Annotated in this window: 38 protein-coding genes and 3 pseudogenes (1 of these 41 cut by a window edge); 19 read left to right on the plus strand and 22 right to left on the minus strand. The window is 61.4% G+C overall.

The window, feature by feature from the left end; all coding sequences use genetic code 11:
- Positions 1 to 352, minus strand: partial view of an HpcH/HpaI aldolase family protein gene (locus PQQ53_RS15910; RefSeq protein ID WP_408324792.1) — the beginning only. The gene continues 437 nt to the left of window position 1, outside the view; the window shows 352 of its 789 coding nt (coding positions 1-352); it begins with the start codon at positions 350 to 352; the stop codon falls past the left edge of the window.
- A 315-nt stretch (positions 353 to 667) separates the two neighbouring features.
- On the opposite strand from PQQ53_RS15910, the gene PQQ53_RS15915 reads away from it, so the two are divergent.
- Positions 668 to 1,360 carry a GntR family transcriptional regulator gene (locus PQQ53_RS15915; RefSeq protein WP_408146090.1) on the plus strand — a complete coding sequence of 231 codons (693 nt, stop codon included), beginning with the start codon at positions 668 to 670 and terminating at the stop codon, positions 1,358 to 1,360.
- 133 nt (positions 1,361 to 1,493) lie between these two features.
- On the plus strand, positions 1,494 to 2,117 hold the full coding sequence (locus PQQ53_RS15920; protein WP_408324794.1) for a YitT family protein: 624 nt from the start codon (positions 1,494 to 1,496) through the stop codon (positions 2,115 to 2,117).
- Positions 2,118 to 2,212: 95 nt separating this feature from the next.
- Here PQQ53_RS15920 and PQQ53_RS15925 read toward each other — a convergent pair whose 3' ends face one another.
- Complete coding sequence (locus PQQ53_RS15925; RefSeq protein ID WP_408324796.1) at positions 2,213 to 3,085, minus strand: oxidoreductase; 873 nt, start codon at positions 3,083 to 3,085, stop codon at positions 2,213 to 2,215.
- 131 nt (positions 3,086 to 3,216) lie between these two features.
- Here PQQ53_RS15925 and PQQ53_RS15930 point away from each other — a divergent pair, with 131 nt between their 5' ends.
- Both PQQ53_RS15930 and PQQ53_RS15935 read left to right on the plus strand, forming a co-directional pair.
- The gene (locus PQQ53_RS15930; protein WP_408324835.1) at positions 3,217 to 4,128 is read left to right on the plus strand and encodes an AraC family transcriptional regulator; all 912 of its coding nucleotides are present in this window, start codon (positions 3,217 to 3,219) and stop codon (positions 4,126 to 4,128) included.
- A 431-nt stretch (positions 4,129 to 4,559) separates the two neighbouring features.
- Positions 4,560 to 5,270, plus strand: coding sequence for an FkbM family methyltransferase (locus PQQ53_RS15935; protein WP_408324798.1), 711 nt, complete (start codon positions 4,560 to 4,562; stop codon positions 5,268 to 5,270).
- Positions 5,271 to 5,807: 537 nt separating this feature from the next.
- Here the strand turns inward: PQQ53_RS15935 and PQQ53_RS15940 are convergent.
- Complete coding sequence (locus tag PQQ53_RS15940; RefSeq protein ID WP_408324799.1) at positions 5,808 to 6,131, minus strand: hypothetical protein; 324 nt, start codon at positions 6,129 to 6,131, stop codon at positions 5,808 to 5,810.
- 435 nt (positions 6,132 to 6,566) lie between these two features.
- Here PQQ53_RS15940 and PQQ53_RS15945 point away from each other — a divergent pair, with 435 nt between their 5' ends.
- Positions 6,567 to 6,791: a hypothetical protein gene (locus PQQ53_RS15945; RefSeq protein WP_408146100.1), complete on the plus strand. Its 225-nt coding sequence runs from the start codon at positions 6,567 to 6,569 to the stop codon at positions 6,789 to 6,791.
- A gap of 642 nt (positions 6,792 to 7,433) precedes the next feature.
- Positions 7,434 to 8,168 (plus strand): hypothetical protein, encoded by a 735-nt coding sequence (locus tag PQQ53_RS15950; protein ID WP_408157243.1) that lies wholly within the window; start codon positions 7,434 to 7,436, stop codon positions 8,166 to 8,168.
- A 316-nt stretch (positions 8,169 to 8,484) separates the two neighbouring features.
- On the opposite strand, the gene PQQ53_RS15955 is transcribed toward PQQ53_RS15950, so the two are convergent.
- Positions 8,485 to 9,480: an aldo/keto reductase gene (locus PQQ53_RS15955; protein ID WP_408324837.1), complete on the minus strand. Its 996-nt coding sequence runs from the start codon at positions 9,478 to 9,480 to the stop codon at positions 8,485 to 8,487.
- Between the two features lie 431 nt (positions 9,481 to 9,911).
- A complete protein-coding gene (locus PQQ53_RS15960; protein ID WP_408324838.1) occupies positions 9,912 to 10,916 on the minus strand; it encodes an AraC family transcriptional regulator in 1,005 nt (334 codons plus the stop codon).
- 448 nt (positions 10,917 to 11,364) lie between these two features.
- Here PQQ53_RS15960 and PQQ53_RS15965 point away from each other — a divergent pair, with 448 nt between their 5' ends.
- Complete coding sequence (locus tag PQQ53_RS15965; RefSeq protein WP_408324801.1) at positions 11,365 to 11,529, plus strand: hypothetical protein; 165 nt, start codon at positions 11,365 to 11,367, stop codon at positions 11,527 to 11,529.
- A 289-nt stretch (positions 11,530 to 11,818) separates the two neighbouring features.
- Here the strand turns inward: PQQ53_RS15965 and PQQ53_RS15970 are convergent.
- Positions 11,819 to 12,019: pseudogene (locus PQQ53_RS15970) on the minus strand (TetR/AcrR family transcriptional regulator); the annotation flags it as partial.
- A gap of 462 nt (positions 12,020 to 12,481) precedes the next feature.
- On the opposite strand from PQQ53_RS15970, the gene PQQ53_RS15975 reads away from it, so the two are divergent.
- Complete coding sequence (locus tag PQQ53_RS15975; protein WP_408146108.1) at positions 12,482 to 12,766, plus strand: RcnB family protein; 285 nt, start codon at positions 12,482 to 12,484, stop codon at positions 12,764 to 12,766.
- A gap of 185 nt (positions 12,767 to 12,951) precedes the next feature.
- Here the strand turns inward: PQQ53_RS15975 and PQQ53_RS15980 are convergent, their stop codons facing one another.
- Together PQQ53_RS15980 and PQQ53_RS15985 are read right to left on the minus strand one after the other, a co-directional pair.
- Entirely contained in the window at positions 12,952 to 13,338 is a 387-nt protein-coding gene (locus PQQ53_RS15980) for a DUF488 domain-containing protein (RefSeq protein WP_408157253.1), read from the minus strand.
- A 34-nt stretch (positions 13,339 to 13,372) separates the two neighbouring features.
- A complete protein-coding gene (locus PQQ53_RS15985; RefSeq protein ID WP_408324802.1) occupies positions 13,373 to 13,987 on the minus strand; it encodes a uracil-DNA glycosylase family protein in 615 nt (204 codons plus the stop codon).
- Positions 13,988 to 14,344: 357 nt separating this feature from the next.
- Here PQQ53_RS15985 and PQQ53_RS15990 point away from each other — a divergent pair, with 357 nt between their 5' ends.
- From PQQ53_RS15990 to PQQ53_RS16000, 3 genes are all read left to right on the plus strand, one after another.
- On the plus strand, positions 14,345 to 14,779 hold the full coding sequence (locus PQQ53_RS15990) for a low affinity iron permease family protein (protein WP_408157257.1): 435 nt from the start codon (positions 14,345 to 14,347) through the stop codon (positions 14,777 to 14,779).
- Between the two features lie 49 nt (positions 14,780 to 14,828).
- Complete coding sequence (locus tag PQQ53_RS15995; protein WP_408324804.1) at positions 14,829 to 15,086, plus strand: porin family protein; 258 nt, start codon at positions 14,829 to 14,831, stop codon at positions 15,084 to 15,086.
- Between the two features lie 149 nt (positions 15,087 to 15,235).
- A complete protein-coding gene (locus PQQ53_RS16000) occupies positions 15,236 to 15,601 on the plus strand; it encodes a BON domain-containing protein (RefSeq protein WP_408146118.1) in 366 nt (121 codons plus the stop codon).
- 172 nt (positions 15,602 to 15,773) lie between these two features.
- Here the strand turns inward: PQQ53_RS16000 and PQQ53_RS16005 are convergent.
- From PQQ53_RS16005 to PQQ53_RS16020, 4 genes and pseudogenes are all read right to left on the minus strand, one after another.
- A pseudogene (locus tag PQQ53_RS16005) lies at positions 15,774 to 17,019 on the minus strand (MFS transporter).
- A gap of 14 nt (positions 17,020 to 17,033) precedes the next feature.
- Positions 17,034 to 17,585 (minus strand): GAF domain-containing protein, encoded by a 552-nt coding sequence (locus PQQ53_RS16010; protein WP_408324806.1) that lies wholly within the window; start codon positions 17,583 to 17,585, stop codon positions 17,034 to 17,036.
- Between the two features lie 34 nt (positions 17,586 to 17,619).
- A complete protein-coding gene (locus PQQ53_RS16015) occupies positions 17,620 to 19,032 on the minus strand; it encodes an MFS transporter (RefSeq protein WP_408324808.1) in 1,413 nt (470 codons plus the stop codon).
- A gap of 45 nt (positions 19,033 to 19,077) precedes the next feature.
- Positions 19,078 to 20,862, minus strand: coding sequence for a gamma-glutamyltransferase family protein (locus tag PQQ53_RS16020; RefSeq protein WP_408324810.1), 1,785 nt, complete (start codon positions 20,860 to 20,862; stop codon positions 19,078 to 19,080).
- Positions 20,863 to 21,095: 233 nt separating this feature from the next.
- Between PQQ53_RS16020 and PQQ53_RS16025 the strand changes: the two genes are divergently transcribed.
- The 3 genes from PQQ53_RS16025 to PQQ53_RS16035 all read left to right on the plus strand — a co-directional run bounded on the left by PQQ53_RS16025 (position 21,096) and on the right by PQQ53_RS16035 (position 25,087).
- Complete coding sequence (locus PQQ53_RS16025) at positions 21,096 to 21,761, plus strand: FadR/GntR family transcriptional regulator (RefSeq protein ID WP_408324812.1); 666 nt, start codon at positions 21,096 to 21,098, stop codon at positions 21,759 to 21,761.
- A 338-nt stretch (positions 21,762 to 22,099) separates the two neighbouring features.
- The gene (locus tag PQQ53_RS16030) at positions 22,100 to 23,512 is read left to right on the plus strand and encodes a DUF2252 domain-containing protein (RefSeq protein WP_408324813.1); all 1,413 of its coding nucleotides are present in this window, start codon (positions 22,100 to 22,102) and stop codon (positions 23,510 to 23,512) included.
- 24 nt (positions 23,513 to 23,536) lie between these two features.
- Complete coding sequence (locus tag PQQ53_RS16035; protein ID WP_408324815.1) at positions 23,537 to 25,087, plus strand: phospholipase D family protein; 1,551 nt, start codon at positions 23,537 to 23,539, stop codon at positions 25,085 to 25,087.
- Positions 25,088 to 25,487: 400 nt separating this feature from the next.
- Here PQQ53_RS16035 and PQQ53_RS16040 read toward each other — a convergent pair whose 3' ends face one another.
- Positions 25,488 to 26,243 (minus strand): hypothetical protein, encoded by a 756-nt coding sequence (locus tag PQQ53_RS16040; RefSeq protein WP_408324817.1) that lies wholly within the window; start codon positions 26,241 to 26,243, stop codon positions 25,488 to 25,490.
- Between the two features lie 355 nt (positions 26,244 to 26,598).
- Between PQQ53_RS16040 and PQQ53_RS16045 the strand changes: the two genes are divergently transcribed.
- Positions 26,599 to 28,185: a phospholipase D family protein gene (locus PQQ53_RS16045; protein ID WP_408146136.1), complete on the plus strand. Its 1,587-nt coding sequence runs from the start codon at positions 26,599 to 26,601 to the stop codon at positions 28,183 to 28,185.
- 464 nt (positions 28,186 to 28,649) lie between these two features.
- Entirely contained in the window at positions 28,650 to 29,855 is a 1,206-nt protein-coding gene (locus PQQ53_RS16050; RefSeq protein ID WP_408324819.1) for a metal-dependent hydrolase family protein, read from the plus strand.
- A 71-nt stretch (positions 29,856 to 29,926) separates the two neighbouring features.
- On the opposite strand, the gene PQQ53_RS16055 is transcribed toward PQQ53_RS16050, so the two are convergent.
- Together PQQ53_RS16055 and PQQ53_RS16060 are read right to left on the minus strand one after the other, a co-directional pair.
- On the minus strand, positions 29,927 to 30,481 hold the full coding sequence (locus PQQ53_RS16055) for a hypothetical protein (protein ID WP_408324821.1): 555 nt from the start codon (positions 30,479 to 30,481) through the stop codon (positions 29,927 to 29,929).
- Between the two features lie 144 nt (positions 30,482 to 30,625).
- On the minus strand, positions 30,626 to 31,024 hold the full coding sequence (locus PQQ53_RS16060) for an SHOCT domain-containing protein (protein ID WP_238812881.1): 399 nt from the start codon (positions 31,022 to 31,024) through the stop codon (positions 30,626 to 30,628).
- Positions 31,025 to 31,513: 489 nt separating this feature from the next.
- Here PQQ53_RS16060 and PQQ53_RS16065 point away from each other — a divergent pair, with 489 nt between their 5' ends.
- Positions 31,514 to 32,347 carry an amidohydrolase family protein gene (locus tag PQQ53_RS16065; protein ID WP_408324823.1) on the plus strand — a complete coding sequence of 278 codons (834 nt, stop codon included), beginning with the start codon at positions 31,514 to 31,516 and terminating at the stop codon, positions 32,345 to 32,347.
- 89 nt (positions 32,348 to 32,436) lie between these two features.
- On the opposite strand, the gene PQQ53_RS16070 is transcribed toward PQQ53_RS16065, so the two are convergent.
- The 4 genes from PQQ53_RS16070 to PQQ53_RS16085 form a co-directional block, all read right to left on the minus strand.
- Positions 32,437 to 34,089, minus strand: a complete 1,653-nt coding sequence (locus tag PQQ53_RS16070; RefSeq protein ID WP_408324825.1) for an FAD-dependent oxidoreductase — start codon at positions 34,087 to 34,089, stop codon at positions 32,437 to 32,439.
- A 308-nt stretch (positions 34,090 to 34,397) separates the two neighbouring features.
- A complete protein-coding gene (locus PQQ53_RS16075) occupies positions 34,398 to 35,474 on the minus strand; it encodes an FUSC family protein (protein WP_408324840.1) in 1,077 nt (358 codons plus the stop codon).
- A 168-nt stretch (positions 35,475 to 35,642) separates the two neighbouring features.
- Positions 35,643 to 35,846: a hypothetical protein gene (locus PQQ53_RS16080; RefSeq protein ID WP_408157279.1), complete on the minus strand. Its 204-nt coding sequence runs from the start codon at positions 35,844 to 35,846 to the stop codon at positions 35,643 to 35,645.
- Positions 35,847 to 35,916: 70 nt separating this feature from the next.
- Complete coding sequence (locus PQQ53_RS16085; protein ID WP_408146147.1) at positions 35,917 to 36,210, minus strand: GYD domain-containing protein; 294 nt, start codon at positions 36,208 to 36,210, stop codon at positions 35,917 to 35,919.
- Between the two features lie 195 nt (positions 36,211 to 36,405).
- On the opposite strand from PQQ53_RS16085, the gene PQQ53_RS16090 reads away from it, so the two are divergent.
- Together PQQ53_RS16090 and PQQ53_RS16095 are read left to right on the plus strand one after the other, a co-directional pair.
- Complete coding sequence (locus PQQ53_RS16090; RefSeq protein ID WP_408146149.1) at positions 36,406 to 37,107, plus strand: protein-L-isoaspartate(D-aspartate) O-methyltransferase; 702 nt, start codon at positions 36,406 to 36,408, stop codon at positions 37,105 to 37,107.
- A 338-nt stretch (positions 37,108 to 37,445) separates the two neighbouring features.
- Positions 37,446 to 38,546 carry an NAD(P)-dependent alcohol dehydrogenase gene (locus tag PQQ53_RS16095; RefSeq protein ID WP_408157281.1) on the plus strand — a complete coding sequence of 367 codons (1,101 nt, stop codon included), beginning with the start codon at positions 37,446 to 37,448 and terminating at the stop codon, positions 38,544 to 38,546.
- A gap of 97 nt (positions 38,547 to 38,643) precedes the next feature.
- Here PQQ53_RS16095 and tssJ read toward each other — a convergent pair whose 3' ends face one another.
- The 3 genes and pseudogenes from tssJ to tssF all read right to left on the minus strand — a co-directional run.
- The gene (tssJ, locus tag PQQ53_RS16100) at positions 38,644 to 39,255 is read right to left on the minus strand and encodes a type VI secretion system lipoprotein TssJ (RefSeq protein WP_408324826.1); all 612 of its coding nucleotides are present in this window, start codon (positions 39,253 to 39,255) and stop codon (positions 38,644 to 38,646) included.
- A gap of 53 nt (positions 39,256 to 39,308) precedes the next feature.
- On the minus strand, positions 39,309 to 40,301 hold the full coding sequence (gene tssG / locus PQQ53_RS16105; protein WP_408324842.1) for a type VI secretion system baseplate subunit TssG: 993 nt from the start codon (positions 40,299 to 40,301) through the stop codon (positions 39,309 to 39,311).
- Between the two features lie 74 nt (positions 40,302 to 40,375).
- Positions 40,376 to 41,722 (minus strand): annotated as a pseudogene (gene tssF / locus PQQ53_RS16110) (type VI secretion system baseplate subunit TssF); the annotation flags it as partial.
- Between the last annotated feature and the right edge of the window lie 234 nt (positions 41,723 to 41,956).

The raw sequence follows: 41,956 nt of genomic DNA on the forward strand, positions 1-41,956 counted from the left end.
CTGAACGCAGCCCCGCCGGCGGGTAGCGTCCTGCCGACACGGCCCTTCGTGCGTCGGCCGCCGTTTCAATGAGCGGCACCAGCACTGAAGCGGCGCCGGCATCGAGCGCCTGGGCGATGGCGCTGTGCAAATTTTCGGCGCAGCGGGCAATCACCGGCACCTGCGCACCGACGGCGCCAATCGCCGATTCGAGCGCGCCGCGCTCCCACAAGCCATGCTGAAGATCGAGCACGAGTGCGTCCGGCTTCGCATGAGCGGCAAACTCCGCCATTGGTGCGCTTCCAAGCGCGAGCCATATCAGCGCGAGGTGTCGTTCACTGGCGAGGCCCGGCTTCAGCGAGCGAAAGAACATCGGTCGAATCCTTGGTTACCAGTTTGGTCCACCGAGCCGTTTCCCCGGTCTGTTTTTGCAAACTGAATTCAGTTTTTAGGTTGTCGAGACGTTAAGGTGGAAAAATTTAGATGTCAACTAATTGCGGGCGCCAGATTTGGGGCGAGGAACGGCGTAACCCTTATCTATCAGGGGTGGATGATTTGCGGGAGCGGGTTTTCACTGATGCTCAAGGAGCGGACGGCACCTTGGACGAGCACCTTGACAATCGCCATACAAGACAGCGAAGATGGGCGAAGTAGAGAATTCCGAATTCAGATTTGGGAACCGCTTATCATGACAACGCAGGTCGCAAAAGTTGCGAAGACGCCCAGTCGGACTGAGCTCAAACAGACCACGCTGACCGAGACGATTTACCAGGAGGTTCGCGCTCGGCTACAGCGCGGAGACATTGCGGCGAACGAACGCATTCTCGACTATGAGATAGCCAACGAATTCGACTGCACGCGCATGCCTGTTCGTCAGGCACTCCTGCGACTGGTCAACGAGGGATACCTGGTCGGGACCACGCGCGGCTTCGTCATGCCCATGCTGACGAACGCCGACATCCATGAGATTTTCGAAGTCCGCCGGCTACTTGAACCGAGCGCGGCGGCCGGCGCGACCGCTGCGCTGACGGATAAGCATGATGCCGCGCTAAAGCGTGGCTACCAGAACGCCCGTCGAGCATATGAAAAACAGGACGGCGTCGCCTTGATTGCCGCCAATGTGGAGTTTCGCGATGTGTGGCTCGGAGCCGTGCAGAACAGACGGCTGCAGGAGACCATCAGACGCTTCACCGATCACGCACAGCAAGTCAGATCGCTGACGTTGACTGACTCATCCACCCAGAAAATCGCGCTTGATGGCATGCATGACTTGCTGAACGGCTTCCTCGAACGTGACGCGAAACGCGTCAGGACAACGATGCTCGAATTTATCCTCAATGCCGAGCAACGCTATTTCGTGTTGGTGGAAGGCCAGGATTGATGACGGGGACACGGCGCGGGTACGCTCTCTTTGCACTGCTCCTCAAGACGACCCCGATTCGCCGGTTCGTCGATGCGTTGCCACAGCCGATAAAAGAGAACATCAAGCGTTTACACCCCGGCGTGCGTGGCCTATGAACAAGCCGATCCTGGAGCACGCGCAATGGTGGCGCACGGGGCTGGAGATCGTTCTGATTACGCTCGGGTGCGCCGTTATCGCCTTGAACTATTACGTGCTGCTCCAGCCGAACCAGATTTTGCCTCCCGGCCTCGGGGGACTTCTGGCGTTGGCCTCCCGTCAGTTCGCGCTGCCGTTCGATGTCGTCTATTTCGCCGTCAATATCCCGCTGTTTCTGCTCGGATTCCGTGTAGTCGGGTTACGTTTCCTTCTGCTCAGTCTGGCTGGGACAGTGGCAATGTCGTTCTTTCTCAAGCTCTTTAGCGGCGTACCGGGCATTCATGGGCTAGTGCTCGGCGCGCTGCTCGGGGGCCTGCTGAACGGCGCGGCAATTGCCGTCATTCTGATGTGCCGTGGATCGACCGGCGGGATGGATATCGTCTGCGTGGTGCTGTCTCGCGAGTACCCACGCTTCAGCATCGGCCAATTTTCACTTCTCTTGAATACGTTGGTGATCGTGACTTCCGGGGCTTTCCTCGGATGGGCGAGTATGTTGGCGACCCTGATCGCCATATTTCTCGCAGGAAAGGGGGTGGATTGGGTGATGCAAATGGGCAGTCGTTGGCAGAGCGGTGTGTAGTAGCGAAAGAGGCCGAGAGAATGAGTGACACATTCGCGAGTGTCGTCCAACTTGCGCCGCTCACACCGCTTCCAGATACAGGCGTCACGCGCAACTCATCCGTCGGTCGATCTGGTGATGCCTTCCCACACGTCAAATTCTGCACCGAGCGACGAGAGCTTTTCCCGGACCAAGCCGAGTGCATCACTTCCCAGCAGAAGATGCGATGGCGGCTCGTCGCTTTCGATAACGGACAACATGGCACGTGCAGCTTTCACCGGGTCTCCGAGTTGCCTGCCGCTTTTCTCCTCGCGTCCCTTTCTGATCGGATCGAACAGGGAATCGTAGTCCGGAATCGAGCGCGGCGTTCGCACCATCGATCGACCCGCCCATTCAGTACGGAAAGACCCAGGTGCCACGGCGGTCACGCGGATGCCGAACGGTTTGACCTCCTTACCGAGGACCTCGGAAATCCCCTCCAATGCGAATTTACTGCCGCAGTAATAGGCGATGCCCGGCATGGTGATAAAGCCGCCCATCGATGTGATGTTGAGAATGTGACCGCGTCGTCGCTCGCGCATAGACGGCAACACACTCTTCATGACGGCAACAGCGCCAAATACGTTGACGTCGAACTGCCGACGCATGTCGGCAAGCGATGACTCCTCCATGACGCCTTCGTGGCCGTAACCGGCGTTGTTCACCAGCACGTCTAGTGGCCCCACGTTTGCCTCGATTTCGTTGACGACATCGCCGATTGAATCGAAGTCGGTTACGTCAAGTACCCGGCCGAATGCGCTTGTGGCGTTAAGCGCCTCGAAGCTCTGCTTTGCCTGCTCGCTGCGTACCGTGCCGACGACCCGATACCCGGCGGCGAGCGCTTCTTCGGCCAGTGCGCGTCCGAAGCCGCTACTGACACCCGTAATGAGCATGGTTCTGGTGGTTGATGACATGGCGAACACCCCTTGGACTGGTTTGGAGGGTTGCATGTTATTCTGATAATTCTTCGAAAATCAGACCGGATTCTCTGCATTTATTGCCTATTTCTATGAGCAAAGCGGCCCGCAAGGAGAGCATTGGCCAATCTGTTGCCTCGGCCAGCGCACGTGAACAACGCCGGATGGTGACGCTGCTGACCGCGCTGGCCCCGCAGGAAGGCTACAACCTGACTGCGTTGCGCGATGTGCGTATTCTGCGATCGGACCGCGCGTTGTCGCGCACGCCAGTGCTATACGATCCCGGCATCGTGATCGTCTGCCAGGGTAGGAAGCGCGGATTTTTGGGCGACCGGGTCTATGTGTACGACGAGCAGCACTATCTCGCCGTCGCGGTGCCGGTCCCGTTCACGATGGAGACCGACGCGACGCCCGAGTATCCCCTTCTGGCCCTGTACCTGCATCTGGACTTTCAGGTGGCGGCCGATCTCATGATTCAGATCGATCATCATGGTTTGCCAGGGGCGGGCGACGTGCCGCAACCCATGATGTCGAGTCCAATGGATGCGTCGATGCGAGCGTCTGTGCTGCGCTTCCTGGAAGCCATGAACCAGCCACTTGAAGCCGCAATCCTTGGACCGGGGCTGGTGCGTGAACTGTATTTCCGTGTTCTCACCGGCGCACAAGGCAACGCCATGCGCGCGGCTTTAGCGATGCAAGGGCAATTCGGCAAGATCGGCAAAGCGCTGGAGCGTATCCATGCGACCTATGCAGAGCCGCTCGACCTCCCTGGTTTGGCCAACCAGGCCGGAATGAGCGTTCCTACGTTCCACAGCCACTTCAAGGCCATCACGAGTACATCGCCGATGCAGTACGTGAAGTCCACCCGACTGCATCAGGCTCGCTTGCTCATGGTGCGCCAAGGCATGACGGCTGAGGCGGCATGTCATGCTGTCGGCTATGCCAGCTCCTCGCAATTCAATCGGGAATTCAAGCGGCTTTTTGGCCGAACGCCGGCCGCAGAGACGAAACGTCTTCGCGAAAGCTTCGCGCTGCCTCCAGCCTTTCCGGAGTCAAAGTTCGTCTCGTCGCATTGAGAGCAGGTGCTTGCGGCTCACTGATACCACTCTCAGATGAAGGCTTCGTTTCGCCCGTCAAGTTCTGTGGCTGATCGTTGGCATCGCGCTGTCTTTGCGGCGTTGGCTGAATTTGCCGGCGGTTGACACAGCGCTCAACGGGAAGATGCACATCTACGAGACTGGCGAACGACATCCGGATCGAGGGCTGTGGGGGCGTCTACGGGTGGCTGCAGGCGCCGGGGCCGCCCTTTGACGGCCGGTGCACACGATTGTGGGCATGCACACCAGGCAGCACCGACAAATTGCGGATTGTTGACGATCTATAAACAACGGCGCAATCGCGCGACGGTGCATGTCCCCTCGACAAATACGATAAGGAATGTCCTTGCAAGTCGATTCATATTGACTAGTCTATCGAAATCGCGAAGATACTCAGGGTGAGAGTTATTATGAATTCATTGAAGAGCTTCGGCCACTTTCTCTGGCTGGTGCGTAAAACCTGGCTGACGAGAGGGGCGCGCTTGTATTATTCACAGTTTGGCGAAGACGCCGTACTGCGCGAGATAATTAGTCCGACATGTGTGAAGGGCGTTTATGTGGATGTAGGCGCCTATCACCCAATAAAATTTTCGAACACATACGCGCTATATAAGCGCGGATGGCGGGGTGTCAACATCGATATGGATCCGGTGAAAATCGAAGCATTCAAGCTTGCGCGGGCGTCCGATATCAATGTGTGCGCGGCGATTTCCAGCGAGAAGGCAGTCAAGCAAGTCTACAATTTTTCGAATTATGGCCTCACTTCCACTCTGGATGCAGATGTAGCTGCTGCCGAAACTACCACTCCCACGTCGGTTCGTAGTGTCGAGACCACGACGTTGGACGATGTCCTGGAACATAGTCGTTACTCGGACGATGAGATTGATTTGTTGTCGATCGACGCTGAAGGTCACGATTATCATGTATTGAAATCGCTTGATCTATACAAATACAAACCCAAAATCATTATCATCGAATCATCGTCAGTCTCGATGAGAGAAGTCATAGAATCAACAGTCTACAACTATCTTGAGCAGAGGGGTTATCGGCTGGTCAGCTGGACCCATCTTTCTCTGATTTTCCGGGTGAACCAATCCAGGATATTCCGGTATCAGTTATAAAACCGGATTTTTGTTGGTGGCGGCCATTTGTTAATCAACAGCTGGGGCTTCCTGGTGTTTGTCCGGCACTTTTCCTGAGAATAGACGAGCCGGGAAATCCAGCCAGGTGAATTAGGCCAAGATACCTGGCCTGCCGCGAGCAACCGCGCCCGGCCCACGGCGAACCGCGCGGATGCGGACGTCGCTCATCTCGCTGAACGACCAACGTCCGCCTTGCACGCCGCCAGGTATCGTGGACAGCTACCGCTTACTGGCAGTTCGTGAGAATAGTCCGTCACAACGCAATGTCTTCCCAGCGCTTGAGTTGCCCATACCCTCGTCGGCACTTGCGCATCCGTAACGATGCGCCTCGCGAAGGTATTAGTGTCCCGCGCGCTCGACAGCTGCGACGGTGTAGGCCGATTGTATTAACTAGCGCCTGCCGGCCGCGAAACTGGAGAGAGCCGAGCGCAATGACTCCGGCTCCCTATGCGATCGATGCGCTTGCACGCTTTGCGCATACGTTTATTCGCGGCTGGCTGCCATGTTTAACCGCTATTACTTGCCAGCGGCCGGCGACACGACGCTCGGGGTCGCCAGCGTGTTGTTGCTCTTGGGAGCGCTGGACGTCGAGTTGCTGTTCGTGCTATTCGGCAGGCCCGAATTCGGCGACTTGGCGGCCATGCCACTGTCCGAGTTAGTGGCGCCTGGCGCGCCGTAGCCGCTCATTGCGCCGTTCGTCGGGTTCACCTGATTCGCCGGGCCAGCCGTGCTGCCTGACGAACCGCCGCCGCTCGGGCCTCCGGCCGTCTGTGCATAGGCACCGCCCGACAGGGCGAGTGCCGCGACGGCCGCGAGTAATGCCTTGGCTGTCTTGCTCATGATCCGTCCCTCCTTGATCTAAATGGAAAATAGGCGCAGACGGTGGACCGCCTGCTTGATCAGAAGTCCAGCAAGCACTATGCCGCGCGTTCCTGTCCGCATCGAAACGATGTGTATCGCAGCGCGTGCTTCGTCCGTGCGTGGCGGCTCCACAGCCGGCACACACCGCCGAATATCGCGAGATCGTGAAGCTGGCGGCTACCGCGACATGACTGCGCGATACCAGGGACAATGTAAAACTGCTAATGGTCCCGTTTGCAGAAGCACTGCGTTAGTAATTGATGCGGCGAGTGCGCGGCAGTGCTCGACAAAATCCATATAGCGGGACGTAAATGCGGATCCGCAACGGCAGGGCTAACGATTTTCACGGATAATTTCACCTACCCGAAAAAAAGATGCGTTGCCCTAATGGATACGAGTCACACGGAGGTTCCAATGAATGAAACCAACGCTCGAGAATCCGCTGAATATCGTCATCTGGCTGCAGCAGTAGTCGAAAATGCTTGTGGACGCGCGATCGGTGCTTGCATCGACATGATGCAAGCCGCCCAAACGATAGGCGTCCATGAGCAACTGGGCGACGTACGAGAAGCTCTCGTACGACTCCAGGCAGCAGCCAAAGCAGCACGAGGCGATGCCAAGCGAATGCTTGACGGCTGATGAGCGGACCTGCATCCGGCGGCGTTCGACTGGCGCTTCTGACCAGATTGAGAGCCTTGCGCTGAACCACTACGCTACTCCGTGGACGCCCATCCCGTCGGTATCTCGTCCAGTCATATTGATTGGGGCGTCGGCACCGTCTGACGCAACCTCGTCCCCGCCCAGTCACCCGGAGTTCGCTGCCTTGGCCGCGACATCGAGTTCGTCCTCAAGTTGATGTCGCCGTGTCCAGTCGCGACCGCCATGACCTAAGACGATCACAGTCCGAAGCCCGCTACGATACTGTCTGCCCAGCTAAGGGGGCTCAAAAAAGCAGGAGCAAGGATTGTCGGCGATCTGACCTTCCATGCCGATAAACCGTTGCTGGCCGCACTGCATCCGGTGACCAGACGCGTCGATCGTGTCGCGCGCACGTCCAATGCAAAACGCATAATTGATCTTACAAGAAACAATCAGCTTTCCGCCATCGCGCAATAGCGCATGGTCTTTTATCGAGAGTAATGCAGTTCAGTTAAAAGCTTAAAGTTCACGCGAACAGCGCCGATAAATAGTTTGGCCGTGTCTGAATTTTCCATGAAGGTGACCTCCATCCAAAGACACCGGCCAATGGCGGCCCCACTCTCTAGCCACAAATAAAAGACCATGAATAACAAAACACTTTCAACTTCCGCACTCGCGGGCATTATCGTTGCAACAACGCTGATTACAGGCTGTACTTCGCTTCCGAAAACAGATCTCGCCAGCAGCAATCGTGAAAAGCTCCATTCGATCGGCGTGCTGGATGTCACCGAACCGCATGGAGAGAGCGTAGTCAACCTCGGTGGTGCTGCCGGAGCATTTGGATTGATTGGCGGGTTGGTGCAAGCTGGGATCAACTCCAATCATACGAGTACGTACACGCAGCACGTGGCGAGCGAAAAGATCGCCTTCGCTCCCGTCGTCAACGATGGCCTGACAACGCGACTGTCCAGTAACGGCTATGAAATCGTTGCGTTGCACGACCAGCATGTCAAGCTCTCAAGCGACGGTAAGTCCGACGACTTTTCCGGTGTCACGACCAACACCGACGCCATCCTGAGCGTGTGGATCACTTCGTTTGGTTACGTATCTCCGCCGGAATCGAGCGATTTCATTCCGTTGGTCGTCGTCCGCGCTCGCCTGCTCGACTCAAAGTCCAGGCAAGACATGTACTTCAAGACATTCGCCTGCGGCTGGGATATCAAGGCCAATTCTGTTCATGTCGAAGCGGACGCTAAATATCGCTATGGCAGTTTCGGCACCTTGATCGACCAGTTCGATCAGTCGGTCGCAGGCCTCAAGGATTGCGAGCAGGCAGTTGTCGCTGCAATTGGGCAGGATCTGACGAAGCAGCAGTGAAGACAGTGACGAGTGCAGCCAGGCTGGCCAGGCTGCACGTGGCAATCGAGGCCCCGCGTACGAAGCCGCGACGCGCATCTGTGTCGGCGGCCGCGAGCCCACATGTATCGGCTCGCATCTCGAATCTTGCCGGCCAGACTCGCCACGCCCTTTCCGGCGATCGGTAGGCCAGCCCCCTCATTCGTCTCATGCACGCGCCTGAACGCCTCTCCTGACACGCGAGTGAACGGCGATCGATCGTCACACAGAGGTCGGCAAGAAGTCAGAGCGCCGCCGCCTCTTACTGCGCGGCGCCCGCCCACAGGTTCGAGCCGTCCTACCAGCGCTGGTGAACCTCAGGCGCTATATAGCGCTCATAGACTTCGCGCACGCGTTGCATTGCCTCGCCGGACAGCGGCGCAAGGTTCGCAGCCGAAACGTTCGACGCCGCCTGGGCCGCGTTCTTACTACCCGGAATGATGACCGAGACGGCCTCTTCCATGAGAATCCACCGAAGCGCCAGCTGCGCCATCGAGGCATTCACCGGTACAAGTCCGCGCAGTTCGTCGACCGCTTTCAACGCGATGTCATAAGGCACGCCGGAGAACGTTTCGCCGACGTCGAACGCCTCGCCATGGCGATTGAAAGCACGATGATCGTCCGACGGAAAAACCGAATCCGCAGACATCTTGCCTGTCAGCATGCCGCTCGCCAGAGGCACTCGCGCAATGACTGCAATGTTCTTCTTTTGCGCCTGCCTGAAGAACAGGTTGGCAGGGCGTTGCCGGAACATGTTGTAGATGATCTGCACCGAAACCACGTTGGGATACTCGATCGCTTTCAACGCTTCCTCGACCTTTTCGACCGACACACCGTAAAAGCGGATCTTGCCGGCCGCGACGAAGTCATCCATCGCAGCGAACACCTCGGGACGGTAATAGACCTCCGTTGGAGGACAGTGCAATTGCACCAGGTCGAGCGTATCGACGCCCAGGTTCGACAGGCTCCGGTCGATGAAACTTTCGAGCTCACGCTTATTCGTGTAGCCACTCGTCACGTGCGGGTCGAGCCGGCGACCGAGTTTGGTGGCCACTATGGGACGCTCGCCGCCTCGCTGCCGCAACACGTCCCGGATGATCCGTTCCGACCGGCCGTCGCCGTAGACGTCCGCCGTGTCGATGAAAGTCACACCGCTATCGAGCGCGGCGTTTAACGCGGCCTTGGCGTCGTCTTCGGCGACACCGCCCCACGAGCCGCCAATCGCCCATGCTCCAAACCCGATTTCCGAAACATTCCAACCGGTACGGCCAAATTTTCTTTTCGAAAGCGTCATGTGAGTACTCGTCCTGTGTTTTGCGAAGTTGCGTCGTTGGCACTTCAATGAGCCGCGCTGCATTCATATCGGCGGCTTGTTTATTCGTAGTGTAGCAAGCAGGGGCAGGATGCAGGCGTAGTGTATTTTCAGAATTCAGGTCGCGCTGACGGTTATCGCACCTGGACGTTGAAGTCGAGGAGGACCTGGGCCGTCGAGCGCTCCCCGGGATCCGTCAAACACGTTGGCAGGAACGGAGCATCCTGAAGGCTCGGCATGGGTAACGTCTCCCGTTTCGCGGAACATCTTCGCCAACCTTCGGCAAGGCAACGCGATGAGGGTTAATCGGCCACGAGTGCCGGCGCCAAAGCGACAACGCTTACAAAGTTACGCAAAGCGGAGAAAAGCACGGATGACCATGCCCATGTAGTTCGGACAGCTGATCTTCAGGATCATTGTCCTGCATAGTGGGCAGCGCCGTCCATCTTCCCTTGATGTTTGCGCCAACCTGCCGGCGGCATCCCAAACTCGCGCTTGAAAGCCCGGCTGAACGCCGCCTCCGATTCGTAGCCAATCTGCTCCGCGACGGCCGCGAGCGATTTGCTGCCGATCAGCAGTTCCTGCGCTGCGATCTGCATGCGCCACCGCGCGAGGTATTGCATGGGCGGTTGTCCGAGCAGATCCGTGAAGCGTTGCGCCAACGCGGAACGCGACAGCCCGACCTTGCGCGCGAGTTCATCGACGGTCCAGGGGCGGACTGGCTGAGCGTGAAGCAACGAAAGCGCACGTCCCACGAAACGATCGCGCACGCCGGCCAGCCATCCTTTCTGGTCAGCAGGAAGTGCTTCAATACAGCTTCGTACGGCTTCGACAAACAGAAGCTCCGACAGCCTCGCAAGGACGATCGTACCGCCCGCCCGCGAATCCGCCACCTCGGCGGCCGCAAACTTGAGCGACGACTCCAGCCACGCGCCACGAGGGTCGTTGCGCATGTCTATCTTGAAGAGCCGCGGCAGCGACGAGAGCAAAGGGTTAGAGAGCGTATCGTCGCAGGCAAGGAAGCCGCAAATGATGCGGGTGGACGCGCCACCCCCGCCGTGGGACAACGTCATCACTTCGCCGGGCGCGGCTTCCATTTGCCCGACCAGCAGCGTGTCTGCCGGCGTAGGCGGAAGGTCCAGCGCGCTGCCCAGCAGATGCGCTTCGCCTTGCGGCACGACCAGCAGTTCGCCGGCATTCAGATGAAGGGCCGACGCAGGCGCGCCCGCCAACTGCGCCCAGCAGCTTCCCTCTATGATCAGATGATACGAGATGACCCGCTCGGAGCGGGGCAGAAAGGCCGCGCAGAGCGCAGCATCGGTGCGCCCTATCACGCACCACGGCGCGGTGAAGGTGCCGTTCAGGTACACCGCGCCGCTCAGGCGAACGACGCGCAGCACGTCGGAAACTGCATCCATATGTAGCTCGCGTGAAGTGCGGCTCCCCGAACAGGAGACCAGGACAGGTAGTCGTTTTTTCAACCTGGTCGAGGTGTCAATACTATACCCGGCGTCGTCGCCGACAAATCCCTTACGGGGTTTTCACTACGCCTCGCGGATGATCGCTCGATGCCCTTGCTTGCTTATATAAATCACACGCTTGCATAAGACGATCGGACAACGATTCCGGACGCCCGGCAAAGAGCGGGCCGAACTCCGGCAATACGTGGACGATCGGGCAGAAAACATCGACGCGTAGGCAGGACGGCAACGCCTTGCAAAAGGCAAAGTTCATCGCAGGACGGGACGGATCAGCGCCAGTCCCTTCGCAGCGAATTCTTTTGCTGCTGCACCACCCCATTTGTGCCGACCATCTCACGCCACGTGATCTACAGGTTCCGCGCAAACGACATAGCGTGAGATGCCGATGAAACGCCTGATCAGCCTTGCGATGTACCACCCGTTCATCGCGTTGTCCGCGTTCTATTTGACCAACCTGATGTGCAACGTCGACTACAGTCTGTCCGGCGCACTGCTCGTTCTGGCGGCGAAGTCCACGTCCCGTTTATTGAGTCTGTTCAACAAGGGATAGCGCCGCGCCGATCTTCCGGATTCCTTCGCATGGTCAACTCCGGGTCCGCCGCGACGCCGTCACAGCTCGAACGTGCCGCGATACGTCTCATCGGCATCCGCGCGGGTGTTGATCTCAACGAGCACCCCGCCGGCACTTCGCAGAAAAATCGCGAGCCGCGCTCATGCCTGAACACGTCGGTTCTCGTCACGACACCCGCGGCGAGCATTTGTGCGTGCAGCGCGCGAACCTCATCAAGCGACGCCAGTTCAAAGCCGATGTAAATTTGTGCGGCCATTCAACCGGATGGCATCAGGTGACCGAGCGCGACCAGTCCGCTCGCGTGATCGAAGGCCGCCAGCGCGTCGTGATGGAAGCGCTCGTTTTCACGCTGCATCAGCGCGATCGTCAACGCGTCCTTGCCAGGGAAGTACTGATACAGCGAGCCAATGCTGACGCCTGCGCGCTCCGCGACCGCGTTCGTGTTGAAACCTTCAAGCACTTTCGTTTCGCAGGATCCGATCGTCCAGTGCTCCCGCTCACCGGGGCCCGGCCTCGTGCAAATGTCTGCAACCGAATCGGCGCGTCGAACTGATGAGCTTCGGTGCGGACGATCGGCGCTGGGCCGACCGATACCGGTAATTCGCGCACCAATGTTTGATCACTCGTCGCATGAACATCCGGCCAGCGCCTATTTGTCGTCGACGCGGTTGCCCCAAGGATGGTGTATTTAACAAATATTTACTCCTGCGGGGCGACGGAATCGATACACTGCTCGACTCTCGCTTCAACCGCGCATCTTCAATCCAGTCAATAGGCCAGCACTCTACGTTCTATGAAAACAAAGCAATTCGTTATCCTCACGCTCTGCGCAGCCACGGGCATTTCGCCCGGTGCGTTCGCACAAAACAATTCGCGAGGCGGGCCCGACAATCACGGTCCGTATGCCGGTCATCAACAAAACGCCCGATACGTGGACAACGCCAATCATGGCGGACCGGACCATCGCCCTGGCCCCGACCGGCAACCTCCGCATGCAGACAACGACCGTTTCGACGATCACGGTGGCCCGCGCGGATGGCATCGCGGCGATCATCTGCCGTCCGATTACCGCGACCACCAGTACGTCGTCGACAACTGGCACGAGCATAACCTTCAGGCACCCCCGCGCGGCTATCGCTGGGTGGGTATCAATGGAGACTATGTGCTTGCCGCCGTCGCAACCGGCGTGATTGCGCAGATCGTTCTTAGCCGCTGAGTCGATGGATTAATGAAGAAATGAGGAGGCGTTCCGGTTGGCGCGTCCTCGACAATCGGCGCGAATGCAATCGCGCCGGTTTTAATTCCGAATAAACCGATTCGAAAGCCTGCCCTGCTTCTTCCTGTCGTCGCGATTGCAATCGCCATCTAGTTCCGCCAGCGCTTGCCACTGAACCCGCGAACTTACTTGCCGTGCAGATGCAAAAGCACGTCACGCAAGACAATCGCCTGGTTATGCTCCTCATCTTTGGCGCCATAGACGAGCGTGATCTGCTGACCGGCAGAATCGCTTAGAAGTTGCCGCATCCGCTCGCGCATCTCCTCGCCGCCAAGTTCGTCGCGATAGCGTTGCTGAAAGGTGCTCCACCGTTTCGGATCATGCCCGAACCATTCGCGCAACGCCGCGCTCGGGGCAAGTTCACGCGCCCACTGGTCAAGCTTGAGCGTCTCCTTGCTACGTCCGCGCGGCCATACCCGATCGACGAGAACTCGGTAACCGTCCGCCGGATCCGGGTCGTCATAAGCGCGCTGGATGACAATCTTCAGATTGCTGGTGCTCGCATGCGGCATAGGCTTCTCCGCTAAACAGATTGATCGATAACGCTTACGCGAGTTGGCCCGCTCCAGCCGCGACCGCTGCCACCCTCGTGCGAAGCATCGGCACCACTTCGTGGTCGAACCATGGGTGATGCTTGAACCACGCCTGATTGCGCGGCGACGGATGAGGCAACGGAATGAAAGCCGGTCCATAGTCCGCCCATGCCCTCACTGTTTCCGTTAGCGACGGCCTGCGGCGTTCGCCGAGAAAATGACGCTGCGCATACTGGCCGATCAACAACGTCAGCGCGATGTTATTCAACCTCTCCAGCAGGCTATCCAGCCACAACTGCGCGCATTCGCGGCGCGGCGGCTTGTCGCCACTACTTCCTCTGCCCGGATAGCAGAATCCCATGGGAATGATGGCGAACCGCGTCTCGTCATAAAACGACGTGGCATCGACGCCGAGCCAGGTACGCAGACGCTCACCGCTGGCGTCGTTCCAGGGAATGCCTGAAGCATGCACCTTCGCACCGGGCGCCTGGCCGACGATCAGAATGCGGGAGTCGACCGTGGCGCGTACGATGGGCCGCGGACCCAACGGCAGATCGTGCTCGCAGACACGGCAGGCACGCACGTCGGCGAGAAGGGCGTCAAGGGTAGGTCGTGCGGGCTCGTTCACGTCGGGGTATCTGGTTGTGGCGGGACATGCGGCTCGGGATAATGCTGCCGAAAATCCTGAGGAGCGATGCATTGCGGGTCGCGGCCAGCTTACGCGGAAGGCCAGCTCCGCGGCACAGGATATCGCCGTAGGCATTCTCCAGAATGTGCCGCCCTGCACTCACCGCGCGATCACTCATTCTACAACCGCCACCATCGAGGACCTGTTATTTGCCCAAAAAACCGACGGGCCCGAAATGTGCAATGCAGATCTTGTGCGTGGCAGCACGCAGGCCAGTTGCCATGACAATCAGATGAAAAACACGCGCCATACCGGCGCAAGATCGTCCGAATATCGCCCTGAATACAGGAGATCATCATGACCGGCAAATGGTTTTCGCGCTTCTCGAGCTACCTCTCCACAATGACCGGCAGGCCCTCCACCTTTGTGCTGGCCGCCGCTCTGGTGCTTCTGTGGGCGATAACCGGCCCACTCTTCCATTACAGCGACACGTGGCAACTCGTCATTAACACATCGACCACGATCGTCACGTTCCTGATGGTCTTCCTGATCCAGAACACTCAAAACCGCGATACGGCCGCGATGCAGATCAAACTCGACGAGCTGATTCGCGCGATCGAGGGCGCACACAATGCCCTGCTCGATCTCGAAGAACTCGAGGAAAAAGACCTGAGCCGGTTCCGCAAACATTATGAAAAATTGGCCGAAGAAGCGCGCACGGCGTTGCGCGCCGGCGGCAGTGACACCGACTCGCCGTTTATCGACAATCGCGATGAAGGGGATAGAAAATGATTTTTTGCGATCTTTCGTCACACGTCCGCGACGATGCTCAGTGCGGGCTATGCGTACGCGCGGAACCGGCGACGCCTGCGCGACGTACAATCAGTTCTCGCTCGGCGCCGACTATGCGGTGTCGAAGCGCACGGACTTCTATCTCGTCGCGGCTTACCAGCATGCGAGCGGCGATCAGCGCGACACCAACGCGGACGGCACCAACGGCGGTCTTGGCGAAGCGACCGCCTCGATCGACTCGTACGGCAACCAGTCGAACACCAACTCACAGGCGATCGTGGCGCCCGGTATCCGTCACCGGTTCTGATCAGGCGTTACGATACGCAGGCCTGCTTCCGCGCCAGAGGCCCTGGCTGACCGCCGGTAAAGATTCATTCAGTTCCAGCAACATCTCAGTGACACAGTGCAAAGGTCCCAGCCGGGGCCGTCGCGAATGGTGATGAAAGGAGAAATGCAATGAAGGCAATTCACGCAATCAAGCTGGCTGGCGGCGCGCTGCTCGTAGCGGTTTCGTTCCAGGCCAACGCGCAGACGAGCGACGCGGCGCCAGCCGCCGACACGAGCGCGCAGAGCGCCAAGAGTCAGCACAAGGCAGACCGCGCCGCCAACCGCTCACTGGGACGCAAGGTGCGCAACGCATTGTCGAAGGCGATGGGTGTTACCGCGTCGCACATCACTGTGCGCTCAGCCGGCGGTGCGATCACGCTGCAGGGCACGGTGCCTGAGGCGGCCGACAGTCAGAAAGCGGAAGAGATTGCGACGGGTGTAGCGGGCGTCACGTCGGTCAAGAACGCGCTGTCGATTCGTCCTGAGGGGACGTAAGCGCCATTGGCAGGTGCGTTGCTGTGCGTGAGCTTGATGTAGGCCATGGAACGCGTTGGCGCTTGCCATGACGAGCGCTCACGCATCCCGCGCGAGGATTATCAAGTTGAGCGTGACGCGGCTTCTCAACCGCGGCGCGCAACGTTGCGCCCGTTATCCGCGTCGCAGCCTTCTAACGCTGCGTGTCATACAGGCGATCGGGAACGAACAGCGCCGTGATGCCGCTCAAAAAGAAAACCCCGCCCACCACCAGAAAGCCGATGCCGATTGAAAACTGCGTCGCCAGATAGCCAATCACGATAGGTGCCGCACCGGAGCAGAAGCGGCCAAGGTTATAAGACCCGCCTACTGCCGTACCGCGAATCGAAGTCGCGAAGCTCTCGGACATGAAGGTGCCCACCGTGCCCAGCGGCACGCCGTACAGAAATCCGAAAAGCAGCATCAGATAAACAATGTTCTCCCGCGTATGCCAGAAGATGATGACGGGGAGAAAGAGCGCCGCGCCGACGCAACCGAGCACGTACACACCGCGCCGGCTCCAACGGTCGCCCAGCCATCCGGCGAAGATCTTGCCGATGAAGGCGACCACGAACGTCCCGATCATGTACCCCGCCATCGCGCTGAATTTCACATGCAGTTCTTTTTCAAGGTAAGTCGGCAACCAGTTGTTCAGACCATAAAACCCGGAGAGCGAGAAGACGGAAATCAGGGTCCACAGAATGAACAGGGTTCGTGATTGCCGACTGCTGAAGATCGCGTAATAGCGGTTGTCGACGAGTCCGCGTTCGCTGCCGCGCACGGCGGCGCGGCTCGCCAGCCAGTTTGCCGGTTCGGGCACGGCGAACTTGATCGCGAGCGCGAGCAGCACCGGCAGCGCCGACACGTAATAGAGCGTGCGCCAGCCGTAGTGCGGCAAAATCCAGTTGCTCAGCGCAATGACGACGATATAGCCCGCCGAAATGCCGGTCTGCAGCACGCCGAGAATCAGCGAGCGCCGCACAGTCGGCACGTATTCGGCGACGAGCGTGGTCACCAGCACCATGCAGCCGATGCCGAGCGAACTGATAAACCGCACCACCGCGAATTCCACGAAGTTATGGGTGAGCCCCAGCAACCCCGCGCCCAGCGAAAAGAGCGCCAGCGCCCACGCCACGACCCGCACGCGACCCAGCCGATCACTCGCCCAGCCGCCCAGAATCCCGCCGATCGCCATCCCCACCAGCGTCAAACTTCCCAACGCGCCGGACTCGACATTGGTGAGTCCGAATTCGTTTTTTGATTCGCGTGAGCGTCAAGCCGTACATCATCACGTCCGCGCCATCGGCCAAGAGCGCCAGGTAACCCAGGATGAAGACGAGCAGCCAGCGGCTTTGCACTTCTGATGTGGTGCTCAACGTGGTCGGTGTGGTGGAAGCCATGGTTGTTGTTATCGTTAGAGAGACGTGGCGCCATCAGCGCAAGCTTGCCGCCTGAGCAAAGCGGGCGCAAGGAAGCTGCCGATCAGCAGGCCCATCGCCTCATGTCCGCGCGTGTACCAGCCTTCGACATGCGTCATGTTCATCGTACCGATGCATTCTCCGCCGTATGCTATCGGGATGTTCAGGATCGAGCCGAGCCCCATGCCGGTCATCACCGCGTGATCGTCGAACGCGTCGCGAATGTGTTGCGCGGTTTCCGCGCGGAACGGTTCGAGATCCTCCAATATCTGTTTCGACCACGCCGTGCCGCGTTTTTTTTTGCGCCCGCCAGGCGGATAGACATCCGGCATGTTGGTATAAACGCGCTCGACCTCATGGCGCCGCGCATCGTAGGACATGATGGTGAACAGCTTCGCGCCGATTGCGCGCGCCGCCACCGCGTGAACCGCCCGGAAAATCTGCGCGGGCTGGCCCCTGATGCGCATGGCCATGGCAAGGCTTTCGAGGTCCGATAATTCCAGCGCTTTCATGGCGGGCAGTGCGGATTCGATCTGCGTGGCTTGCATAGTCGGTGTGTCGAAGTTGAGAAATGCCGGCGGCTCAACCGCGCATTTCAGTGGAGTTGAGCGGGCCGCGAAGGTCCGGCGCCGCCTCGGCGCCTTCCACTTCGATGTCTTCGAGCGAACGGTTGCGGGTCTCGATACCGAGGAAGAAAACCACGCACGCGCCGATCAGCAGCACCGTCGTGGTCATCCCGAACACCCCCAGGAAGCCGAGTGTGGGATAGACGAGGCCGACCAGAATCGGCGCGCTCACCGAGCCGATCCGGCCGAACGATGAAGACGAGCCGGTGCCGGTTGCACGCACGGTCGTCGGAAAGACTTCGGGCGTGTAGGCATACACGCCGGCGAAAGCGCCGTTCATGAAGAACGACAGTGCGATGCCCGCCGCCATGATCTGCAGACCCGTGTGCGAGAAGGCGAGCACGATCGCCGCCATCCCGCCGAGCAGCATATAGGACGCGACTACCGCCTTGCGGCCGATCCGTTCATTGAGCCATGCCGCCGAGAAATAGCCCGGAATCTGCGCACCATAGATCGCGATCGAATAGCCGAAGCTTTTCGTCATCGTGAGCCCTTCCTTGAGCAGCAGGCTCGGAATCCACGAGAAGAACGAGTAGTACGCGAACGCGACGGAAAACCACATCAGCCAGCTCACCGCGGTCGTGCGCGCGAGGCGCGGCGACCACAGCGTCAGCACGTTCTGCAACGCGCTGGTTTTGATCGGCGCGGCAGCGGGCAGCGTCGCGCCGACCGAGGCGGGCGCCAGACGAATGCCCCGGCTCGCGAACCACGCCTCGATCTCGCTGACGATGCGGTTCGCTTCGCCGCGCCGTCCCTGGCTTTCCAGCCAGCGCGGCGACTCGGGCAGCGTCCTGCGCCACCAGAGCAGCATCACGACCGGCAACGACGTCGCCACCGCGAGGTAGCGCCAGCCGTCGGCGAAGTTGCGCACCACGCTGAAACCGAGGATGGCGGAACCCAGATAGCCGAACGACATGAACCCCACCAGCGCGCCGCAAAAGATGCCCCGGTAACGCCGGGGCACGAATTCGGCGAGAAACGGCGCGATCACCACCGTCTCCGCGCCGGAGCCGAAGCCCGCGACGATGCGCAACGCGAAGAACGTGTGCCAGTCGTTGGCGGTGGCGCTCGCGAGCGAGGCGGCGCAGTAGATCGCCAGCGCCGACATCATGATGCGGCGCCGGCCGATCACATCCGCGAGCACGCCCGACAGAAACGCGCCGAAGAAGTAGCCGATGTACGTGCTACTCGCGACGAGCCCGCTCTGGGCGCTCGTCAGATGCCACAGCTTGCTCACGACCGGCAGCAGAAACGCGAGCGAGGATGAATCGAGTCCATCGAACATATACCCCAGCCCGCCGATGAGCAGGAGCTTGCGATGAAAGCCCGAGATCGGCAGTCTCTCGAGGCGGGCGGCGACAGCGGACACGGCGTTTTCTCCCAAGGAATGGATACGTTTGGCGGGCCGCGAAGCCTATCGGCCGACAGCGTATGCCTGCATCTGACGCGGTGTCGCCGCGCCGCGCATCAAGCCGTTGCGGATTCCCACCGCGCAGACGCGGCCCAACGCCCAAGGCTCGGCTACGGTCAGGTCGTGTCCCCGCGCGCGCAATTCGGCCAGCGTGTGTTCGGGGAAGCGCGCTTCGGCGGACATCTTGCCGAGTTGCATCGAGCGCGGATAGAACGAGCCGGGGAAGTGAGCAGTCTGGAACGACGGCGCATCCGCGGCAGCCTGGAAGTTCATGCCGCCGTGTACGTGCCTGAGGAACAGCTGGAGCGACCATTGATCCTGCTGGTCGCCGCCCGGCGTTCCGAACGCCGCGTAGGGTTTGCCGTCGCGCGTGACCAGTGTCGGTGAGAGCGTCGTGCGCGGACGGCGGCGCGGACCGAGCGACGACGGCAAGCCCTCTTCCATCCAGAACATCTGCGCGCGCGTGGTCACGTTGAAACCGAGACCGGGCACGGCGGGCGACGCCTGCAGCCAGCCGCCCGACGGCGTCGCCGACACCATGTTGCCCCAGCGGTCCACCACGTCGAGATGAACCGTGTCGCCACGCAGTTCGGGCAGCGGCGCGAAGGTCGGCTCGCCCTGGCCGAAGCCGCCGGACTGCTGCTTGCCGGCGTTGGCCATGATCAGCGCGGCGCGGCGCTCGCTGTCCTCCAGCGCGCCGGGACGGAATTCGAACGACGCGCGCGCGGGATCGATCAGCCGACGGCGTTCGTCGTTGTAGGCATCGCTTAGCAGCGTCTCCATCGGCACGTGCGCGAAGTCCGGGTCGCCGTAGAACACGTCGCGGTCCGCAAACGCGAGCTTCGAGCATTCGATGACGGTGTGCACGAAGTCGGGGCCGAGCGGGTCCATCGCCGCGAGATCGAAGCCCTTCAGCAGCGCGAGCTGCTGCAGGAACATCGGCCCCTGCCCCCACGGGCCCGTCTTGTGGACCCGCAAGCCTTGATAGTCATAGGAGACCGGGTCCTCGTAAGTCGGCGCCCAGCGCGCCAGATCATCCGCGTCGAGCAGGCCATGATTGCGCCGGCCGGACGTGTCGAGCACCGGCGTCGAGCGGAAATACTGGTCGATGGCGTCGGCCACGAAGCCGCGATAGAAGACTTCACGCGCGCGTTCGCACTGCTCGGCCCGGTCACGGCGGGTATTCGCTTCCTGCAGGATGCGCCGGTACGTGTGCGCAATCGCCGGATTGGCGAACAGATGATTGGGCTGCGGCGCGTCGCCGTTGCGCAGCCATTGCTCCGCCGAGGTGGGCCATTCGGTCTGGAAGAAGTCCTTGATGGCGAGTATCGACGAGGTCATGCGCGGCAGGACCGGATAGCCGTTTTCCGCGTAACCGATTGCGTAGCCCAAGACCTCTTCGAGCGGCAGTTGCCCGTAGTCGCGCAGCATCGCCATCCATGCGCCGAACGCGCCGGGCACCACGGCCGGCAACAAGCCCGTTCCCGGCACGACCTCCAGCCCCAGCCCGCGCATGCGCTCGATCGTCATCGCCGCCGGCGTCACGCCTTGCCCGCACAGCACGCGCACCCGGTCCTCGCGCGCGCTGTAGAACACGACCGGCAGTTCGCCGCCCGGTCCATTCAGATGCGGCTCGACGATCTGCAGAACAAAACCGGCTGCGGCGGCCGCGTCGAATGCATTGCCGCCTTTCTCCAGAACGGCCATCGCGGACGCGCTGGCGAGCCAGTGGGTCGAGGCCACCATGCCGAATGTACCGAGCAGCTCAGGACGGGTTGTAAACGACATGCACGACTCCTTTTGCGACGAACGGCAATCACGAAATGAACCAATAAACAAAGGTTCATAAAAAATAACACGCCAGAATAAGGCTAGGCACGGCGGACTTCAGCCCCGTGTTAACCCGATATTCGCCCAATAATACAAGATAAAAAAATAATCACCGCAACTTCGGCAAGCTTGGCGTTTCTGCTATCTTTGATACCAATGTTCATTGGTTCAACAAAAAGCAGGGAGAGTCCATGCTGGACAGGTTGCTGGAATACATTGCCGGGCATCAATTGCGGGACGGCGATGCGCTGCCGCCCGAACGCAAGCTCGCCGAAGACCTCGGCGTCAGCCGACGCGAACTGCGCGCCGCGCTCGCGTCGCTGGAAGCGTCCGGCCAGGTGTGGCGCGGCGTCGGCCGCGGCACTTATCTGGGTGCGCGGCCGCTGAAGTTCGCACCTACCCTGCGCGGGCTTCGCGCGGGAGCGAGTCCGGCGGACATCGCGGAAATGCGGCTGCTGTTCGAGCCGGCGCTCGCGCAGCTTGCCGCGACGAAAGCGAGCCGGGACGACTTGCTGGAGCTGGAAAAATGCGCGCGGAAAAACGCCGCGGCCAAAACGGATGAAGAGTGGCAGCAATGGGATCACCGGTTTCATCTGCTGATCGGACAGGCCACCCGCAACCCGGCGCTCATCGCGTTGATGGAAGTGATCAACGGCATGCGGGTCAAACCGGACGTGCGCGAGAAGACCGCCGCGCAAACAACGCGACAATTCTTTGCCCGCCAGCATCAAGCGCTCGTCAGCGCGATGAAGGCACGCGATGGCGAAGCGGCGGCCCGGTCCATGCGCGAGCATCTGCTGAGCGTCCAGGGGCGCGCTTCCTCCGGGCGGGACGACGTGCCCGACGGCGCGGATTGAGGAAGCCGGCGCAAGACAGACTCGACACTCGGGGCGGGCACTATGGAAATAATCGGATAGACCAGTTAGAGTTTGAACAGGCAAACGGACCCGTCCGTTACGCCGTCTTTTATCAGTCCGCTTTCTCGTGGCACTCGTAAAACGCATATCACCAGCCAGCGGCATGCCTACGCCGCGGCACGGAGGCGCAAGCAACTGACTGGTTTCCGGGCAAGACAGCGCGTGGCTGTGCAAACAGTCACCGGGACGAGCGCCATTCAGCCGGCCCTGGCCGCCGCGGCGCATCCCGACAAGAACTCGACACGCCGATCCGATTTGCGCTACCGAAGGAGAAAACGATGACGCCATCCGACTCGCTCGCGGAACGCCGCGCGCTCGGCCGCCAGGCGCGCAAGGACACGCCGCGCAGCGCGCACGCGAAGATCGGCAACACCGATCGCGATCCGGTCGGGTTGTTGCGCGAGAGCAGCGAGGGACGCGTCGAGGCGCTCGTTCCACTGCGCTATGGCCGCATGCTTGCCTCGCCGTTCACGTTCTATCGCGGTAGCGCGATCATTCAGGCGCATGATCTCCACGCCACCGCCAACAGCGGCTTTCATTTCCAGATCTGCGGCGACTGCCACCTGATGAACTTCGGCGGCTTCGCGACACCGGAGCGAGCACTGGCTTTCGACATCAACGATTTCGACGAAACCGCGCCCGGGCCCTGGGAGTGGGACCTCAAACGCCTGAGCGCCAGCTTCTATATCGCGGTAAGGCATCTCGGGCACGGCGACAAACTGGCCGACGAAGTCGTCGCGCTCGCCGTGCAGAGCTATCAGCGATGGACCGAAAATTATGCGGCGCTGAGCCCGCTCGAACTCTGGTACGAACTCATCACGTTCGATCGCCTCGAACGGACCGTGACCTCGGACGATGCACGCCAACACGTGCGCAACAGCGTCGAACGCGCATCGCGCCGCACACACGAGACCATGCTCCCCAAGCTCGCCAGCCACCGCGACGGCGTCTGGCAAATTCGCGACACGCCGCCCAGCGTGTTCCACGTACACGGCAAGAGCACGCTTTTCACGCACGACGACGACTGGCTCGGTCTCGGCGACTGGCGCGATCTGATGGGGCCGATCTACCGGCATTACCTGAAGTCCCTCGGCGTGGTGCGCGGCAATCTGCTCGCGCACTTCTCGATGCAGGATGTGGCGTTCAAGGTGGTCGGCGTCGGCAGCGTGGGCACGCGATGCCTGATCCTGCTGATGGTCGATCCGCACGAGAAGCCGCTGTTCATCCAGTTCAAGGAAGCCTCGACGTCCGTCGTCTCGCGGTATTTCGACGCGCGGTCCCCGCGGCACCACGGGCAGCGGGTGGTCAACGGCCAGCGCCTCATGCAGGGCGCGAGCGATCCGTTTCTCGGCTGGACGTCGGGCCCGTTCGGGCGGCACATCTACGGGCGTCAGTTGCGTGACATGAAGGTCTCGGCCACGCTCGAGCTGTTTTCGAAGGAGACGTTTCGCGAGTATGCGAGCCTGTGCGGCTGGGTGCTCGCGCGAGCCCACGCGAAAGCCGGCGGCCAGGCGACCGAGGTGGCCGGCTACCTCGGCAACGGCGACCAGATGGCGGAAGCGCTCGTCAGCTATTCGCGCGCTTATGCCGATCAGGTGGAACAGGACTACGAAAAATTCCGCGACGCGTGCCGCAACGGCCGGCTTGAAGCGCGTACCGATGCGGACATGGCCGCCGATTTCGCAGCATAAAGCCCAGGACCCGGAGGTCTAGCCATGGCAACGTTTCGTGCAGCCCTCGCGGTTCTGCTTCTGGCGCTGCTGTCGGCCTGCGCGAGTCTGCCGCCGCAGACCGGGCGAGTCGAAACGCATGCGATCGAACCGTCGGACAGCACGCGTCTGGGCACGGCTTTCCTGCCTCAGGTGCGCCAGCATCCGGACCAGACGGCGTTCCATCTGCTGCCCGATGGCGTCGACGCGTTGCTCAGCCGCATCGCGCTCGCCGATGCGGCGGACCGCACGCTCGACCTGCAGTACTACATCTGGCACGACGATCTGACCGGCCGGCATCTGGCGAACGCGGTGCTGCGCGCGGCGGATCGCGGCGTCAGAGTGAGAGTGCTGCTGGACGATCTCGGCACCGGCGCGGACGATCAGGTGTTGCTCGCCATCGCGTCCCATCCGAACATCCAGATACGGCTGTTCAACCCGGTCGCGAATCGCCGCTTCAAGGTGCTGGGCTCCGCCATGGAATTCAGCCGGGTGAACCGGCGCATGCACAACAAGTCGATCATCGCCGACAACGAAGCGGCGATCGTCGGCGGCCGCAACATCGGCGACGAGTACTTCGGCGCGTCCAGCGACGTCTCGTTCGGCGACCTCGACGTGCTGACGTATGGCGCCGTGGTCCGCGACATCTCGAGCGCGTTCGACCAGTTCTGGAACTCGGACGCGGCGTATCCGATCGAGCGGCTGACGGGCCATCCGGCCGACCCCGGCGCGCTCGCCGCGTATCGCGCGAAGCTGGCGGCGTTCGTCGCTTCGCAACGCGATACGCCCTACGTGACCCAGGCCACGCACCGCTACGCCGAAATCATCGCCATGCGCGAAATCGACGTGTCCTGGGGCAAGGCGACCCTGCTCTACGACGATCCCGCGAAAATCACGCGCTCGCCGAACGATCCGACCGGGCATCTGCTGTCGCAGTTCAGGACCCTGAGCATTGAACCGCAGAAAGAGATGCTCATCATTTCGCCGTACTTCGTGCCTGGAAAGGAAGGCGTCGCGTGGCTGCGCAAGGAGGCCGGCCGCGGCGTTCGCGTGACCGTCCTCACCAATTCGCTGGCGGCCACGGACGTGGCCGCCGTTCACGCCGGATATCAGCGCTATCGCAAGGACCTGCTCGAGGCGGGCGTGCATCTCTACGAGTTGAAGCCCGCGGCGTCCGAAGACCCACGGCATAAAAAGACGATGCTGGGGTCGTCGAAAGCCTCGTTGCATGCCAAGACCTATGTGTTCGACAAGTCCGGCATCTTCATCGGTTCGATGAATCTCGATCCACGCTCGATCACGCTGAATACGGAGATCGGACTCTATTGCGAAAGCGATGCGCTCGCCTCGGAGGTGGTGAACGGCGTCGAACCGAAGCTCGATCAGATTGCGTGGCGGCTCGAAGAGCGCACCAACGCGAACGGCACCGTGCGGATCGTCTGGATCGACACGAAGGCGGACGGTACGCAGACGGAGGGCGACGAGCCGGGCGTGTCGGGTTTGAAGCGCGTGGGGATCTGGTTCCTTGGGCTGTTGCCGATCGAATCGGAGCTTTAAGGAAGAGCGCGTATGGGCCATTGCCGGAGGCGGGCGCCATGGCATGCGCAAGCGCATTGCGTGGCACGCCAAACCGCGAGACTGGCTGGCTGTCAGGCACGAAGGCAACCTGTCTCATCATCCCATATACGACGTGCGTCGTCCCTCTGCACGCCATGCCGACCGCAAACTCCTTTCCCGATAAAGTGTCAAATTCCCGTGTCCTCACACACGCGAGGTACGTCATGCAGACACACACCCAGGGCCATGAGATGAAGGCTCTTTTCGTGGCACGATCCGGCATCGCGGGTTGCGCGTCGAACCTGGCCGTTGCGGCGCTGTGGCTCACCGGCTGTATCTCGCGGACTTGCCGTTATGAACGCCCGGGCGGCGGTACGGGGTCGATCTCCGGCGCCGCCCGTCACCACGATTCGGCACGCCACCCGCCGGATCGCAGCGACGCGTTCGCGATCAGCAGCAATGCGGCGCCGGCAAAGCCGCTTGCGACATGCTTGAGCGCATGACCGGCGACCAGATGATCCGAGAGCGCCCACACCTGCCAGTCGAGCGTTTCAAAGACTTTCGCGATCGCATAGAAAATGATGACCAGCCACCAGCCGGACAGCGCGTCGACTTTCCGTATGAGGGTCATGCCGACGATGAGCGCGAGCCCGCCGAACTGCAGGATCGCATAGGGCCACAGGCTGTCGAATGCCTGCCAGTAAACCACGGTGCCCACCGAAACGGCGACGAGTATCAGCATCTGCACCCAGCCCACGCGCTGTTTGGTCGCCGACGTCCACAGCATCGCCAGAATGCCGGCGAAAACGATCGTCATCGGAAAACGATCCCATACGAGCGTCGCGTCCGTCGGCATCTCGTGATAGTAGGCCGAGCCGAATGCCGTCAGGATCAGCCCGAGGGACGCCACCAGCATCCCGGGAAATTGCGCGGGTTGACGCGACGCGTGCCGTATCACCCAGAGAAGATTGAGCAGGCCGGCTACCAGAATGACGAGGTTCGACAGCACGTCCGACGCGTTGTGAAGCACGCCTATCGAGCGCTCGTCGGCGAAGTGATGATAAGAAGCCGGCTGCGACAGAGGCCACACGGCTTGCAGCGCCGTGCCAATCGCGAACAGCAGAACACTGCCAAACAGCAATCGGGATACCTTCACTTGCGCGACTCCTGATTGTGCAAACCGCTCGATTGATCTTTCGCCACGCGATGCCCGAACGGAGCCAGGGTTGCTCCCCGTTCGATTTTGCGCGACCCGCCCATACCATCAGGCAAACCGATTTACGCAACCGGAAGACCGCCCCGCGAATATCAGCAATCTTCCAGACATAGTATTCTGATCGCACAATGCAACGCACGGGGTTCGGCGCGAGCCTTCATGACCGTTCGCGCATTGGCCGGTGATCAGCGGTAAATGTCATTGCGATATTGCCATGTTTGCATGGCTCGCGTAATGGCCTGCCTGATTGTAAAACCAGACAGACGACAATGGCCTGAAGGACACTATGGATCGTATGCGAGCGCTGAGACACCACCCGTTCCACGCAATTCGTCGATCGACTGGCGGGATTTCAGCGTTGCTGCTATGCGCAAGCCTGCTGACCGGCTGCGCGTTGCCCTCGCTCGAAAACCGTACCGAGTCGACTTCGTTGACGCCCGCGCAGGCCGCCTCCACCGATCTCGGCCGCGCCGTCGGGCCCGCGCTCGCGACACACGCCGGCCTCGCGGGCATCTACCCGCTCTCCGATGCGCATATGGCGTTTGCCGCGCGGATGGACCTCATCCGTTCGGCGCAACGCACGCTGGATATCCAGTACTACATCTGGCGCAACGACCTGACCGGCACGTTGCTGCTCGAAGAAATCCACGAGGCCGCCGACCGCGGCGTGCGCGTACGGCTGCTGCTCGATGATCTCGGCATTCCCTCTTCTCTCGACCCGACGCTCGCGGCGCTCGAAGCGCACCCGAACATCGAAGTCCGCCTGTTCAATCCGTTCGTGGTGCGCAAGCCCAAATTCATCGGCTTCCTGACGGATTTCCCGCGCGCCAACCGGCGCATGCACAACAAGTCGCTGACCGCGGACAGCACGGCGACGATACTCGGCGGCCGTAATATCGGCGACGAGTACTTCGATGCCACCGACGGCATCGTCTTCTCCGACCTCGACGTATTGGCGGTCGGACCCGCCGCCGCCGATGTCGCGCGGGACTTCGACCGCTATTGGGCCAGTGCGTCATCGTATCCCGTCGAGCGGATTCTGCCGCAGGCGGGCGCCGGTCAGCTCGACGTGCTCGCGAGCAAAGCGCAGGCCATCGAGCGAGACCCCGCGGCGACGGCCTATATGGAGGCGTTGCGCGGCCCGCATGTCATACAGAAGATGCTGGACAACACGTTGCCGTTCGACTGGGCCACGACGCACATGATCAGCGACGACCCGGCGAAAGGCCTGCGCAACGCGCCGCCGGAGGCACTCATTTCGCATCAGATGCGCGAAGTGCTCGGCGATCCCACCCGGGAAATCGACGTCGTGTCGCCGTATTTCGTGCCGGCCACGACCGGCACGCAGTACCTGACCGGCCTCGCCGAGAAGGGCATCACCGTGCGCGTGCTGACCAATGCGCTCGAAGCGACCGATGTCGCCGCGGTTCACTCAGGCTACGCGAAGCGGCGCGTCGAACTGCTTAAAGGCGGGGTTCGTCTCTATGAATTGCGGCGTTTGCCGGGCAGTCATCATAAGAAGGAGCAGTCACCGGGTCCGTTCGGCAGTTCCGGGTCCAGTCTGCACGCGAAGACTTTCGTGGTGGACGCGCAGCGGGTGTTCGTGGGGTCGTACAATTTCGACCCGCGCTCCGCCTATCTGAATACGGAATTGGGCCTCGTGATCGACAGCCCCGAATTGGCCAGCCAGATCGAGGCGACTTTCCTCGCATATGTGCCGCAAGTCGCCTATTCGGTACAGCTCGATCCGAATGGGAAGATCTTCTGGATCGAGCGAAACGGCGACACGGAGATTCGCCACGACACGGAACCCAATACGACCTGGTACGGGCGAATGGGTGTCTGGATGCTGTCGATTCTTCCAATCGAGTCGCTTCTATAAACCTTTAATGGGGGGCAATGAGGGGCCTCCAATAAGGGGTTCTGATGATCAGGCTTTCAGTTACCATCTGAATGCCTTGCAAATAGCAGTGGGCGTTCGACGTTGACCCGATCGGGCAAGGGTTGCGTTCCTCTTTTGATCCCATCTGTCTATACTGCCCACTGGCCGACGTACAGAAATCAAAACTTTCTGGAGGGGTATCGATGTTCTCTCGCAAACCTGGCGATCAAGAAGGCGCGGATCATCCATTTGCCTGCTTCTGTCAAAAGTCCGAGATCGAATTTGCGAATAACCGCATCAGCACAGGTCTTACGCGGCGTGGCTTTGTCACCGGCATGGCCGCCTCCGCGCTGATGCTCATTTTGCCGAAGCTCGCGAGTGCGCAGACGGCGCCTCCACCTGCCAGTCCAACACGCCCTATTCTCTTCACGAATTTCCGGCTATTCGACGGAAAAACCACCACGTTGCGTGACGGGCTCTTTCTGCTCGTGGACGGCAATCGCATTCGTACGCTCACGCAGAGCAAGCCTGCCGTTCCCGACGGCACGCAGGTGATCGACTGCGGCGGCCGTGTCGTGATGCCGGGCCTGATCGACATGCACTGGCATACGATCATCGCCGCGTTGCCGCTCCCGGTCGTGCTCACCGCCGATATCGCCTACGTGCACCTCGCCGCGAGCGCCGAGGCCGAGCGTACGCTGATGCGCGGCTTCACCACGGTACGCGACGCGGGCGGCCCGGCGTTCGCGTTGAAACAGGCCATCGACGAGGGCCTCATCTCGGGTCCGCGCATTTATCCGTCCGGTGCGATGATCACCACCACCGGCGGTCACGGCGATTTCCGCTCGCTGACGGACCTGCCGAGAGCGGGAAGCAGGATCAGCAGTTCCGAGCAGACCGGCGGCAGCATCGTTGCAGATAACGCCGATGAAGTTCGCCTGCGCGTGCGCGAGCAGTTCCTGCAAGGCGCATCGCAGATCAAAATCGTGGGCAGTGGCGGCGTCTCCACCCCTCGCAGTCCGCTGGACATGCTCACTTTCACGGAGCCTCAATTGCGCGCGGCCGTCGAAACCGCCGCGGACTGGGGCACCTACGTGATGGTGCATGCGTATGTGCCGCATGCAGTCCAGCGAGCGATCGCGGCGGGCGCCCAGTGTATCGAGCACGCTCATCTGATGGACGATGCGACGGCGAGTCTGATGGCGAAGAACGGCACCTGGTTGAGCATTCAGCCATTCGTCAGCGAAGAAGACACGGTTCCTTTGAGCGGTCCGAGCAGGGAGAAGATGCTCGCCGTTTTCGCGGGCACCAACAATGCCTATACGCTTGCCAAGAAACACGGCATCAAAACGGCATTCGGCTCGGACCTGCTGTTCTCACCGGCACTCGCCACGCGTCAGGGCACGATGTTGACGCACCTGCTGCGCTGGTACACCGCCGCCGAAGCGTTGAAGATGGCCACGGGGGCCAACGGCCAGTTGCTCGAACTCTCCGGTCCGCGCAATCCGTATCCGGGCAAGTTGGGCGTGATCGAAGAAGGTGCGTTTGCCGATCTGCTGCTGGTCGACGGCAATCCGGTCGAGAACCTTGCGCTCGTCGCCGATCCGGCGAAGAACCTGCTCGTCATCATGAAGGACGGGAAAATCTATAAGAACACCCTCAGCGCGTGAGCGCTCGCCAACTGCGCGGCAGTGTCTTTCGGCGCAATTGGCGAGACCTGAGTTACCGAAGCAATCGACAATCAGAACCGCCGGAAGTCCCGGTCACGCAGAGGGTCGGGAGTGCGTTGCGTTTCACGCAACACACCGCTGGTGTCGAACGAAAAGTTGAACAACAGATGCGTGATGTTGTTCTCCACGTAGCGATACGACCACACTTCCCGTTGTGAGCGACGGAAAAAAGCGGTCTGCACGGGCTGGCCGAAATTGATCAGTACGTCTTCACGTGTCCATTTGCCGATCACCGCGCGATTGAATTCGCTGATCTGCAATACCTGGCGCACGTTCACTATCTGGCCGGATGAATCGATGTCGGCGGCGACTGTCGTCGTGCCCATCGGCTGGGTCGGCCACATGAGACGGCGGCCGCCGTCCGGCAGTTGATGGATTTCGCGCGGCGGTCCCATGCGGGCAATGATCGCCGACTGATCCTGGCCCGCATGGAATTGCTGCCACGGCTGTACGCACCCTGCCAGCGTCAGCGCCGCGACGCAGATCACCGCAGCGCGACGCAATGGCATGGATCGCCGCGCCGCCGGCGCGGCGTAATCGGCAACACGAGCAAAGCGGGTTAGCATGGATTCCTCCAGTTACGTCGCGTAGTGCAGTGAATGCACCTGAAATCTCAGTTTCGCCGATTTCATTCGCACGTCACCTTCACGCCGTTCTCGTGTTTCGAGGTGACGCCACGGGCGAAGCTCAAAGCCTGGGGGTATCGCCGATTACTGCACCAGCCGCGCTCGCAGGCGCGCATGCTCCTCTGCCGAAATCGATCCCGCCGCTTTCAGCCGGTCGAGTTTTTCCAGTTCGTCCGCGGCACTGAAACCCACCACCTGACGCAGGTCTTCGCGAGCCTGTTTGGCGCGCGCCTGGTCGCGCTCGGCCATGCCCCGGCCTTGCGTCAACAGATAAGCGAATATGCCGATATAAGGCAGGATGATAAGCAGAATGACCCAGCCGACTTTCCCTAAACCAGAGACGTCACTGCGGCGGAACAGATCGCCCGATACCGTGATGAGCAACCAGAACCACAGGATAAACATGAATACGGAAAAGACGTCGGCCAGAAAATTCGGGAATGTGAAACCACCGTTAAAAAGCATTTCTTGTTCTCCAGTCATTCGAATTACGATTGAAAGGCACAAAAGCTATCCACGTATGGTCGCTTGCTATGGACGGCTTACGCGGTCGGCACAGTAGCGCTGGCAATTTACCATGAGAGCTGGTCAATTGTTCAGGTCTTTCTCGACGAACGGTATGAACGGCGCGGGTGGCGGAGACAACAGGTGCAAGCCGCTTGCTGGTCTTTCGGCAGGTATTCCATGAAGATCGAAGGCGAGCGGCCGGGGGGCATTGCGGCGCACTGGGTCGACGGGGCGTAACGGTATGCGCGTTTCATCTTCGTCCTCCTGTTTTCGCAGTTTGATGCCTACCCGTTTAAACTTTATAACTTATATCGGCATGATGACGCGAGATTTTTTTAGAGACGCGAGTACATTGCGTTGCCGCGCCGAAAGCCGATCGGGCCGCTTGCACTCGCCTACCCGGATACGCGCATACTTCCCTAGGTTGTGCACCACGATTACGCATCTCCCTGAGAACTCCTATCAATGAACATCTTCGATGAACAGAAGATCGACTGTCATAACCATATCTTCGATCCCGCACGTTTTCCTTATCGATCCGACACTGCCTATCGCCCATCGATGCAGGAGATCGGCACTGCCGCGCAGTTCACGCATGTGATGGATGCGTGCGGAGTTCGTCATGCATTGCTGGTCGGTCCGACGAGCGGCTATCGCACCGACAATCGCTGCATGCTCGACGCGATCGAGCGGGGCGGCGATCTTTTCAAGGGTATCGCGGTGGTCGATCACGCCGTGAGCCGCACGGAATTGCTCGACATGAAACGCGCGGGCGTGGTGGGCATCGCCTTCAATCCGGCGATGGACGGCGTCGACTCGATGGCCACTGCCGACGCGCTCTTCCATATGTTGACCGAGCTCGACATGTTCGCGCAGATCCAGACCGTCGGTGATCAACTGGTCACACTGCAAGCGCTAATCGAGCGGACCCGGACACGGATACTCATCGACCACTGCGGTCGCCCCGACCTCGCGGCGGGTATCGAACAGCCAGGCTTTCAGACGCTGCTGCGGCTTGCCGACAATGATCGCACCGTCGTGAAGATTTCCGGACTGCAGAAGTTCTCGCAGCTTGACTACCCGTATGAAGATGCGCAGATTTTCGTGCAACAGCTTCTTCGCACGTTCGGACCGGACCGTTGCGTCTGGGGTTCGGATTGGCCTTTCCTGCGCGCGCCGGCGCGGATGGATTACGCACCGCTTCTGACGCTCGTGCAACGCCTGATTCCCGATTCCGATGCGCGTCGGCGTGTGCTGTGGAGTACGCCGTGCCGGTTGTTCGGCTTCAGTGCGACGTGAGGCGTTGAATCGGCGGTTGGAATAGCGCATGGCAAACCAGCGCGTAGCTAGTAGCACGTAGCCGTCGCACCGTAAGTACCGGCTCCCCACTATCCAGCATCGTTCTGCAGATACTTATGAGCGAACGCAATCGCCATGCTGCCCTCACCCACCGCGGACGCAACGCGTTTAACCGGACTCAACCGCACGTCCCCGCAAGCAAATACTCCCGGCACACTCGATTCGAGCAGATAAGGATCGCGGCGATGAGACCAGCGTCCGGCCTTCACGACATCGTCGCCGGTGAGCACATAGCCGCGTGCATCGCGGGCGATTTCCCCGGGCAGCCAATCGGTCTGCGCATCGGCGCCGATGAACACGAACAATCCGCCGCAATCGTGCCGGCTCACCTCTCCACTGAGTGCGTCGCGCACATCGATCGCCGCCAGATGCGTATCGCCGTACGCGCCGACAACCTCCACCCGCAATTGCACCTTCACGTTGGACTTGCCGCGAAGCTGCTCGACAAGATAGCGCGACATGCTCTTCTCGAGCGAATCGCCGCGCAGAACCAGCGTCACCATGCGCGCGTGATTGGCGAAATACAACGCAGCCTGGCCGGCCGAGTTGCCTCCGCCGATCAGATAAACGTCAAGTCCGTGCGTAGCGCTCGCTTCGCTGCGTGACGCACCGTAGTAAATGCCTTTGCCGATGAAACGGTCGAAGCCGTCGATCATCAGACGCCGCCACGTCACGCCGGTCGCGAGAATGATCGTCTTCGCGCGAATCACGTCGCCGCCGTCGAGATGAACGTGCCGATTGTCGACGTCGATCCGGGCCACCGAGCGCGTCACCAGAATCTCGGCGCCGAGCCGCCTCGCCTGCTGCAATGCACGGCTTGCGAGTTCGTCACCGGACACGCCGTTCGGAAAGCCCAGGTAATTCTCGATACGCGACGATGTCCCCGCCTGCCCGCCCGGCGCTTCGCGCTCCAGCACCACCGTGCGCAAACCCTCGGACGCGCCGTACACCGCCGCGGCGAGACCGGCCGGCCCGCCGCCGATGATCATCGTGTCGTATTCGGCGAGGCGGGGCTGTGTTTGCAGGCCCAGCAACTCCGCCAGCTCGCGTGTCGCGGGCCGGTTCAGCACGCTGCCGTCGACCAGCCGCAGCGCGGGACAGTCCTCTTCCGCCGGGGCCGGCCCCGGCCAGCGCGCCGCCAGTTCGGGCGCGTCCACCGCGATCCAGTCGTAGCTGATCTGGTTGCGGGCCAGGAACTGGCGCAGCGCCGTGCAGGCGCCGTCCCAGCGGCTGCCGACCATGGTCACGCGGATCTTGGGCGGTTCGGCGGAAAGACCCTGCAAACCGCCGATGCGCTCCCGTGCGAGCGCCCCCATTTTCAGCGCAACGTCGGGTGACGCGGCGGCCAGCACGTAGTAGCGCTGCGCGTCCACCCGCATCACACGCGAGGGCTCGGCTGCCCGATAGGCGCCCGGAAACGGCGAACTCAGCGCGAGCGGCACTTCGCCGAAGAGGGTTCCCGGCAAGCGCCAGCCGAGCGTGCGCTCGACGCCGTCGAAGGTCTTGATGACTTCCATCTTCCCCGCGAGAACGACATACAGCGCGCGCTCGCCGCCTTCGTGAACCGCGAACTCACCGGCGCACAGATGGAGATCGGCGGACGTGTGCGCGAGATGCGCCAGTTCGTCGTCGTCGAGGGTGGCGAACAGGGGCACGGTGCGGATGTCGTCGATGGTCAGCATGGTCTCGTCCAACGGGCAAGTGAAGTGAAGCCCGGACCTGGTGATGGGTCCGCAGCGGGCACGACGCCGTAAAACTCCCCCTACCGATACTGCTGGACTAGCTATGTGACCGCATACCGCAAGCAACGTCGCGCGGCAAACGGCCGGCAGACCGGCGCAGTATAGAACGTTCTACAAGCCCAGGCCGCCACGCAATGGCGTTCCCGGCATGTTCAACGCGCGCGGGGATTCGACGTTCACCGCGTGTCCAACCGCGCGACAAACCTTGGCCGATCGCCGCGAACCATCGCTAACTTCGCGGCAACACTTCAGGACCGCAAAGGAAAGATCAGTTTCGCGGCCGCCAGTCCGAGCGCGCCGCCAAGGAGCGTTTCCCATGCGCGTGCGGCAAGCAGCGCAATCGAATGCTCACCGCCGATCGCCAAGGTCACGATCAGCGTGAAGGCGAATGCGCCGGAGGCGATGTCGTAGCGCTCGGGCAGCGCCATCGCGTAGACGATCATCGCGAGCGCGGCGGCGACCCAGGCCAGCAACGGCGCGTGCTCGACGAGCGGCAGACACACCAGACCCAACGGAACACCGATCAAGGTGCCGATGATCCGTCGACGCACCCGCGCCGCCGTGCCGTTCGCCGAGCCCGCGACGACGTAGGTGCACGCGGTGATCGCCCACGCCGACTCCTTGAGGCCGATCGCCTCGTTCAACGCGACCACGATCAGCGCGCCGCTTGCCGCCTGCAAGCCCATGATGAGTTCGGGCGCGAGTCCCCAACGGTCCGGCATATCGACGGGTGACAGCACGGTGGTCGCCGGACGTTCGGCCGGCCCGCTGAGCATGCGCGGAACGATCGACGCGAGCATCGCGATCAGTGCGGCGACGGCGAGCGCCGGCAGGTCGGCGAGCGTCAGGTGCGCGCCGTAGGCTAGCAACTGCCCGATGTAGACCTGTGAGCCGATTCCCGCGCCGAGAATGCCGAAACGCTTCAGATAGCCGACAAGGAACGCTCCCGTTACGAGCGTCAGTTCGGGGCCCGCGCTTGCGATGGCCTGCAGGAGCGGCGCAAAGCCGATGAACATTGCCGCGCCTAGTGCGGCGGCGGCGCACAGAAGCGTCAAATCCCGGCTGGATTCGGGCCGCGTGACACGCGCCTCCGACACACTTGCCCACAGCGCGAAGCCGGCGGCCAGCGAACCGACGGACATCGCGCCGGGTAGATTGTGCATGATGTCCTGCAATGTCCCGAGCGCCGCCGCAATGCCGTAGGCGGTGACGAGCCGCAGCCCCTTGATCCGGCGATGCATACCGGGATCGACCTGTTCCAGCCACGTGATGGCCGATCCGAAGGCCGTGAATTTGCGGTCGGTATGGGCCGGTTCGGCTGGAATGCACTCGTTCGACGTACAGCTCTGGTGGTCGGCGCTGACCGGCTGTTCGTTATCCTCGGAAATCGATTCTTGTTTCACGGCAGGCGTGTGGGTCGAATTGAGGTACTCGCGCGGCCCAACGTCCGCTTCAGACGCGCTTCAGCCGTCAGGCGAAAGCGGCTCGCGAGCCTAATGATCCACCGCCAGCGCTTTCAGACGGGCGTCGCCCGCGTCTTTCGCGGCGGCGCGCGTTTCGTACGTATCGTCCGATACGAGAGAGCGTTTCACCTCGCGGCTCCTGAAGTCGACCAGCGTAATCACCCACACATACGCGCCAGTCTGCTCGGCTGTTTGTACGAAAGCCTGCACGTCGCTTTTGTTGTCCGCATTCATCTTGATCTCCGAAGAGGGTCACGCAAGAACAGATTGCACAGGAGATCAACCCCTGTGCCAGCCGGCTAAATTATGGGAGCCGACCAATAATCGAACCGATTTCGTCTTTGGTGAAAGCGCGCAGTGTCTGCGTGCGGATATTGCCCGCCGAGCCCAATGCCAGGCCGAAAGCGGTGAAGCCTTGTTCGTCGGCGGCATCGATGACCGTGACAATGTCATATTCGCCCAACGTCCAGTAGATCTCTTTCATTTCGCAGCCGAAGCCTTTCGCCATTTCCGCCGCCTGCGCGGCCCGCTGCGGGCTGTTCTTGATCGTGCGGATGCCCTGATCCGTAAATTGCGCCAGAACCACATATTTCAGCATGATGATTCCCCTTACGATTGACACGTGTTGGGATTCGGACGCGCGAGCGGCGCCGCAAACGCCACGTATGGTTTTTGCCGTGCCGTTCTGCGCGTAAACTGATTCTAGGCAATCCAGTCGCCTGCCACGCGTCATTTGTCCGTATTCGATGAAGTGCCGGCATGCGGTGGCGCCTGCTGCAACACGGAGGTGGCTATGACCGACTTCAACGAGGCCCGGGAACGGATGGTCGAATCGCAGATCGCTCGCCGCGGCATTTGCAATCCGCGTGTCCTGGCGGCGATGCGGCGTGTGCCTCGCGAAGAATTCGTTGCCGCCGATCTGCGGGAATTCGCGTACGACGACACGCCGCTGCCGATCGGCAACGAGCAGACCATCTCGCAGCCGGCCATCGTCGCGGCGATGATCGAGGCCGTGGACCTGCGCCCCGGCGAACGGGTTCTCGATGTCGGCACCGGTTCAGGCTATGCCGCCGCGGTCGCCGCGGCGATCGCCGGCCATGTGTACTCGATTGAACGCCATGCCGGGCTGGTCGACTCGGCTCGGGAAATCCTGCGCAGACTAGGGATTTCCAACGTGACCGTGCATCACGGCGACGGCACGATGGGTCTCGCCGAATATGCGCCGTATGACGCGATCATTGCGGCGGCGGGCGGACCGCATGTTCCTCAGGCGTGGTGCGGGCAACTTGCGGCCGGTGGACGGATCGTCATGCCCGTGGGGCGCGATCCGCATTGTCAGCGGCTGATCAAAGTCGTGCGGCGCAGTGAACAGGACTATGAAAGAAGCTGGCTCGGCGAGGTCAGGTTCGTGCCGCTGGTAGGGAAGGATGGGTGGCCGGTGGAGGATTGCGGGGCGCGTGCGGGCGACGAGATGCTGCCGTGGGAAAACAGGTGAGCCGGCGTCAGTTACGCCAAAAAGCCCCTTCTCGACCGCTTTACTTTCTGCGTCAACACCATTGCGCTGTCCTTACGAAACACCAGCGAACGATAGAAGCGCCAGCCAATGCGTTCACACGCCCCCTTGATCTGGCGCAAGCATTTCGCCATTCGCCATGCTCTTCCCCTCGCAAAGCAGGCACTATTCCTGGCGGAGTAAGATGCAATCGCGGCTACGTCGGTGGAAAGTGGCGAAATAGCTGCGTCGGGTTCGCCAGTCGCACCTATGCGTTCGAGCAGGTGCCAAAGTGCGAGCACCTTTGAGATGCCGTTGCCCCCAACCGGAAGGAGACATTCATGACCGCAATGATGAAAGCCGCCGTATTCGTCGAACCGGGCCGTATCGAACTCGCCGATAAACCCATGCCCGACGTGGGTGCCAACGACGCGCTCGTGCGTATCACCACCACCACGATCTGCGGCACCGACGTACACATTCTCAAGGGCGAATACCCGGTCGCCAAAGGGCTGACGGTCGGTCACGAACCCGTGGGTGTGATCGAAAAACTCGGCAGTGCGGTGCGGGGCTATCAGGAAGGCCAGCGCGTGATTGCCGGAGCCATTTGCCCCAACTTCAACTCATACGCGGCGCAAGACGGCGTCGCGTCGCAAGACGGCAGCTACCTGATCGCCGCAGGCCTGTGCGGGTGCCACGGCTACAAGGCGACGGCGGGCTGGCGTTTCGGCAACATGATCGACGGCACCCAGGCCGAATACGTGCTCGTGCCCGACGCGCAGGCCAACCTCGCGCCGATCCCCGACGGCTTGACCGACGAACAGGTGTTGATGTGTCCCGACATCATGTCCACCGGTTTCAAGGGCGCGGAAAACGCCAACATCCGGATCGGCGATACGGTGGCCGTATTCGCGCAAGGTCCCATCGGCTTGTGCGCCACGGCGGGCGCGCGGTTGCTGGGGGCCACCACCATCATCGCAGTGGACGGCAACGAACACCGCCTCGAGATGGCCCGCAGGATGGGCGCCGATGTCACGCTGAACTTCAAGAATTGCGATGTGGTGGACGAGATCATGAAGCTCACGGGCGGACGCGGCGTCGATTCGTCGATCGAGGCGCTTGGGACGCAGGGCACGTTCGAATCCTCGCTGCGTATTCTCAAGCCGGGCGGCACGCTGTCGAGTCTTGGCGTGTACTCATCCGACCTGACGATTCCGCTCGGCGCCTTCGCGGCCGGTCTCGGCGACCACAAGATCAACACCGCGCTTTGCCCTGGCGGAAAAGAGCGCATGAGACGGCTGATGAACGTGGTGGCGTCCGGACGTGTCGAGCTTGGCCCGCTGGTCACGCACCACTACAAGCTGGACGACATCGTCGCCGCGTACGATCTGTTTGCGAATCAGCGGGACGGGGTGCTGAAAGTGGCTATCAAGCCGCATTGAGCGGAACACCGGGGGGCATGCAGGGTCGTGTCGTCGCGCGACAGGGCGCGCGACGCAATGACTACTGCGCACTTCGAACTCGAGCGATTCGCGCCGCTCATCCCGCCTGCGTCCCGTACTCCGTCACCGCCGCGGGCTTGGGCTTCGGCGGATTAGGCATGCTTTGGAGCGGCGCGTTGCGCCTGATCGTGTCACCCGTTGCGCCGACGAGCGTCAGCATGTTGTCACGCGCCTCGATCTTCACCGGATCGGTCTTCTTCCATTGCTTCCTCGGAATCACGAGCTTCCACGTCGCGTCCTGGCCCGCGTCGCGAAAAAACGCGACCACGCCGACATATTCCGCGTCGCCGTTCATCGGCTCGCTGATGCTCGCGCTTGCATCGGGACGCAACACGACGTCTTTCGTCGCCAGCAGATCCGCCTTCAGCGTGTCGAGATCGTTCGTCTGCAACTGCCGATAGTCGAGTTGCTGAAACGTCTGCGGCGTCTTCAGCTGATAGATCCGCACCACCGTCGACAACGATCGTCCCGCACCGTCCGCATTCAACGAGGCCCGGCTGACGAGGTCCACGTTCATGGTTTTAACCTGTGTCGTGAACACCCATTTCGCGGCATCCACCGTGCTGTCCGTCACGGCCTGCCCCACTCCGCATCCTGTGATGGTCACGAGGGCGCACACCGAGACGCCGGTTCGAAGCTGTCGCATCATCCTGTTGATCCTCTTGTCTTGCTTATGCATTGATCGCTGCTCCCGTGGCCGGGTCAGTGCTTGTGTCGGTGCGCCGTGGATCGCTCACGGATGTCTCGCTCGCTGCCGCCCGTCCACGCCCCCAGTTGCACGCGTGTGACCTTAGCCGCAGCGGCGCCTGTGCGTGACGGCGGCAACTGCGTCGTGAAGCCCAGACTGACCTGGGCGGAGTTCAATTGCTGCGCCGGCATCAGGTCGGGGCTGACGTGCATTTCCAGATGCGCGCGCGCCTCGTAGCCGAGGTAAAAGCGCAGCAATGCCATCAGTTCGCGATGATTGCCGCGTCCTGGCATGAGTCCGAGCACCGCTTCATGCGTGTGCGGCGTAATCACCACGCGCACCGTATTCGCCCGATCGTAGAAACCGCGGCCCAGCAGGCAACCTTCGCCTAGCGCACCCGGCGTGTAATCGTGCGCGGTGATCCAGACCGGATGGAATTCCTCGACCTCGATCCGTGCGTCCGGCACCGCGTGCTGAAGCACGCCCGCCAGTCCTTCGGCTGTGCGCGTTTTCTGGCCCGCGAGACCGAGCATCGACAGCAGCTTGCGCGAGCCGACCGCCTGAGCGATCTCCGGCGCGCCGAAGCCAAGCCCCGCGAAGCTCAGCAGGTAGCGCGAAATCTCATCGGTCCCGCCGCTGCGAAAGCCCGCCGGATAGCGGTACTTGCGCCACACGCGGTAATACTGCGTGACCACACGGTGATGGAACAGGCCGAGAAACCCAGCCAGCGGCTCCGCGCCGTCGCGGTTCTGCGCGATCTCGTCGACGAAGTACGACGGCATGCGCGCATCGACTCCGTACAGCCCCAGAAAGGTCGTGCGAACCGTCGGCGGCGCCGACGCATTGTCCGGGCCATATTCGACCGCGTCGATCTCGCGGTTCGGAAATCCAAGCCGCACCCGCGAGCGAAAGCGCACCGGCTCGGCGGATGGCGAGTCGGTCGTGCCCAATGGGGGCTTGTCCGGTGCGGCCAGTTCGATCAACTCGCAGAAGCGGAAGAAATTCATCCGTGTGGCGTCATCGAGTAAGGCCGGCAGCAGCGTCCGGTCCGCGTACGATGCAAACTCCCTGCCCGGCGCGTTCAAAACGGTGCTCCTTCGCCCTTCGTATCGGGCCATTCGATGCGGCGGCCGGTCGGCTGCGACACGACGACGAGCTTCGTGAACAGATTCAGCGTCGCGTACAGCCCAAGGAAGCGGTTTAGCATCCCGCTAAACAATTCGACGTCGCCGTCGCCGGCAAACTGGTTACTGTCGAGCGTCACCTCGATCTCGACGCCGCGCTGCAATCCGCCCTTCACGAGCTTCTGCAACAGCCGGTGCTTCACATCGGTGATCGCGTCGACGCGGCGCCGGTTCAGCTCACCGTCGGTCCAGTCATACAGCGCCAGCGAGCCGCGCAAAATCTCCGGGTTCAGCAGCGACAGATAGTTCGGCGCGAGATGCGACAGCACACGCCAATGGAAACGGTCGCCGGTCGGCGGATAGACCGGCAGCGTCGGTGCGCTCAGGTTACGCACCGAGCCGATGTTGGTGAAACCGCTGCGCATCCTCGTAATGCCCGCTTCGCGCAGCCCCTTGCGCGGCAGCATGCCGTTGGTGCCGGTCACGGATAACGACAGCGTTTCCTTCGGCAGCGTCGCCTGCTGCTCCCAAGCATGACCGCCCAACACGACCCACGTGTCGAAGCGGCCCGAGGGGCCGCGCCGCACGCGCGTGTGGAAATAGCGCTCCGGCATTTCATGCCGCAGCATGCCGCCGCGATGACGAAACGACGCGAACGGCGCGTATTCGAAGCGCCGGCCCGAGCTTGCCTCGAAGCCCTGCACGGTATCGACCGAATAGACATCGACGTGCTCGCCATACTGCTCGATCGCGTGGACACGGTATTCGGTGTCGAACTGCGTGGCGACGATCGGGTCCGCTTCCAGTTGAAAGAGGTTGATGATCGGCGTGCAGAAGAGGCGCACGTTGTCGGCGGAGAAGCGCATATCGTCCGGATAGCTCTTTTCCAGCACGACCTCGATGTCGAAATACGGCGCATCCTGCGCGATGGCCTCCATGTCCAGACCGAGCAGGTCCACGAACATGAATTTCTCGGGGAACGTGAAGTACTCGAGCAGCAACTGATAGCCGCCGAACGCGTTATCGGCCTTTGGCCATAAGCGCTCGTTGCTCGCGAAGCCGGCCGGTTCGATGCGCAAGCCCGGCATCGCTTGCGGCGTGCCGGGACGATCAGCCGGATAGCCCGGCACGCGCACGTTGATCGCCATGGGCCTCGCGGTGAGCGCCGCATAGAGCGCGAGCGCGACGGGCCGGTCCGCGTTCAGGAACAGGCGCAGGCGCGGCACGTCCAGTTGCTCGCGCCGCGCCTGCGGCTGCACTTCGAGCCGCAAACGCAGCACCGAGCGGCCGTCCTCGCGCGCGTATCTGCATCAGGAGGGGCTGGTGAGGTTTGGCACGCACTTTACGCTTGATGGGCAGACGCGGCTCGATATGCTTAAGGGGGAGGTGGGGCGGGATTGAGGGTGAATGAACGGCCCCGCAAACCGAACAGGTGTCACTGCGAAAATCACCTGGCATTGGCCGCTGGAGGTTGCCGGATACCTACCGACCAGCGTGTGCGTGAGAACCGAAGCAAAGCAACACCACACGCCTCTATA

It is taken from the genome of Paraburkholderia strydomiana (assembly GCF_046030495.1).
In the GTDB taxonomy this organism is placed as follows: Bacteria; Pseudomonadota; Gammaproteobacteria; order Burkholderiales; family Burkholderiaceae; genus Paraburkholderia; species Paraburkholderia strydomiana_A.

Excerpts from the sequence above, each read along its gene's own strand:
- PQQ53_RS16000 (WP_408146118.1), top strand. The coding sequence starts at position 15,236 with ATGAAGGCAATTCACGCAATCAAGCTGGCTGGCGGCGCGCTGCTCGTA.
- PQQ53_RS15960 (WP_408324838.1), bottom strand. The coding sequence starts at position 10,916 with ATGGATGCAGTTTCCGACGTGCTGCGCGTCGTTCGCCTGAGCGGCGCG.
- PQQ53_RS15955 (WP_408324837.1), bottom strand. The coding sequence starts at position 9,480 with ATGACGCTTTCGAAAAGAAAATTTGGCCGTACCGGTTGGAATGTTTCG.
- PQQ53_RS16035 (WP_408324815.1), top strand. The coding sequence starts at position 23,537 with ATGGCAACGTTTCGTGCAGCCCTCGCGGTTCTGCTTCTGGCGCTGCTG.
- PQQ53_RS15965 (WP_408324801.1), top strand. The coding sequence starts at position 11,365 with ATGAAACGCCTGATCAGCCTTGCGATGTACCACCCGTTCATCGCGTTG.
- PQQ53_RS16090 (WP_408146149.1), top strand. The coding sequence starts at position 36,406 with ATGACCGACTTCAACGAGGCCCGGGAACGGATGGTCGAATCGCAGATC.
- PQQ53_RS15995 (WP_408324804.1), top strand. The coding sequence starts at position 14,829 with ATGCGTACGCGCGGAACCGGCGACGCCTGCGCGACGTACAATCAGTTC.
- PQQ53_RS15940 (WP_408324799.1), bottom strand. The coding sequence starts at position 6,131 with ATGAGCAAGACAGCCAAGGCATTACTCGCGGCCGTCGCGGCACTCGCC.
- PQQ53_RS16060 (WP_238812881.1), bottom strand. The coding sequence starts at position 31,024 with ATGACTGGAGAACAAGAAATGCTTTTTAACGGTGGTTTCACATTCCCG.
- PQQ53_RS16020 (WP_408324810.1), bottom strand. The coding sequence starts at position 20,862 with ATGTCGTTTACAACCCGTCCTGAGCTGCTCGGTACATTCGGCATGGTG.
- PQQ53_RS16080 (WP_408157279.1), bottom strand. The coding sequence starts at position 35,846 with ATGAATGCGGACAACAAAAGCGACGTGCAGGCTTTCGTACAAACAGCC.
- PQQ53_RS16065 (WP_408324823.1), top strand. The coding sequence starts at position 31,514 with ATGAACATCTTCGATGAACAGAAGATCGACTGTCATAACCATATCTTC.
- PQQ53_RS16030 (WP_408324813.1), top strand. The coding sequence starts at position 22,100 with ATGACGCCATCCGACTCGCTCGCGGAACGCCGCGCGCTCGGCCGCCAG.
- PQQ53_RS16010 (WP_408324806.1), bottom strand. The coding sequence starts at position 17,585 with ATGCAAGCCACGCAGATCGAATCCGCACTGCCCGCCATGAAAGCGCTG.
- PQQ53_RS15920 (WP_408324794.1), top strand. The coding sequence starts at position 1,494 with ATGAACAAGCCGATCCTGGAGCACGCGCAATGGTGGCGCACGGGGCTG.
- PQQ53_RS15950 (WP_408157243.1), top strand. The coding sequence starts at position 7,434 with ATGAATAACAAAACACTTTCAACTTCCGCACTCGCGGGCATTATCGTT.
- PQQ53_RS16045 (WP_408146136.1), top strand. The coding sequence starts at position 26,599 with ATGCGAGCGCTGAGACACCACCCGTTCCACGCAATTCGTCGATCGACT.
- PQQ53_RS16025 (WP_408324812.1), top strand. The coding sequence starts at position 21,096 with ATGCTGGACAGGTTGCTGGAATACATTGCCGGGCATCAATTGCGGGAC.
- PQQ53_RS16055 (WP_408324821.1), bottom strand. The coding sequence starts at position 30,481 with ATGCTAACCCGCTTTGCTCGTGTTGCCGATTACGCCGCGCCGGCGGCG.
- PQQ53_RS15925 (WP_408324796.1), bottom strand. The coding sequence starts at position 3,085 with ATGCAACCCTCCAAACCAGTCCAAGGGGTGTTCGCCATGTCATCAACC.
- PQQ53_RS15990 (WP_408157257.1), top strand. The coding sequence starts at position 14,345 with ATGACCGGCAAATGGTTTTCGCGCTTCTCGAGCTACCTCTCCACAATG.
- PQQ53_RS15935 (WP_408324798.1), top strand. The coding sequence starts at position 4,560 with ATGAATTCATTGAAGAGCTTCGGCCACTTTCTCTGGCTGGTGCGTAAA.
- tssJ (WP_408324826.1), bottom strand. The coding sequence starts at position 39,255 with ATGATGCGACAGCTTCGAACCGGCGTCTCGGTGTGCGCCCTCGTGACC.
- PQQ53_RS16070 (WP_408324825.1), bottom strand. The coding sequence starts at position 34,089 with ATGCTGACCATCGACGACATCCGCACCGTGCCCCTGTTCGCCACCCTC.
- PQQ53_RS15915 (WP_408146090.1), top strand. The coding sequence starts at position 668 with ATGACAACGCAGGTCGCAAAAGTTGCGAAGACGCCCAGTCGGACTGAG.
- PQQ53_RS15930 (WP_408324835.1), top strand. The coding sequence starts at position 3,217 with ATGGTGACGCTGCTGACCGCGCTGGCCCCGCAGGAAGGCTACAACCTG.
- tssG (WP_408324842.1), bottom strand. The coding sequence starts at position 40,301 with ATGAATTTCTTCCGCTTCTGCGAGTTGATCGAACTGGCCGCACCGGAC.
- PQQ53_RS15945 (WP_408146100.1), top strand. The coding sequence starts at position 6,567 with ATGAATGAAACCAACGCTCGAGAATCCGCTGAATATCGTCATCTGGCT.
- PQQ53_RS16095 (WP_408157281.1), top strand. The coding sequence starts at position 37,446 with ATGACCGCAATGATGAAAGCCGCCGTATTCGTCGAACCGGGCCGTATC.
- PQQ53_RS15980 (WP_408157253.1), bottom strand. The coding sequence starts at position 13,338 with ATGCCGCATGCGAGCACCAGCAATCTGAAGATTGTCATCCAGCGCGCT.
- PQQ53_RS16085 (WP_408146147.1), bottom strand. The coding sequence starts at position 36,210 with ATGCTGAAATATGTGGTTCTGGCGCAATTTACGGATCAGGGCATCCGC.